Genomic DNA, 57,671 nt, shown 5'->3' with positions numbered 1-57,671 from the left:
ACTGGTGGCCCGGGCCGCGACGGACTGTCGCCTGACCCGAGCGCAGGACCTGGCGCAGTTGGCCGGCGTGAGCCCGCGTCAGTTGCAGCGGCTGTTTGCCCATTACGTCGGGGTGAGCCCAAAGTGGATCATCGCCCGTTACCGCTTGCATGAGGCCCTGGCGCTGTTGCAACGCGGCGAGGCCCAGCCGGATGCCGAGCTGGCCCTGCGCCTGGGCTACTTCGACCAGGCGCATTTCGTCAGGGACTTCCAGCGCATGGTGGGCCAGCCACCGGCCGCCTACGTGCGCAGCCAGGTGGCGCCGGACTGAGCTGGCGCCAGCGTTGGCCAATGGTCGCTGCTTATTTGGCCGCTGCCGCGCGGGTGCGTTCGATGTCCTGCACCAGGCCATCGATGCGGCGCAATTGCTCGCGGTTGTCGTGATCCCAGGGATGAAAGCCCGGCTTGAAGAAATGGAGCCAGGGCAGGGCGATTCGCGGGAACACGCCCTTGGGGCCGTAGAGGTACTTGATCACTTGCCACAGGCCGCGCCAATGACCGCCGCGACGGCGGTCGGCAATCAGCATGCGCAGGTGAAAATCGAACACCACCAGCCAGAAGGTCAGGGTGGTGAACAGCATGCTCCCGGTGCGGATCAGGTAGCGCTTGGGCCCGGGCTTGAGCACGCTGTTGAAGACGTCGTAGGACACCGACTTGTGCTCGGTTTCCTCCAGGGCGTGCCACAGCCACATCTGTCGGTAACCCGCCACCGAGTCGCCGAAGCGGCTGGGGTCGCGCAGCAGCAGGTCGGCAAGAATCGCCGTGTAGTGTTCCAGGGCCACAGTGATCGCCAGGTTGAAGGCGGGTGGGAAGTGTTTTTTCTGGAAGTCGAGGAACATCCGCAACCGCCGGTCCAACAGCTGGGCCGGCAGCCCGGCCGCTTGCAACAGGTCGTTGTAGCGCAGGTGCTCACGGCTGTGCATGGCTTCCTGGCCGATGAAACCCTGGATCTCGCGCCTGAGCTGGGGGTCGTCAATCTGCTCGCGGTAGTGGCGCACGCTGTCCATGAAGAACAGTTCGCCGGCAGGGAACAGCAGGGACAGGGCGTTGAAAAAATGGCTCACGTGACTGCCTTGTTCGTGCCAGTCGCAGGCGCGTTCGGCAGGCAGTTCGACCTGGATGTCGCGGCGGATGGGCAGCATGGCTGTCGCTCCTCTAGACATGAAATGGGGAGCGCGGCCTTAGCGGCTGCGTTCGTCCTGGGGCTCGTAGACTGGCGCCGGGACCTTGCCCGGCCGCGGCGCCATGCGCCGGCTGAGCCACACCACCAGGGCCTGGTAGGCACTGGGCAGCAGGCGCACCAGTAGGTCGAGGACGTGCGCATCACGGCCGATCAGCACCCGCCGCTGGTTCTTGCGCACCCCCCGCAGAATCACCTTGGCGGCGGTTTCGGCGGAGGTGATGAAGAGCTTCTCGAAGTCGTCGCGGGCTTGCTGTTCGTTGTCGATCAAGAACCCCTTGACGCTGTCGCAGATGCGGCTGGAACGGGCGATCTCGGTGCGGATGCCTCCCGGGTGCACGCAGGTGGCGGAGACCCCGTGACCTTGCAGGTCCAGCTCCTGGCGCAGGGATTCGGTGAAGCCGCGCACGGCGAACTTGGTGGCGTTGTAGCCGCTCATGCCCGGTTGGGCGAACAGTCCGAAGACGCTGGACGTGTTGACGATATGCCCCTCGCCGGCCTGCTTGAGGTAGGGCAGGAAGGCCTGGGTACCGTGCACCACGCCCCAGAAATTGACGTCGACGATCCACTCCAGGTCGGCCAGGCTCGAGCCTTCGATGGTGCTCGACAAGGCCACCCCGGCGTTGTTGAACACCAGGTTGACCTGTCCGTGCTCGGCGGCAGTGGCGGCGGCCCAGGCGAACATCGCCGCACGGTCGCCGACGTCCAGTTCCTGGCTGCTGATGCGCAGTGGCAGCAGCGTCGCGGCCCGCGCCTGGGCCGCGGTCTGCGCCAACCCCTGGGGGTTCTTGTCGGCGAGTGCCAAGTGGCAGCCTTCGCGGGCCAGGGCCACGGCCAGAGCGCGGCCCATGCCGGAGGCGGCGCCGGTAATGGCGGCGACTTTACCGTTAAAGTTTTTCATCGATGGCGGCCTCTTGCAGATTCACTGGGCGCACTGTGGCCGGTGTGGCGACAGGCCCGGGATGGGGCAGGTGAGTGGTCAGGTAGTCCTCGAGCTGGAAGTGCTGCACAGCCTTCCTGAAGCTCAAGGTCGAGCCGGGCCAGAGCGTGGTGTTCTGCCCACTGCGAGGGTCCAGGTACCAGCTGCGGCAACCGCCGGTGGACCAGATGGTCGTCGCCAGGCGCTGTTGCAGGCGCTGGTTGTACTGGCTCTCGACCTGGGGCTTGACCTCCAGTGTGGCTATTGCGCTGTGGCGCATCCGTTCCAGGGCCTTGAGGATGTAGTCCACCTGGGCCTCGATCATCAGGATCATCGAGTTGTGCCCCAGGCCGGTGTTGGGGCCGACGATCATGAACAAATTCGGAAAGCCCGCCACGCAGGTGCCAAGGTAGGCATGGGCGCCCCTGGACCAGCTGTCGATCAGGTCCTGGCCCTGGCGGCCAAACAGCAGGCCGCGGGGAATCGGGTCGGCGGCCTGGAAGCCGGTGCCGAAGATGATGCAGTCCACGCTGTGCCGGTGGCCGTCGGCGGTGATCAGCGCGTCGCCGTCGATGCGCTGGATCGCCTCGCTGATCACCCCCACGTTGCCCCGGGACAGGGCCGGGTAATAGTCATTGGAAATCAGGATACGTTTGCAGCCAATGGTGTAGTCCGGGGTCAGGCGCTGGCGCAGGAGCGGATCGGGCACCTGTTTGCGCAAGTGCCGCAGGGCCACGCGCTGCACCACTTTCATCAGCTGTGGGCGGCGGGCGAAGGCGATCACCCGGCTCTCCAGGGTCCAGTACAACGCCGAACGCATCAGCCGCTGAGTGAATGGCAGATGCTTGAAGGCCCAGCGCTCCAGCACGCCGAGTTCACGGTCGGGCTTGGGCATGATCCACGGCGGGGTGCGCTGGAAGAGTTTGAGCTGGGCCACCTGGGGGGCGATTTTTGGCACGAACTGGATCGCGCTGGCGCCGGTGCCGATCACCGCCACTCGTTTGCCCTGCAGCGAATAGCGGTGGTCCCACTGCTGGGAGTGGAAGCGCTTGCCGGTGAAGGATTCGAGCCCGGGTATATCGGCAATCGCCGGGCGCGACAGGCCGCCCATGCCGGAGACCAAGACCCGCGCACTGACTTGGCGGCCATTGCCAAAGCGCAGTTGCCAGCGCTCGGTGACGGCATCGAAGACGGCCTGTTCCAGGCCCATGTTGAAGCGCAGAAACGGCCCCAGGGCAAAATCCCTGGCGCAGTTTTCCAGGTATTCGCGGATTTCCGCCTGGGGGGCGAACTGCCGGGTCCAGTTCGGATTGGGCGCGAAGGAGAAGGAATAAACGTGGGATTGCACGTCGCAGGCGCAGCCGGGGTAGTGATTGTCGCGCCAGGTACCCCCCAGGGACGCGGCGTGTTCGGCGACAAAGAAATCTTCTAGCCCGGCTTCTTTGAGTTTGATCGCCATGCACAGCCCGGCGAAGCCGGCGCCAATGATGGCGATGTCAACGACCTCGGGGTCATTGGGTGGCGAGTACGCATTCATGGTGAGTACCTCGATTGTGGTGACGCTTTTTGATGACTTTCGTCGGTGAGTGAAATCTCAGGATTGCACAATTTAAAATAATGTTTTAAAAATTAATTTAAATAAATCACCTGAAAATGTCATCTGCGCCAGTCGCCTGTGGTTTTTTGCGGGGCTCATCCGGACTCTGGATGAGACGTCACAGGCAGTAGCAGGCCCAGGCAACAGCCACAGAGCCGGATCATCCCGATCGCGGGCCACGGCGCAGGGAAGCTGAGGGGACGGGTTATGGATTGGCTGGTAGCGGCAGCGGTATTCCTGATAGTCAGCGCGGTGCTCTGGGGAGTGAGCGTGCGCATCAACCGCAGGATTGAACGCGAGGTTCCGATCAACGGCCGCTTCCTGGACGTTGCTGGCGAACGCATTCATTACACCGACGAAGGCCGCGGCCCGGCGCTGTTGATGATCCATGGGCTATCGGGTTGCGGGCGCAATCTCACGCACTCCCTGGCACCACAATTGCGCGAGCAGTTCCGGGTGATCACCCTCGACCGGCCCGGTTCCGGCTACTCCACTCGAGCGCGGGGCGCGGCCGCGGACTTGCCAGCCCAGGCCAGCCTGATCGCTAGCTTCATTCGCACCCTGGACCTGGGACAGCCACTGGTGCTTGGGCATTCCCTGGGGGGCGCGGTTGCCCTGTCCCTGGCGCTGGATTATCCGCATGCGGTGTCCGGGTTGATCCTGGTGGCACCGCTGACCCATCCCCAGCGCACGCTGCCACTGGTGTTTCTGTCCCTGGGGGTGCGTCCGGCCTTCCTGCGGCGCTGGCTGTCACTGACCCTGGCCGCGCCGATGGCCATGCTCGGGCGCCGGTCCCTGGTCAAGGCGGTGTTCGCTCCGGATTCGCCGCCCGAGGATTTCCCCGTGCGTGGGGGCGGGCTGCTGGGCATGCGCTCGGACAACTTCTATAACGCCTCCAGCGAGATTGCGCTGGTCAACCGCGCCTTGCCCGACATGGTCAAGCATTACCCCAGCCTGACGTTGCCGGTGGGCTTGATCTACGGTTCGGCCGACGCGGTACTCAACTACCGCAAGCATGGCGAGTCGATGCTCGGCAAGGTGACGGGGCTGTCACTGGAGATTGTTCCGGGGCACGGGCACATGCTGCCCATCAGTGCGGTCGAGCCGGTGGTGGCGATGGTCCAGCGAATCGCAGCCCAAGCCAGGCCGCAGCGCAGTGCCACCGTGCTGCACCCGCCGTTCGCGGCATCACGAGCAAGCTAGGGGCGTTGTCGGGGGCGCGTTGACGCGGCGCCCAACGACTCTGGCAGCAGCGGTAAATGCTTCACGGGCGACATTCAAAACAAGCCGAAAAAATAGTTGACGAGCTAACGAATCCGAGCTATTTATTTAAAAAAATGTTTTGAATGTTTTTTTTGAAAGTGCAATTGAGCGATTAAAATAATGAAAATAACGCCATTTCACGCTTTTGTTTTTTCATCCATTCACGCTCTGTACAGCGCAACCGCGTTGTCCTTTATAGCATCCCTGCCGACCGCCATCCTGCGGAGGCTGCCATGACTGTTTCCGTGGCGGCACCTGGCGTATGGACCGATGGCAAGCGTCACCTGTGGTGGCTGGGCATCTTGCCGATGATCACTCCGCTGCTGGCCGGGCTGTCCGCCCTGACCACCGGTGTCCAGGTGCTCTGGTGGAGCGGGGTGCTGGTGATCTTCGGCCTGATCCCGTTGATCGACGGCCTGATGGGAGAGGATGCCAGCAACCCGCCGGAATCCGCGGTTCCCGATTTGGAAAAACAACCCTACTACCGCTTCATCGTCTATAGCTGTGCGGTGTTTTCCGTGCTGTCGCTGGTGGTCACCGCGTGGATGGCCGTCAGCGGCGTCGACTGGATCATCGCCGGCGGCCTGTTGCACTTGAGTGAGCAACTGCACCTGCACGGCAGCCTGGCGAGTTTCGCCGCGTTTCTTACCGAACGCGCCCAGTTGCACGGCAGCGTCGGCTGGTTCACTTACCTGGGCATGGCGATGTCCACCGGCGCGGCCACGGGCATCGCCATCAACATCGCCCATGAACTGGGGCACAAGAACCGGGGGATGGCCAAGTTCCTGGCCAAACTGGCCCTGGCCTCGACCTTCTACGGGCACTTCTTCGTCGAGCACAACCGGGGCCACCACGTGCGCGTGGCGACTCCGGAAGACCCCGCCAGTTCGCGTCTTGGCGAGTCTTTCTGGAGCTTCCTGCCGCGTACCACCTGGTTCAGCCTGCGCTCGGCCTGGCACCTGGAAAGCCAGCGCCTGCACAAGCTCGGGCTGCCGACCCTGCACTGGAAGAACGGTGTGCTCAGCGCCTGGTTGTACAGCGTGGTGCTCTGGGGCGTGCTGATCGCCTGGCTCGGCGCGGCGGTGATTCCCTTCCTGCTGATCCAGGGCATCTACGGTTTCTCCTTGCTGGAGGTGGTGAACTACGTGGAGCACTACGGCCTGCTGCGGCAGAAACAGCCTAACGGCCGCTATGAACGCTGCTCGCCACGGCATTCCTGGAACAGCAACCGGATCGTCACCAACATCTTCCTGTTCCAGCTGCAACGGCACTCCGACCATCACGCCAACCCGACCCGTTCATACCAGGCCCTGCGCCACTTCGACGAATCGCCGCAACTGCCTTATGGCTACGCCACCATGATCGTCTGGGCCTACGTGCCGTTTCTCTGGCGGCGACTGATGGATCACCGAGTGCTGGCGCATTACTCGGGGGATGTCCGGCTGGCCAACCTGCATCCGGCCAAACGCAGCGAACTGCTCAAGCAACACGGCTTTACCGACACCGATTGAAACACCGCTGTTGCGTTGTGCTGCTCAGCCCTTCAAGTGCCGGTGAACCATTTGCGTTCACCGGTGACGGAGTCCCTTGACGGGTGAGCAGAGTCAGATGAAGTCCTTGAACACGTTGACCGACAACAACAATAAGCAACTGTAAGGAAGTCACGGATGTCTATCTCACCGCTGTTTGCTGCCCGTCTGTTCGTGGTCCTGGTGGGGGTGTCGATGATGGGTGCGGCCGACGCCGCGCGCATCGAACCGGCCAATACCGAGTTCACCGCCAAAGGCCCCATCAGTTTTGCCAAGAGCATCATCAATGCCGACTGCACCATCCAGGTCAGCGGCAAGGTCAGCCCCGATGGCAGCTTCGCCAGCGTCGACAAAGTCGACTTCAGCGGCGGCCTCAAGTGTGGCCAGGTCGAAGCCACGCACCTGCCCTGGAAGCTGATTGCCAAGGATCAAGCCAGCGGTGCCATGTCCGGCATCCGGGTCACCGTGCACGCGCCGCTGGTGGGTGGCGATTGCGGGCCGAGCACCGCCGAAGGCAGTTGGAACAACAGCACCGGAAAACTCGAGGCGACCCAGGTCAGCCTCGACGGTGGCTGCACCATCAAGACTGTGTCGATCCAGATGCCGCCGACCTTTCGGGTCGCGCCCTGATCGAAAACAGAATCCATGGAGGGACGCTGATGAACTTGCGATCGAGTCCGAAAGCACGGGTGGTTCAGGCCGTGTCGGTATCGCCCTAGCGTGCTCCAGCACCGAATTCGGTCGAACTGGAGAGCCGATGGCGTCATCGACACCCTGGCAAGGCTGATAACCCCCTGGCAACTGCCTGTTGCCTAAATCTTGAGGAAAACAACAATGCAAAGCATCAAGACTCTGGTATCCGTAGCTTCTTTCGCCATCTGCCTGGGCGCCGCGTCGATGGCCAGCGCTGCCACCATTGCTCCTGCTGGTGCGACTTTCTCGGCGCCAGGCACCATCTCGGTGGCCTCGCCTGCGTCGTTCGGCATACCGGTCAATTGCAACATCAATTTCACCGGTACCGTAGCGGCCAATGGCGCCAACGCCTCGATCACCGGTGCCACGGTCAGCGGCAGCAACTCCTTGTGCAGCGTACCGGCCCTACTGGGTCTGCCCTGGACGCTGAGTACCTCCAGCGCTACCACCGGCACTGTGGCTGGGGTCAACTTCAAGATCCTCTCCAACTGCAGCGCTTCTCCGGTGACGATCAACGTCTCCTGGAACAACGCGACCAACACCCTGAGCATTCCTTCGGCGCAAACCGTCGGCAGCTGCAAAATCACTGCTCTGAGCGTCAACCCGAACCCTGCTCTCACCGTAACGCCATGAAGTTGAGCTGACTTCAGCCTGTTGATCACTTGCTGAAAAAAACAGGCGCCTCTGCTGAGGCGCCTGTTGCAACACCCTGGATCGGTGATAGCCGATCGCGGTCGATAATAATAAGGAGTGGGGCATGAATAATAAGAAACACAAGATCCAGGCAGTCATCGGCCTGGCAGTGCTGGGCGGCTTGATGAGTTCCGGGTCGGTGCAAGCGGGTGGTTTTACTACTCCTACTTTTGGTACCCCCGGCTGGGGTCGGGCGTTCGGTGGGGGGTCATTGTTCAAGAATGATCCCAGTGCGGCCTACAACAACCCGGCAGCCATGGCGTTCATCGATCAGAACGTGGCACAGATGACCGTCGATTACGCGCGGATCAAGCTCAAGTACAAGGGCAATGCCTACGATTACCAAGGCAAGCCGGCCTCCACCTCTTCGATCGACGATCCTTTCAACCAGACCCCGCTTGAAGGCAATGGTGGTGAGGGTGGTTTTACCGCTTGGTTGCCGACCGGCTTCCTGGTCATGCCCATCAATGATCGCTTTGCCTTTGGCTTGAGCCAAGTGGTTCCCATGGGCATGCGCAGCACCTGGGACAACGGCTGGAAGGGACAGGATTTCGCGGTGGACACCAAGATCGAAACGGCGGGGGTCTCAGGCGCCTTCTCGTTCAAGGTCAACGATCAGTTCGCCCTCGGCCTGGGCGCGATCCTCCAGCACACCAACGGCTTTGTCAGCCAGAACCTCAACTTGAGCGGTGCCGCCGGGGTCTCCCTGTTGCCGGGCGCTCCTTCAGGCGTGGGTTCCAACCTGATGCGGGTCAAGGTGGATAACACCTCCGTCGGCTGGTTTACCGGGGTGACCTGGAAACCTACCGAACAGGACACTCTGGGGGTGAACTATCACGCCAAGATCAAGAACAAGCTGGAAGGTAAATACAATATCCGGGCCGACGCCTTGGGCCGGGCCTACACCGACTCTTCCTCAGGGCCATCCCTCGTGGAAATTGCCTATCCGGGGCTCAAGTTGAATCCCGATGGCGCCAATGCCTCGGCCCAGCTGGATATTCCGGCCAGTGCAGCTATCGACTGGGTGCACGTGTTCAATGATCGCTTCACCCTCGGCGTCAGCGCACTCTGGACACAGTGGTCGTCGTTCAAGGACCTGACGCTCAAGTCCGATGGCAACACCCTCATTTCGATCCCCTACCGATACAAGGACTCGATGATGTACTCGGTGGGTGGCGACTACCGTTTCACCGATCAGCTGACACTGCGTGCCGGTGTGGCCTTCGACCAGACGCCGACCCGTGGCTCAACCCGTGACCCACGGATTCCGGACAATGATCGCTGGTTCACCTCGCTGGGTTTTGGTTATGACATCAAGGCGGTTCCAGGGCTGACCATCGACGGCGCCTACTCGCGGCAATTCGTCAAGGAAGCCCGGATCCAGACCCAGAACCAGGATCGTCTTGGCGGGTCTCGCCTCGATGGCAAGGTTGAAGCCTCGGGTGAAGTGGTCAGCCTGTCTGCGACCTATCACTTCTGACACCCGTACTGCGCCGGGTTTCAGGCGCACGGCGGTACAGGCTGTGTCTGCTGTATTGCCGTAGCCTGGACCGGCGGGCGTCGTTCGCGTCCTGACCCATTCCCTGGGTCCTCGAGGCTGAGTTCGCTCAGCCGCATATTTTTGCCAAGTGTTTAAATTTTTATTTAAAAATAAAATTTGAAACGGCGTTATTTCCTTTGTAGGGTGATCTTCGAGGGGCCGGCACAACGCCCAGGTTCCACGTGGTTGTCTCGTTAGAACAAGAGAGGTATTCCATGATTGTCTGGTTATTGTTGGGACTCGCCGCGGCACTTGCATTGGCCTATCGACAAGCGACTGCAGTCTTGTGGCTGGGCATTGGCCTGGTCTGGCTGGCGGCAGGGCATCTGTTCAATTTGCTGGGCACCCTGGGGCTGACCCTGGGCACGGCGCTGGTCCTGCTGCCGGCTGCGGTGCTGGCAATCAAGCCGCTGCGTCGCGCCTTGCTGACCCGCAAGGCCCTGGCGATGTTCCGCAAGATCATGCCGGCGATGTCCGACACCGAGCGCGCGGCCATCGAGTCCGGCACGGTCTGGTGGGACGCCGAGCTGTTCAGTGGCAAGCCCGATTGGCCGCGCTTGCTGCAGGCCGCACCGGCCAGCCTGAGCGCTGAAGAACAAGCGTTCATGGACAATGAAGTGGAAACCCTGTGTGACATGGCCAACGACTGGGAAACCACCCAGGTCTGGCAGGATCTGTCGCCCAAGGCCTGGCAATACACCAAGGACGCCGGTTTCCTGGGGATGATCATTCCCCGGCAGTACGGCGGCAAGGGCTTCTCCCATTACGCTCACTCGCAAGTGGTGATGAAGCTCTCCACCCGTTGCTCGGCGGCGGCGATCTCGGTGATGGTGCCCAACTCCCTGGGCCCGGCGGAGTTGCTGTTGCACTACGGCACCGAAGCCCAGCGCCAGCATTACCTGCCGCGCCTGGCTCGCGGCGAAGACATCCCGTGCTTCGCCCTGACCAGCCCCTACGCCGGCTCCGACGCCGGGGCAATTCCCGATGTCGGGGTGGTTTGCAAAGGCCAGTTCGAAGGCCAGGAAGTGCTGGGTTTCAGCGTTACCTGGGACAAGCGCTACATCACCCTGGGGCCGATTGCCACGGTGCTGGGCCTGGCCTTTCGCGCCGAAGACCCAGAGGGCTTGCTGGGCAAGAAAGGCAGCCTGGGCATTACCTGCGCGCTGATCCCCACCCGCCATCCGGGGGTCAATACCGGGCGCCGTCACTGGCCGCTGAACGCGGTGTTCCAGAACGGCCCAACCACTGGCAAGAATGTGTTCATTCCCCTGGAATGGGTGATCGGCGGCGGCGACCAGGTGGGCAACGGCTGGCGCATGCTGATGGAGTGCCTGGCCGCTGGCCGGGCGATCTCCCTGCCGTCGGCCAACGTCGGCATGGGCAAGGTTGCAGTACGCGGCACCACTGCTTACGCGGCGATGCGCAAGCAGTTCGGCCTGCCGATCGGCAAGTTCGAAGGGGTGCAGGCTCCTCTGGCACGCATGGCCGGGCACCTGTACACCTGCGACGCGGTGCGCAAGGTGTCGGTGGCGTCCCTGGACGCCGGCGAAAAGCCCTCGGTGATCTCGGCCATCGCCAAGTACCACGTCACCGAGCGCGCCCGGGCCATCGTCAATGACGGCATGGACATCGTCGCCGGCAAGGGCATCTGCATGGGGCCCAACAACTTCCTCGCCCGGGCCTATCAGCAAAGCCCGATCGCCATCACTGTTGAAGGCGCGAACATCATGACCCGCTGCCTGATCATCTACGGTCAGGGCCTGATCCGCTGCCATCCTTATGTGTTGCGCGAAATGGAAGCGGCCCGCGACACCGGGCGCAAGAGCCTGGAAGATTTCGACAGCGCAATGTTCGGCCATATCAGCTTTGTGTTGGCCAACACGGTGCGGGCAGCGGTGCATGCACTTACCGGCGGGCGCCTGATCAAGGCCCCGGCTAAGACCGACAAGGCCCTGGCTCCTTACTACCGGCAGATCCAGCGTCTGTCGGTGGTCCTGGCCCTGACCTCGGACATTTCCATGGGCGTGCTGGGCGGTGCCCTCAAGCGCAAGGAAAGTATCACCGGGCGCCTGGGGGACATTCTCTCGCAGCTGTACATCCTGTCCTGCGTGTTGAAGCGTTTCGAGGATGACGGTCGTCCACAGTCCGATCTGCCGCTGGTGCACTGGTCAGCCCAGGATGCGCTGCTGCGGGCCCATGAAGCCCTGGCCGAGGTGCTGGACAACTACCCGTCCAAGGCGGCTGCCCGGATCATCCGTGGCTTGAGCTTCCCGATGGGTGTCCCTCAGCACAAACCCTGCGACCAACTATTGGCGCAAGTCGCCGAGCTGGTGCAGACCCCGGGCCCGACCCGCGAACGCCTGCTGGCCGATTCCTACATGCCTCAGCCGGAAATCGACAAGCTGGCCTATGGCGAACTGGCGTTCCGCCTGCAGCCGCAAGTGGACCTGATCGAGGCGCGGCTCAAGCCGGCGATCAAGCAGGGCACCCTGGCGCCGCTGCCGATTTCCCGCGAGGCGTTTGTCATCTGGCGAGTCAAGGCCCTGGAGCAGCAACTGATCAGTGCCGACGAGGACGAGTTGCTGGGGCGCTATGTGGAGTACGGCGACCACGCGATCCAGGTCGACGACTTCCCCCAGGACTTCGGTCTGCTGGAAGCCCTGCAACAGCGTCAGGCGCACGTCGAGCAAAGCGCCAAGCCGGCGCCGCGCAAACGTGCCGCCAGCAGCGAAGACGCGGTGACGGCCAGCGATTCGGCCTATTGACCCTCTACGGCTTTTGATCGGGATCTCTTTATGTCTGATGGTTATCTTTCGTTCGTCAATTCCGGGTGGGGGCGCTGGCTGGCCCAGCGCACGGGCCTGCCACAACCGGTGCCGCTGCAACGCCACCGCGAGGGCCAGGGCAGCAACCTGATCAACCCGGTGATCCTTGCCGCGGCGCCCGAGGGGCGTCTGTTGGGCGAACTGCAACGGATCTTCGCCGCCACCGACACGGTGGCCGCGCAGGCCGCCAGCATCACTGCACCTTCCACGGTGAAGGTCCAGGGCGTGGTGTTCGATGCCAGCGGGCTGAGCGATATCGCCCAGCTCGATGAGCTGTACCGTTTCTTTCACGCCAACGTCCGGCGCCTGACCGCCCACGGTCGGGTACTGGTGTTGGGCACGCCGCCGGAGCATTGCACGGCGCTCGCCCAGGCGGTGGCGCAGCGCGCCCTGGAAGGCTTTGTGCGCTCATTGGGCAAGGAATTGCGCCGGGCCATCACCGTACAGTTGCTGTACGTCGAACCCGGCGCCGAAGCGGAACTGGACAGCAGCCTGCGGTTCTTCCTGTCTCGCCGCTCGGCCTATGTCTCGGGCCAGGTGGTGCGTATCGGCGAACCGGTGGACGTGCCCAAGCACATCAATTGGGCGCAGCCGCTCCACGGCCGTCGGGCCCTGGTCACCGGTGCCTGTCGCGGTATCGGCCTGGCCATCGCCAAGGTCCTGGCCCGGGAGGGCGCCCAGGTGGTGTGCCTGGACATTCCCCAGGTCGAGGCCGAGCTGCAGCAAGCGGCGGGGGGCCTGGGCGGCAGCGCCCTGGCCCTGGACATTAGCGCTTCCGGCGCCGGCCAGCGGTTGCTGGAGTTCGTCGGTGAGCACGGCGCCTTCGATATCGTCGTGCACAACGCCGGGATCACCCAGGACAAGACCCTGGCGAAGATGACCGAGGCTGCTTGGCGCAAGGTCATGGCGGTCAACCTCGAGGCGCCGCTGCTGCTCAGCCAGGCGTTGCTGGAAGGGCAGGGGCTGAACCCGGGAGGACGGATTGTCTGCGTGTCGTCGATTTCCGGGATTGCCGGCAACCTCGGGCAAAGCAACTACGCCACCTCCAAGGCCGGGGTCATCGGCCTGGTGCAGAGCCTGGCGCCCTTGGCGGCGCGCCAGCAGATCACGGTCAACGGTGTGGCTCCGGGGTTCATCGAAACCCAGATGACCGCGAAGATCCCGCTGATGATTCGCGAGGCCGGACGGCGGATGAATTCCATGTCCCAGGGCGGGCAGGCCGTGGACGTGGCGGAAACCATCGCCTGGCTGGCCCATCCGGCTTCCGGCGGGATCAATGGACAGCTGGTCCGCGTCTGCGGGCAAAGCCTGCTGGGGGCCTGAGCCATGAATGCCGATAGCGCGATACGCATCATCGAACCGCCACCGTCCCGTGGCCAGTTGCTGTACGACGGTATCCGCAGCTTGCGCAAGCCCAAGCTGCAGGCGCCGCCGACCTTGCCGCTGGAGCGCCTGGTGCGTCCGGCGGTGGAGCTGCAGGAGGCGGCGATTGCCGGTTATGCCCAGGCCTGCGGCTTTCGCCGGGAGCACGGGGTGCCGCTGTCGTTTCCCCACACCCTGGCGTTTCCCTTGCACCTGATGCTGCTCACCAGTCGCACCTTTGCCTACCCGGCCAGCGGCATGGTGCACCTGGCCAACCGCATCCGTCAGTACCAGCCATTGGCCCAGGGCCAGGCCCTGCGCCTGGAGGTGTTCGCCGAGCATTGGCTGGCGCATCCCAAGGGCCAGGCCCTGTCCATTGCCACTCGGGCCCACAGTGGCGGCAGCCTGGTCTGGGAAAGTGACAGCCTGTACCTGCGGCGCGGAGTAGCGGCGCCGATTGGCGAGCCCTGGCAGGGCACGCTGAGCGTGGATGAGCAGGCCTTGATCCGCACCCAACGCTGGACCTTGGGGGGCGATCTGGGACGGCGTTTTGCCCAGGTCAGTGGTGACTTCAATCCGATCCATACCTCGTGGCTCGGTGCCCGGCTGTTCGGCTTTCGCCGGCCAATTGCCCACGGCCTGTGGACCCTGGGCCGGGCGCTGGCGGCGCAGCAACCGCCGCACCCGCTGGCCGCAGCGCAGCTGGATTGCGAGTTCAAGCTGCCAATCTTCCTGCCGGCGGCCGTGACCTTGTGGAGCCAGCCGCCTGTCGACCAGCAGCAGGCATTCGAAGTGCGCAACAACGCGGGGGACAAGCCGCACATGCGCGGCCTATTTATCGGGGGAGCTCGGTGATGACTGAGTACAGTTTCAATCCGGCGCCGGTGCGTCGGGTGGCAATCATCGGCGGCAATCGGATTCCGTTTGCCCGCTCCAATACGGTGTATGCCAATGACAGCAACCAGGATCTGCTGGTGGCCGCATTGCAGGGCCTGGTGGACCGCTTCGGCCTCTCGGGCCAGCGCTTGGGCGAGTTCGCCGCGGGGGCGGTGATCAAGCATTCCCGTGATTTCAACCTGGCTCGGGAAAGCCTGCTGTCCACCACGTTGTCGCCGCAAACCCCGGCCTACGATGTGCAGCAAGCCTGCGGCACCGGACTTGAGGCGGCGCTGCTGGTGGCCAACAAGATCGCCCTGGGGCAGATCGAAGTCGGCATCGCCGGCGGTGCCGACACCACTTCCGACGCGCCCATCGGGATCAACGAGGGCCTGCGTCGCACCTTGCTCCAGGCCAATCGGGCCAAGGGCACCGGCAACAAACTGCGCAGCCTGCTGAAGGTTCGGCCGGGCATGTTGTTCAAGCCGCTGTTGCCGCGCAATGGCGAGCCGCGCACCGGCCTGTCCATGGGTGAGCACTGTGAAGAAATGGCCAAGCGTTGGCAGATCAAGCGCCTGGCCCAGGACGAACTGACCCTGACCAGCCACCAGCAACTGCACGCCGCTTACCAACGGGGGTTCTTCGATGACCTGATCACCCCGTACCGCGGCCTCAAGCGTGACAACAACCTGCGGGCCGATGCCAGCCTTGAGAAACTCGCCGGCCTGGGCCCGGCCTACGACCGCAACAGCGGCACCCTGACTGCCGGCAACTCGACGCCGCTCACCGATGGCGCCTCGGTGGTGCTGTTGGCCAGCGAAGACTGGGCGGCGGCCAACAACCTGCCGGTACTGGCGTACCTGCGTACCGGGGAAACGGCGGCAGTGAATTTTGTCGACGCCAGCGAAGGCTTGTTGATGGCGCCGGCCTATGCGGTGCCGCGAATGCTCGCCCGGGAAGGCCTGAGCCTGCAGGATTTCGACTTCTACGAGATTCACGAAGCCTTCGCCGCCCAGGTGTTGTGCACCCTCAAGGCCTGGGAAGACCCCGACTATTGCCGCGAGAAACTCGGGCTGGAGACGCCGCTGGGGAGCATTGAGCGCAGCAAACTCAATATCAACGGCGGCTCCCTGGGTTGTGGTCATCCTTTCGCCGCGACCGGTGGCCGTCAACTGGCGACCCTGGCCAAGGCGATCCATGAACGAGGCGGCGGCCGTGGCCTGATTTCCATCTGTGCAGCAGGCGGGCTGGGCATCACCGCCATCGTCGAAAAATAAAATAACCAGGAGACTGCCAATGAGTGTCGTGAGCCTGCAACCTGCCGAGCGTATCTGGTTGAACGCTTACCTGCCGGGGGTGCCCAGCGATATCGAAGCCGACATCGACCGCTATCCGTCGCTGCGCGAGGTGTTCCTTGAACACGTGGACAAGTACCGCCAGCGGGTGGCCTATGTGAGCATCGGCACCGAGATGGGCTACGACCAGTGGGAGAAACGCGTGTTCGCCTTCGCCGCCTGGCTGCAAGCGAAAGGGGTAAAGAAGGGCGACCGGGTGGCGCTGATGATGCCCAACAGCCTGCAGTACCCGATCTGTCTGTTCGGTACCCTGCTGGTGGGGGCGGTGGTGGTCAACGTCAACCCGCTGTACACGGCCCACGAACTTCGGCACCTGCTCAAGGACAGCGGCGCCGAGACAGTGGTGATCTTCGAGAATTTTGCCCACACCCTGGAACAGGCGATGCCGGGCAGCAAACTGAAGCACATCGTGGTGGCCTCGATCGGCGACCTGGTGGGCACCTTCAAGGGCGCGGCGCTGAACTTCGTCCTGCGTCATGTGCAAAAGCAGATACCCGCGTTCAACCTGCCCGGGTCCATCCGCTATCCGGCGATGATGAAGCAGGCCGCGCGCCTGGAACATCGGCCGGTTGACCTGCAGCAGGACGACATCGCCTTCCTGCAATACACCGGCGGCACCACCGGCGATGCCAAGGGCGCGATGCTCACCCACCGTAATATTCTTGCCAACCTGATGCAGGCCAAGGCCTGGGTCGGCGATCAACTGGACGAGAACCAACAGGAAACCAACGTCACCCTGCTGCCGCTGTACCACGTGCTGTCGCTGACGGTGAACTGCCTGATGTTCATGTGCCTGGGCGGGCGCAACATCCTCATCGCCAACCCCCGGGACGTGAAGCGGGTGCAGATGATTCTGCGCAAGGAAAAGTTCAGCGGCATCGTCGGGGTCAACACCCTGTTCAACGGCTTGCTGGAGAACGAAGCGTTTCGCGGCCGGGATTTCTCCGACCTGAAACTGGCGATTGCCGGCGGCATGGCCACCCACACCGCGGTGGCCCGACGTTGGAAGGAAGTCACCGGGGTGCCGATCATCGAGGGCTACGGCCTGACTGAATGTTCGCCAGTGGTGAGCATCAGCCCGATCGACATTGCGCGCATGCGCGAGGGCGACTTTACCGGGACCATCGGCGTGCCGCTGCCGTCGACCTGGGTGCGTTTCATGCGTGAGGACGGCCAGTTGGCCGAGATCGGTGAGGAGGGCGAGTTGCAGGTCCGTGGGCCCCAGGTGATGAAGGGCTACTGGCAGCGTCCGGAAGAAACCGCCAAGGTCCTGGACCGCCATGGCTGGTTGTCCACCGGCGATATCGGGGTGATGAACGAGCAGGGCTTCATCCGCCTGGTGGACCGCAAGAAGGACATGATCCTGGTGTCTGGCTTCAACGTGTACCCCAACGAGATCGAGGACGTGGTGGCCTTGCACCCGGGGGTGGCGGAGGTCGCGGCGATTGGCGTCGAGGATCAAGTGACCGGCGAGAAAGTGAAGATCTTCGTGGTGCGCAAGGACCCGAACCTGACCCAGGATCAGTTGCTGGCTCACTGCCGGGAATACCTCACCGGCTACAAGGTGCCGCGCTATGTCGAGTTCCGCACCGAAGAGCTGCCCAAGACCACGGTTGGCAAGGTCCTGCGCCGCGCATTGCGCTGAGCCGCTGAACGGCCAACACCACCGTAGGAGCTGGCTTGCCAGCGAAGGCGTCAGCGAGGGCGCTGCAGATCTTGCGGGCCTCTTCGCCGGCAAGCCGGCTCCTACAAAAAGACCGCCGGCGTGTCGGCGCTGTTGTGAGGTTGGAGTTTCACGGGGCGCCAGGGAGGCGCACCTGGCCCGGCGGCAGGCCGAACACTTCGACACCTTGCGCCGTCGATTGACCGACGCTCACCGGCAGGCGTTTTGCCGGTTGATCGGCGGAGGCCCGGTATTCCACGCTCAGGCCGTCTGCCCCGTGCTGGATCGCCGTTGGCGGCAGCACGATCGCCTGATCGTTGCGGTAGGTGATGATGGTCAAGCGCGCACTCATCCCCAGGCGTACGCGCTGCAGTTGTTCACGGTTGAGCTTGGGGATCGACAGGGTGATCGGGAACTGCGCGCTGCCACCACTGGCATCGCCCGGCAGGGCCAGGCTGCTGACGATCTCTACCTGGCCACTGAGGCGTTCGCCATCAAAGCCGTCCCCGAGGATTTCCACACTCTGGCCCTGGTGCAACTGGTTGATATCCAGCTCCGAGACCTTGCTGACGATCTTCAATTGTTCGATGTTGGCCAGGCCGAACAACGCCTGGCCCTGACCAACCTTGCTGCCGGCCTGCACCGGGCCCGGAGTGGCGGCCGAAGCGAGTTGCGCCAGGTTGATGCCCGGCGCCGGGACCACGATCCCGGCAAACGGTGCCGTAAGGTCCTTGCCGGCCAGGAGATTGCGCAGTGCTTGGTACTTGACCGTGGCATTGGTCAGTTCCATGTCGGCGATCTGCCGGTATTCGCCCTTGCCCTGATCCAGCGCCTGTTGCAGTTCGCCCTGGGCCGCGGTCAGGTCCAGGCGCTGGGTCTGCAGCAGTTGGGTCAGGTCATCCAGTTCATTACGGGGAATGATGCCGCGGGCAAACAGGTTCTGGCTTTCGCTGAGCTTGCGCTCGGAGTTGCTCACCGTCATTTGTGAGGTGCGCAGGGTGCGGCGCGCCCGGGTGACTTGGGTGCTGTTGTTCCAGTCCTGCAGTTCCTGCACCGCACGACGGGCCTTGAGCTGGGTCGACAAGGCTTCGCGCAGCTGGATTTCGATCAGGCTGGGGTCCATCTTCAACAAGGTCTGGCCGGCCTCGACCCGTTGGCCCTGTTCCACCAGGGTGGTCAGGACATTGCCATCGAAGGGCGCCGTCAGGCTGATGGTGGCTTGCGGTTCAATCTTGCCCACCAGGCCGATCTGATGAATCAGCGGCGCGCTGCTGACTTCGATCCAACGGCCTTGCTCGGCTGCAGGACCGGCCGGGGCGCGGTAGCCGACCAGGCCGGCGCCGGCCAAGGCCAGCACCAACACCACCGCGCCACCTTGCAGGCCACGCTTGCGCCATGTTCGTTGATCAGTAGTCATTGAGCGCAATGTCCCAGGTCTCCAAGGTGGTGCCCAAAGTCAGATCCAGTTGGCTCTGGGCGTTGAGGTAGGCAATCAGGGCATTGAGGCGAGCATTTTCGCTACCGCGCAAATCGCTTTCGTAGCTCAGCACCTGAAAGTTGCTGGAGCGTCCGGCGCTGAGTTTCTCCCGCTCGATGGCCAGTTTGCGCTTGGACAGCTCCACCGCGCGCTGGGATATTTCGTATTGCCGCCAGCGGGTGCCGAGGTCTCGCACCACATCGTTGACGCTGCGTTCCAGGGCCTGGCGGGCGTCGGCCAGGACCAGTTCCTGGTTCTCCACATCGACCCGGGCATGGACTTCTGCCTGGCGTGTGCTGAGGTCACCAATGGGGATCTGTACCTGGACTCCGGCGTAGCTGTCCCAGGTCCGTCCCGTGCCATTGCCGCCGTCGTTGTCGTAGCGGTTGCGCACCTGATTGGCCCCGGCCACCAGCGACACATCCCAACGGCTCTGGTCCTTGGCGATCACCAGGTTCAGGTCGGCCTGCTGGCTGCCCAGCAGCGTCGCCAGGTAGTTCGGTTGCTGAGCCTTGGCCAGGTGCAGCGCCTGCTGCTGGTCAATGCTGATCCGAGTCGCCTCAAGGCCATCGCTGGCGCGAATTCGCGTGGACAGGTCCAGCGCCAGCAGGCGCAGCAGGGTCAGGCGATTGATGTCCACTTGATTACGCGCTTCCTCGACCCCCAGCTCCTGGCTGGCGATGTCGGCCTCGGTCTGCACAATCTCGAATTCCGCCATGCGCCCGGCACCGATCAGGGCCTTGTTCACCTCAAGCAGGGCATTGGCGCGCTTGAGCGCATCCTCGACGATCGTCAGTTGCTCCTGGCCCCGCAGCAGCTCGCGGTAGGCGCCAATGATGTCGGTGATGGTTTGCGCCACGTTGGCCTTGAGGTTGAGGCGATAGGCTTGCTCGTTGATCCGCGCCAGGCGCAGCGGGGCGGTGGTGACGTCCCAGCCGGCGCCCTTGAGCAGCGGCTGGATAATAGCCAGGTCCAGGCCGTCGCGGCGGTAGTAGCCGGCACGATTGGCATTGTTCAGCTCCTGCCGCCAGGCCAGGTTCAGGCGGGTACCGTACTCGCCGAGCAGGCTTGAGGTGGGACTCAAGGTCGCCTTGCGCGCACCGTCATCGCTGCCCTTGTTGGCTTGATAGGCACCGTTGAGCACCAGCTTGGGATTGAACGCGTCCTCGGAGACCCGCAGGTCGAACTTCTGTGCGACCCGCTGCAGGTAGGCGCTGCGAATCCCGCGGTTGTTGCGCAACCCCAGGTAGACCGCGTCGCCCAGGGTCAGGCTGGCCTGCTGTTGGCTGAGCAGGGCGCTGCGCTCATAGGTGCTGCGCATGCTCGGGGCCGAGGCTTGGCGGGCCACGTTCATGTCCTGCGCTTGGGCCTGGCCCACGGCGCTGAGCAGGCACAACAGCAAGAACGCGGCGCGTGGCTGGTTAATCATCGCGCAGCGCCTCCACCGGTTGCAGGCGCGAGGCCGAGATCGCCGGATACAGGCCGAAGAACAGCCCGATCAACAAGGTGCTGCCGATCCCCAGGGGCAAGGACGCGGAGGCCAGGGAAAATACCCAGCCTGAAACGCGGGCATAGAGGTAGGCGGCGCTCAGGCCAAGCACGGCCCCGGAGAGGGCGCCGACCGCGGTCAGGGTCACCGCTTCAAGCAGGAACAGATTGCGGATATCCCGGCGTCGAGCCCCCAGGGCCATGCGGATGCCGATCTCCCGGCGGCGCTCCGAGACGTTCATCAGCATCACGTTCATCACCCCGACACCGCCGCCGACCAGCGAGATGCCGCCCAGGGCCATCAACAAGTAACCAAAGGTGCGGCTTTGCCGGGTCATGCCATCGATGATCTTTTGCGGGATCTGCACCTCGACCTCGCGCCCCGGCAGCTGTTTCTTCAACGTTTCAGACAGTGCCGTGGCCAGCTGATTCATGTCCTGGGCCTGCGTGGTGCGGGCGATCAGGTTGCTGATCTGCGGGCTGCTGGAAATGCGCCGCATGCCTTCCAGCGGGATGAACAGGGATTCGTTGGTCTGCACCGGGATCAGTACCGCAGCGGGCTGGCTGCGCAGGATGCCAATGACCTGGAACAGGTAGTCGTTGATGCGGATTCGGTCCCCCAGGCGCAGTGGCGCATGGGGTTTGCTCAGGGCTTGGGCGACCTGTGCACCGACCACCGCGTAGGTTTCACCGGCGTCGAATTGCGAAAGAAAACGCCCCTCCTGCAATTGCAGGCGCATGGCCTCCGCCAGGGACGCGGTGCTGCCCACCAGATTGGCATTGGTGGTTAGGCCCTGGTAAACCACCGGCCCGCTGAACAGGGCCACGGGCGCGATGTGCAGGAGCGAGGGCAAGGCGCTGTGCAGTTGCTGGATATCCAGGGTCGCCGGCATGGGTGTGCGGTTCCCTGATGAGTCGGGGAACTGCACCGCCAGGGTATCGGTGCCCATGTCCTGGAAAATCGCCGCGGCATCTTCGGCGGCGTTGTGGCCGATATTGATCAAGGCCACTACCGATGAACTGCCGATGACGATCCCCAACAGGGCCAGGATCGAGCGTTTGCCCAAGGTGCGCAGGCTGATAAAGGCTTCGTGCAGCAACTGGCTGGCGCTTTGCTCGAGCATCAGGCTCATGCCGGGCAGACCTCCTGCACCACACCGTTAGTGACCCGGATCTGCCGCTCCAGGCGCTGGGCAATGTTCGGGTCGTGGGTGACGATGATCAGGGTGACCTGGCGTTCACGGTTCAATGACAGCAGCAGGTCCATGATCTCCTGGGCGGTGTGGCTGTCGAGGTTGCCGGTGGGTTCGTCGGCCAGGATCACCGAGGGTTCGCCCACCAGCGCGCGGGCGATCGCCACCCGTTGGCGCTGGCCGCCGGACAGATCGGCCGGGCGATGCTCGGCGCGCTCTGCCAGGCCCACCTGATCGAGCCGGTGCATGGCCCGTTCCAGGGATTCGCGTCGGGACACGCCGCGGTAGCTCAGGGGCAGGGCGACGTTGTCCAGGGCACTGAGGCGGGCCAGCAGGTTGAAGCTCTGGAACACGAAGCCGATCTGCTGGTTGCGGATCGCTGCCAACTGGTCGGGGCTGGCGGCAAAGATGTCGTGGCCGGCAAAGCGATAGTCGCCGCTGTCGGGCAAGTCCAGCAGGCCGAGGATGTTCAGCAGGGTGCTTTTGCCGGAACCCGAAGCGCCGAGAATGGCGCAGCTTTCACCGGCTTCGATGGACAGGGAAACGTTCTTCAGAATGTGCAGCGGTTGCTCCGCCAGCCGATAGCTCTTGCCTATGCCCTGCAGGGAGATAAAACCTTGCTCGATTATCGTCGCTGTCATCGCTTACCGCGCCGGCTGGCTCGACGGGTTGCTTGAAAAAACCGCACCTCGGGAATCATCGGCAGGCTTTTCGGGGGGCAACGCCAAGCTCTGGTTTTATTTATTATTTTAAAAACTTTGTTTGAATAGTAACTGTGTTCATCCTGCTGCGCCAGCCGTCTGAACCGGGTAATTGAGGGCTTTTTCGACGGCTTTTTTTCGAGGAACCGACGGGTCACAAAAAGGCCTTCGGTCACTCTGCAAGTCCTTCAGGAGCTTGCTTTTAGGGCCTCTCACGGGTATAAAAAATCAAATTTTTTTTTAAAACACTGTTCGAACGGTCAGTTTTTCATCCCAGCAAAGGTTAGTCCTCCATGGTCGCCAAGAAACTCAGTGCCCCCAATGTCACCAAGACCCGACTGCTGGAAGCGACCGAGGCACTGTTCATCAAGTACGGTTACGACGCGGTGCTGCTGCGCCAGATCACCGAGCGGGCCAAGGTCAACCTGGCCGCAGTGAACTATCACTTCGGCGACAAGGATTCGCTGATGAAGGCCTTGCTCATGCAACGCCTGGGGCCGCTGAATGATCAACGCCTGGAACTGCTGGCCAAATGTGAAGAACAGTCGGCGGGGCCGCTGGATTGCGAGACCCTGCTGGGCGTGTTGTTCGCCCCGGCCATGGGCCTGGAGCGCAGCGATGAAAGTGGCGGCCTGGAAGGGCGCTCGTTCATCCGTTTCCTGGGCCGGGTGTACAGCGACACCTCGCCGTTCATTCAGGAATACCTCAAGGAACATTACCAGCCGGTGTTCGAGCGCTTCTTCAAGTCCTTCGCCCTGGCCTTGCCGGACCTGCCGCGCAACGAGCTCGGGGTGCGCCTGCAGTTCGCCCTCAAGGCGATTTCCGGGGTCATGGCGGGCACCGAGCTGCGCCTGCTGATGCAGGCCATGAGCCTGGGCCGCCCAGCCACCGACGCCGAAGTCATGGCCAAGCTGATCAGCCTGGTGTCTGCGGCGATTCGTGCGCCGATGCAGGACCCGGATTCGCAACAGGCCCTGGAAAAGGTCCTGAATACCCAGCGCCTGATTCGCCAGCAAAGCCAATCCCTGGTCGGGCTCATTCCCGGCTGACGCCCCCTCGACTCCTACAGTTGCTGCCGCCTGCAATCAATCGGGCGGCAGTGTGCTGCCAAGCAGATGTGTGCCTGGGGGCGTCGCATGGCGGCTCGCAATCTGCGCCAGCGGCTCCAGGAGCAGCGCAATCATTCGACAGATCAATGATGCTCAGGGCAGCCAGTGAGCTCTGCTAGGTTTTGCTCCTGCACCTGCCTTGGAGCGCTCGGGATGATTGCCTATCAACAGCACCTTTTGTCCGTCAACGGTATCGAACTCAATGTCCGGGCCGCGGGCCCTGAGTCGGCGCCGCCGGTGTGGCTGCTGCATGGTTTCCCCGAGTGCTGGCACTCCTGGCGGCATCAGGTGCCGGCCCTGGTGGCCGCAGGTTTCAGGGTGCTGGTGCCGGAGCTGCGTGGCTACGGTCGCAGCTCGGCTCCAGAGGCGGTCGAGGCCTACGATCTGCTGACCCTGTGCGGGGACATTCAACAGGCCATGGACTCCTTCGGCCATCAACGCGTGTGCATCGTCGGCCACGATTGGGGCGCGCCGCTGGCCTGGCACCTGGCGCTGCTGGAACCACAGCGGGTGGCGGCGCTGGTGACCCTGTCGGTGCCCTTTGCCGGACGGCCGAAACGCCCGGCCAGCGAGATCATGCGCGAGGTGCATGGTGAACACTTCAACTACATCCTGTATTTCCAGGAGCCCGGGCTGGCTGAGGCGGAACTGGATGCGGACATCGACGCCAGTCTGCGGCTGTTCATGGGCAATGTTGCCGCGCTGTTGGAGGCCAAGCCGGCCGATGCCCGCCTGTTCGATGGGGTCTCGGTGCCCGTCGGGCTGCCCGACTGGTGTTCCGAAGACGATTTCCAGGCCTACCGAGAGACGTTTGCCGGGCGCGGATTTCGCGGAGCCCTGAACTGGTATCGCAACTTCGAACGCACCTGGCAGTGCACCGAGTTCCTGCAGGGCGCCCAGGTGCTGCAACCCACTTTGTTCCTGCTGGGGGACCGCGATCCGGTGGGCGTGCTTGAAGCGCATACCCTCAAGCGCATGCCGACGGTGGTACCTGATCTTGAGCAACATACCCTGCACGACTGCGGGCATTGGATTCAGAGCGAGCAGGCGCCACAGGTCAACCGCCTGTTGCTGGACTTCCTGAGCCGGCACTTTGCCGTTCTGGATGCGGACTGAGGCAGACCATCGGCTGGCAGGGGCTTACAGCCGGCTATCGCCAATGAAGCGCTTGCGCTTGCCCCATTCCCGCACGGACTCGACCAGGGCGCTTACCGCCGGGCTGCCCCCTTCGGCAAAGGCATAGAAACGCGCCACGGCCAATTTCGGCAACGCCTGCTCCGGACCCAGTTCGCAGAGCCCCTCACGCAGTTGGCTGCGGGCGATCGGAGTGACGGCGAAGCCTGCCAGGGCCGCCGCAATGCAACCGGCCATGCTGCTGCTCTCGAACGCCAGGCGCCAGGCCCGCTGCGCCTGGGACAAGGCGTCAACCGCTGACTCCCGGTACACACAGGGCTCCGGGAACACCGCCAGGGGCAGGGGGGCCAGCGGGTCCAATGGCAACTGACTGCTGTAGGCCCAGACCAGCGGCTCTTCCCACAGCAGCTCACCTTCCTGTTCGACTCGCCGACATTGCTTGCCGAACACCAGATCCAGGTGGCCCAGGTCCTTGAACTGCAGCAATTGGCTGGTGACACCGACCTTGAGCTCGACGCTGGCCTGGGGATGAGAACGGCTGAAAGATTGCAACACATAGGGCAGCCAGGTGCTGGCGAAGTCCTCCGAGGCGCCGACCCGCAAGCGGCCTTGCAGGGGGCTGCCGGAGAGTTTGGCGCGAACTTCTCGCTCAAGGTTGAGGATATTTCGCCCATAGGCGTAAAGCGTCTCGCCTTGAGCGGTCAGCTCCAGGCGGCGGGTGGTACGGGCCAGGAGCTTGACCCCGACGTTGTCTTCCAGGCGCTTGATGTGCCCGCTCACCGCCGAAGGGGTCAACGCCAGCCAGTCGGCAGCCAGGGCGAAGCTGTGGGCGTCGACCACGGCGAGGAAGGTGCGCAGCAACTGCAGGTCCAGGGACGGGGGAAGGGCAGGGAGTGGGGTGTTCATGGCGGCTCGATTCATCAGCGAATATCAACAGTACGATCTGATTCATCAGCAATCAATCAGTAACGCCGGCCTAGGATGGGGCTCCTTATGAGCTGGAGCCGAGCATGCAGTCCTATTCATTCGTCACCACCGTTGATCTTGAGGTGGCCTACCTGCAATGGAACCCCGAAGGATCGAAGACGGCGGTACTGGTGCACGGCTGGCCTGACAGCGCGCACACCTGGGAAGGCGTGGCAACGCTTTTGGCGGCGGCCGGTTATCGGGTGCTGGCGCCGGTGCTGCGCGGCTTTGCGCCGACCCGCTTTCGCCAGCGCAACACCTTGCGCAGCGGTCAGTTGGCGGCGCTGGGGGTGGACTTGTTGCAGTTCATCGATGCCCTTGGCCTGCAACAGCCGCTGCTGGTCGGCCACGACTGGGGGGCCCGGGCGGTGGCCAATGCCTGCGGCTTGCGTGCGGATGTGGCTTCGGCCCTGGTGATGTTGTCGGTCGGTTACGGCACCAACAGTCCGCAACAACCGTTGGCCCTGGAGCAGGTACGCAACTACTGGTACCACTGGTTCATGGCTACGCCCAGGGGGCAGCGAACCGTGCGGGAAGAGCGTCAGGCATTTGCGCGAATGATGTGGGATACCTGGTCTCCGGCGGGCTGGTACACCGAGGCGGCATTTCGCCAGGCGGCGCAGGCGTTCGAGGGCGAGGACTGGGCCGAAGTCGTGCTGCACTCCTATCAGCACCGCTGGGGGATGGCCTTGGGGGATCCGGCTTATGAGGCGGCCGAAGCGCAACTCGATCCGGCGCCGTTGCTGGCGCTGCCCACCTTGGTGCTGCATGGCGCGGTGGACAGGTGCAATCACCCGGACAGCTCCACAGGCCGTGAAGCTTATTTTTCCGGACGTTATCAGCGAGAAATACTCGATGGCATCGGGCATTTCCCTCAGCGTGAAGCGGCCCCCGTGGTGGCCGAGGCCATTTTGCGCTTTATCCAGCACTGACCCCACGGCCCCCGGAATCTCCGGGCGACTCCGGGGCCTATCCCAAGGTTTCGCGCAGGCGGTGCCAGAGCATGCCCAGGGCCAGCAATGGGACGCGCAAGGCGGGGCCACCGGGAAAGGTCATGTGCGGTACGGCGCTGAAGATATCCATGCCCTGGCTGTGCCCGGCATGGATCGCCTCGGCCAGCAGGCGTGCGGTCCAATGGGTGACATTCAGCCCGTGACCGGAATAGCCCTGGGCGTAGTACACATTGGGGTACTGACGCAGGCGCCCGACCTGGGGGAAGCGATTGGCGGTGATGCCGATCTTGCCACCCCACTGGAAGTCGATGGCCGCCTCGCTCAAATGCGGGAACACCTTGAGCATCTTCGGCCGCATATAGGCGCCGATGTCCGCTGGGTCACGCCCTGAATAGTGACAGGCGCCACCGAACAGCAAGCGCCGATCCGCCGTCAGCCGGTAGTAGTCGAGGCCGACCTTCTGGTCGCACAGCGCCAGGTTGCCGGGGATCAACTGCACAGCGAGCGCTTCGGGCAACGGCTGGGTGGCGATGATGTAGCTGCCCGCAGGCAGTACCTTGCCACTCAGGCGCGGCTCCAGTTCATCCAGATGGGCATTGCAGGCCAGCACCAGGCGGCCGGCGCGTACAGTGCCGCTGGCGCAGCGCACCTTCACGCTGTCGCCATGGAGCAACTCCAGCACCGGACTGTGTTCGAAGATCCGCACCCCCAGGGACGCGGCGATTTGTGCCTCGCCCAGTACCAGCTTGAGGGGGTGCAGGTGCCCCGATCCCATATCCACCATGCCGCCGGCATACAGCGACGAGGCCACCACCTGGTGCATCTGCTTGGCCGTTACCAGGCGTGTGGCGTGGCGGTAGCCCAGGTCTGCCAGGCTGTGCTGTTCGGCCTGAAACGCCTTGAACTGAGCCGGGGTATTGGCCAGTTCGCAAAAGCCCCAGCGCAGGTCGCAGTCGATGCCGTGCTCGACGATGCGCTGGCCGACCACCTCCACCGATTCGATCCCGGCGCGTTCAAGGTAATTCACCCCCTCGCTGCCCACGTAGCGGGCAAAGCCGCTGACGTCATGGCCAATGCCACGAATCAGCTGCCCGCCATTGCGGCCGCTGGCGCCCCAGCCAATGCGCCGGCCTTCCAGGAGGATCACCGAGAGGCCGCGCTGGGCCAGCTCGATGGCGGTGTTGACCCCGGTAAAACCACCGCCGATCACACAGACATCGGCGTCCAGGTCGCCACTCAGGGACGGATAGTCGGGCAGCGCACCGACCGAGGCGGCGTAGTAGGAGCGGGCATGGCCCGAGACTATGGGTTGATTCATTTGTTGGACTTCACTTTGCTCCAGGAGCGGGTCATCAGACGCATGATGGCCGGCGTCGGGGTGGTAGAGATGTACAGCTTGTCCAGCACTTCCTGAGGTGGGTAGACCTCGGGGTTGTTGACCAGCTCGGCATCCATGTACTGCTTGGCCGCCGGGTTGGGGTTGGCGTAGCCGACGTAGGCGCTGACCTTGGCGATCACTTGCGGGTCCAGCAGGTAGTTGATGAAGGCATGGGCCTGCTTGAGGTTGCTGGCGTCGGAGGGAATCGCCAGCAGGTCGAACCACAGGTTGCTGCCTTCCTTGGGAATCGCGTAGGCGATGTTGACCCCGTTCTTGGCTTCCTTGGCGCGGTTGGCCGCCTGGAACACGTCGCCGGAGTAGCCAAAAGCGATGCAGATATCACCGTTGGCCAAGTCCGAGACGTACTTGGAAGAGTGGAAGTAGGTGATGTAGGGGCGCAGGGTCAGCAGCTTGGCCTCGGCTTTCTTGTAGTCCTCGGGGCTTTCGCTGCGTGGGTCCATGCCCAGGTAGTTGAGCATCGCCGGGAACACTTCATCTGCCGAATCCATCATCGACACGCCGCACTGCTGGAGCTTCTTCAGGTTCTCGGGCTCGAACAGCACCGCCCAGGAATCGATGTGGTCGATGCCCAGCACCTGCTTGACCTTGTCGACGTTGTAGCCAATGCCGTTGGTTCCCCACAGGTAGGGCACCGAGTGCTGGTTGCCAGGGTCGTTCTTTTCCAGCAGGGCCAGCAGCTTGGGATCGAGGTTCTGCCAGTTGGGCAACTGCGAGCGGTCGAGCTTGAGGAAGGCCCCGGCCTTCACCTGGCGGGTAAGAAAGTGGTTGGAGGGCACCACCACGTCGTAGCCGGTACGCCCGGCCAGCAACTTACCCTCCAGGGTTTCGTTGGAGTCGAAGACGTCGTAGATCACCTTGATCCCGGTTTGCGCCTGGAAGTCGGCGAGGGTGGTCTGACCGATATAGTCGGTCCAGTTGTACACGCTGACGCTGGGCTGGGCCTGGGCAGCAGTGCTGGCCAGGATCGCCAATGCTGCCGGGATCACTGCTTTCAAAAGACGCATATCGACACCTCTTCGAGTTATTTTTGGTGATTGCACAATCGCGGGTTTTAGACGCTGAGCAGCAGGAATTCACGCTCCCAGGAACTGATCACGCGCTTGAAGTTCTCGTGTTCGGCACGCTTGACCGCCACGTAGCCACGGACGAACTTGCGCCCCAGGTACTGCTCGATGGTCGGGCAATCTTCCATGTGTGCCAGGGCGTCTTCGATGGTGATCGGCAAGCGCAGGTTGCGGCGCTCATAGGCGCGACCTTCCACGGCGGCACTGGGTTCGATGCCCTCGACCATGCCCAGGTAGCCGCACAGCAGGCTGGCGGCGATGGCCAGGTAAGGATTGGCGTCGGCCCCGGGCAGGCGGTTTTCAACGCGCATCGCGTCCGGGCTGGAAGTCGGCACCCGTAGGCCAACGGTGCGGTTTTCCTCACCCCACTCGACGTTCACCGGGGCCGAGGTGTCCGGCAGGAAGCGGCGGAACGAGTTGACGTTGGGGGCGAACATCGGCAGCACCTTGGGGATGTACTTCTGCAGGCCGCCGATGTGGTGCAGGAACAGCTTGCTTTTCTCACCGTTGGCGTCGACGAAGATCGGCTTGCCGGTGGCGATGTCCACCACGCTCTGGTGCAGGTGCATGGCGCTGCCCGGCTCGTCGGCCACGGGCTTGGCCATGAAGGTGGCGGTGACGTTGTGCTTGAGTGCCGCCTCGCGCAGGGTGCGCTTGAACACGGTGATCTGGTCTGCCAGGTCCAGGGCGTCGCCGTGACGGAAGTTGATTTCCATCTGCGCCGGGCCGTCTTCGTGGATCAGCGTGTCGAGGTCCAGGCCTTGGGCTTCGCACCAGTCGTAGACATCTTCGAACAGCGGATCGAACTCGTTGGCGGCATCGATGGAGAACGACTGGCGGCCACTTTCCGCACGACCGGAACGGCCCAGTGGCGCCTTGAGCGGCAGGTCCGGGTCTTCGCAGCGCTGGGTCAGGTAGAACTCCATTTCCGGTGCGACGATCGGCTGCCAGCCCTTGTCGGTGTACAGCTGCAGGACTTTCTTCAGCACGTTGCGCGGCGACAGCTCGATGGGGTTGCCGTGCTTGTCGAAGGTGTCGTGGATGACGATTGCTGTCGGCTCGATGGCCCAGGGCACCAGGTACATGGCGGCGGAATCCGGGCGGCAGATCATGTCGATATCCGCCGGGTCCAGCAGCTCGTAGTACAGGTCGTCGTCGACAAAATCCCCGGTTACCGTTTGCAGCAAGACACTTTCCGGCAGGCGCATGCCTCGCTCATGCAGGAACTTGTTGGTGGGTGCGATCTTGCCGCGGGCAATGCCGGTCAAGTCGCTGACCACGCACTCTACTTCGGTAATCTTGTGATCTTTCAGCCAAGAGGAAAGCTGATCGAAAGGGGCGTTCATAAAGACCTCGATTATTGGTTTTATCTGCTCCGAGGTGAGCGGGAGTATCCCGGCAAGGCTTCCCCTGCGGCGCATTGACGACTATCTTGGGCGAGCCTTGATGTTCCATCTATCCACTTTAAGCAGCACCAAAGCGCACCAAAAGAGTGCGCAAGGTCCCCCGATGACAGCCTCCAATCCGCTTCAGGTCCAAGCATTCAACACCTTCGATGTGGCCGATCAGATCCGTGCCACCCCGGGCTGGGTGCAGCATTACCAGCAAATGTCCCCCGGGCATTTCAATGGTCTGGTGCGCTACCTCGACCTGCAGGGCGTCGAGATCTACGAGGAGTGCATGAACACCCGGGTCGAGCAGAATTTCAGCGCTCCCGCAGGCGCCCTGGCGTTCTGTTTCGACCGCAGCGACAACGCCCTGTACGTGCTCAACGGCGAAAGTCGCAACATCTGGATCACCCCGGAGAACTACCAGGAAGTGGCGGTGGTATTCGGCCCCGAATTCGTCCAGCGTCATGGCCTGGGAGTGGAGCGCCTGGACGGCTTGTTCATGGCGCCGCTCAACAGCCAGCAGAACGCCTTGTTCTGCCGCTGGCTCAGCGGCACCTTGACCCGCTTGTCCCAGACCTTCGATCCACCGAGCCGCGAAGCCCTGACCCAGCAGTTGCTGGACGATTGCCTGTACATCCTCGACAACGCCTGTGTGCGCCTGGACCCTGGCGGCCTGCAACGGCGCAGCGAGGAGCGGGTGATCATGCAGCGGGTGGCGCAATGGGCTGCCGATGTGCCCGAGGAAACCCTCAACCTGCTGGAATTGTCCCAGGTGGCCGGGGTTTCCCTGCGTCAGTTGCAAAGCGCGTTCAAGGCCTTTACCGGCATGGCCCCCAGCCAGTGGCTGCGCCTGCGCCGGCTCAACAGTGCGCACCGCGAACTGCTCAGCCGCGGGCCCAGCGAGACCACCGTGGCCGAGGTGGCGATGCACTGGTCGTTCTGGCACCTGGGACGGTTTTCCAGCAGCTATCGGGCGCTGTTCAGGGAGTTGCCCAGTGAGACGTTGAAACGTCGGCCGGGGTGATGTAACAAGTCTTTTCAAGTTTAACTAATGAAGTTCATTCGCTTTGCGGCGGCATGAACTTTACGAGCATTAACTATCCTTAGAGTCTAGGCTTATTTAGACTTGATCGATTATCGCCTTGCGCTCTGAAGGAAGACTGAAAAGTCTGCCGTTGAGCACCTCCAAGAAGATTCTCGGATACCCGGAAGATGACTCTTGTGGTCTGGGAATCTGCAAGATTTTATCCTTGTTTGGCACCAGTGATGGTGTCACTTATTAGTTTGAATTAACCTAATATCCAAGGAGTAAATCGTGTCTATCAAAATGATCAAGCAACTGTTGGCCACATCAGTAATCTGCGCATTCGCCACTAGTGCGATGGCTGCTGATGGCACCATTAGTTTCACCGGTGAAATTACTTCTGCCTCTTGTGTGATCTCCGCCGGTGGCGGTACCACTGTTGGTGGAAGCGCAGGTAAGCAGGAGATCGAAGTCAAACTCGGCAAGGTCAGTATGGACTCCCTGGGTAGTGGCAGTTCCGCCGGTATCGTGGGTGGCACCGCGATCAACCTGAACCTGGATTGCGGCAACACCGGTACAGGCCTGAACACCGTCAGCGTCAACTTCGACCCGATGTCCGGTTCCGGTGTCGACTTGGCCAACAACAGTCTGTTGAAGACGGTGGGCAGCGCCAAGGGTGTGGGCATCGGTCTCTACGACGTCGACAGCAACTTGCTGAACTTGTCCGCGAACCAGAGCTTCGATGGCAATCTGGTCAAGGGCGCAGACGACAAGTACAGCGCCATCCTCAATCTGCGCGCGGCCTATGTCGCCAACGGTGAAGCCTTGGAAGCAGGCCCCGCCGACGGCACCCTGCCGTTTACCCTGACCTACAAGTAAATCTCCGTCCAGCGGGGGCGCAATGCTCCCGCTCTCAGCGAGTGACTTATGAAAAGTTTTTTTACAGTGCGTTATCGCCCGGCGCTGATCCTGGCGCTGTGGGTGTTTTCCGGTGTCTGTTCGGCGGGAATCCAGTTGGGCGGCACCCGTATTGTCTACCCGGCGGCCGATCGTGAAGCCTCGATCCTGGTGAGAAACCTAGGCTCGGCGGACATCATGATCCAGTCGTGGATCGAGGCGGATGCTCGGGATCAGGACGCCGATGTACCGTTCGCCATTACTCCGGCGCTGGCGCGGATGGGCGGCAACAAGCAACAGATGCTGCGCATCTTCTACCACGGCAAGGGCCTGGCCGAGGACCGTGAATCGGTGTTCTGGCTCAACGTCCAGGAAATCCCCCAGCAGGCCAAGGAGGAGAACTCCCTGCAGGTGGCAATCCGCCAGCGAATCAAAGTGTTCTATCGCCCGGCGGCGGTGACCGTAACCCTGGAAGAATCCGCCAGCCAATTGCACTGGCGCCTGGTAACCCGTGATGGCGCGGTTCAACTGGAAGTGCAAAACCCTTCAGCCTTGAACATCTCCCTGGGAACTTTGACATTGAGTAGCGGGCAACAAAGCTACAACGTGCAAGAGCAAATGATTGCCCCGAAAAGCACCGTCTACATGAAAGTCAGAAGCCTCGGTGCAATGCCCAAAGGCCAAGCCCAGCTTCACTGGGAATCGATCAATGATTATGGCGCCCTGATCAAGCACGAAACCAAACTCGGTCAATAAACCTGGTTGAGCGTTTTATATTCTTGATGGGTTCCATTGTTTGAATGAAACGCAGCCTCTCATATGGGAAGCCGGATAAACTCATGTCGAATTTAAGAAAAAAATGGAGTTTGAAGTTCAGTTCGCAAGCAGGTTTTTCCTGGCTGGCGGCGATGGGCTTGCTAAGTTCGCCTAGTGTTCTGGCTGCGCAGTTCAACCCGTACTTTCTCAAAGACAAAGGGGTCGCAACAGATCTGCATTTTTTTGAAAAGAATAACGGCGTCGTGCCCGGCACCTACAGTGTCGATCTGTTTTTGAACCAAACCCTCAGCCGACGTCAGGACGTGACCTTCGAAGCCGATAGCGAAAGCGGTGAAGTACGCCCCGTGCTTTCCATCGCACTGTTGCGCGAATTGGGCGTGGATATCCAGCGCCTGGAAAAGGAAGGCTTGTTGCTGCCCGGCAGCGATGAGGCAGACATCTACGATATCAACCGCATCGAAGACGCTTCGGCTGAACTCGACGTGGCCAGCCTGACCCTGTCGGTGAGTATTCCCCACGCTTATATCCTGCGCAGCTCTCACGGTTACGTTGACCCCTCGCTGTGGGACGAAGGCATCACTGCGGGTTTCAGTGACTATCAGGCCAACTTCAACCGCAACAGCAACAAAAGTTTCACGAGCGACTACGCCTACCTGGGCCTGCGCAATGGTTTCAACATCGGCCCATGGCGCCTGCGCAACGAGTCGTCGCTGACCCAGGGCACGGGCATGCAGCGCAAGTTTTCCAGCAACCGCAGTTATGTGGAGCGCGACGTTTCCAGCCTCAGCAGCCGGGTGTCCTTTGGCGAGCTGTACACCAACGGTGAGATCTTCGACAGCACGCGGATTCGCGGTGTGTTGCTGGGCTCCGATATCGGCATGTTGCCGGACAACGAAGTCGGCTATGCGCCGGTGGTGCGCGGCATCGCTGAAACCAATGCGACGGTGGAAGTTCGGCAGAACGGCTACGTGATCTACTCCACGGCCGTGTCTCCAGGGGCCTTCGAAATCCGCGACATCTACCCCGGTGGTTCCAACGGCGACCTGGAAATCAAGATTATCGAGGCCGACGGCCGCGAGCGCAGCTATTCACAGTCTTACTCCTACCTGCCGGTGATGACCCGGCGCGGCAACCTGCAATACAGCGTGGCGGCCGGGCAGTACGACAACCAGGACAGTGCTTCGCCGAGCCTGGTCCAGGCCACCGGGGTCTATGGTGCTGGCGACAACCTCACGACCTACGGCGGCTTTCTACGCTCCGAGGGTTATGACGCCTTCAACCTGGGCCTGGGGCTCAACACCCCGGTGGGCGGCATGTCGGTGGACGTGACCAACAGCCGTTCGCAGCCGGATCACGGCGAGAAGAAACAGGGGCAGAGTGTGCGCTTTCTGTACTCCAAGACCCTGAACCAGACCGACACCACCTTCACCATGGTCGGTTACCGCTACTCCACCGATGGCTACCGCACCCTGAGCCAGCACGTGGATGAGCAGGAGTACGTCTCCGGGCGCAGCGAGGGCTACAACTTCGGCCGGCAAAAAAGCCGCATCGACCTCAACGTCAACCAGTCGTTGCGCGGCCGCGGCTCGCTGTTCGTCAGCGCCGGTGAAACCAGCTACTGGAACCGCGCCGGGAGTACCCGGCGCCTGCAGATGGGCTACAGCGGCAACCTGAAGAACGTCAGCTACAGCCTGTCGCTGTCGCGCACCCAGAACTCCGGCAGCTCCCAAGGCTCGGACAACCAGGTGTCGCTGTCTTTCAGCGTTCCCTTTGGCAGCCCGGGGCGCTCCCATCGTCTCTACAGCAACATGACCTCTTCGGGCAATGGCCAGCGCAGCCTGCAGTCGGGCATCAACGGTTACATCGACGATGCCGCGACCCTGTCCTATTCGGCCCAGGCCGGGGTGGATCAGATCGACAGTTCCGCCGGTGTCGGGCTGGGTTGGGACGCGCCCTCGGCGCGGCTGGCGGGCAATTATTCGCGCAGTGGCGACAGCCGCCACATGGACCTCACGGCCTCCGGGTCGGTGGTGGCTCACGCCGGCGGCGTGACCTTTGGTCAACCGGTAGGGGAGACCTTCGCCCTGATCGAAGTGCCGGGGGTGAAGAACGTCGGCCTGCAAGGCTCCAATGCCCGCAGCGACGGTTCCGGCTACATCGTCAGCAGCTATGCACAGCCCTACCGCTACAACTGGGTGAACCTGGATACCCAGACCCTGGGCAGCGATGTGGAGCTCAGCGAAAGCTCAAAAATGCTGGTGCCGCGCCGTGGCGCCATCGTCAAGGCGCGCTTCGAGGCCGAGTCCGGACGCCGGGTGCAGTTCGAGCTGAGCCACGCCGCCGGTGCGCGGATTCCCTTTGGCGCCCAGCTGCTCGATGAGCAGGGCAAGCAACTGGCCGTGGTGGACAACATGGCCCGCGCCCTGGCGTTCGGGATCAAGGAGCAGGGGCGGTTACGGGTGACCTGGGGCGATGGCAGTTGCACCTTCCCCTACCAACTACCGCAAGCGGATAAATCCACGGTGTATGACCGGGTAGCGGTGGTCTGCGCTGATCAAGATACAGAGAGGTAACCCAGTGCGAATCATTATTTTATTATTGGCGACCGTATTTTTGAGCATGGCTTTCGATACAGCGAGGGCAGATAACCCCAATAACTGCTATTGGCGCATTTGGAATGGCGAGATAAACGGCGGGAGCGAGCGAAAGGAATTTAATGTGAACACACCGAGCACCATGAAGTTGCAGATGGTGGCAGTGGGCAAAGTAATGGCGACTTCGGCCGATTACCAAGTGTCAGACGACACTTTTCAATGTCCTATGCCTCTCGTGACTACCGTTAAAGTAGCTTATGAAATCGCCCCTGATAGTGGCGCAGAGCTCGAGAGTGGTTATAGAGATGTCTACAAGACCGGAGTGGCGGGTATAGGCATCAGGTTCAGGGTGTCTGAGGGCGCTGGTGTCTCGATACCTACCTCATTTAGTTATGGAAACAATATGACCGTGGTGGCTTCTGTTATAAGGAACCTTAAATACGAGTTCGTTCGGACAGCCCAAGGCGTGGGTTCCGGCGACCTCAAGCTGAATGTCAAGATCAGGCTCATGGTGGACCAGTGGTACGCCGCGAATATCAATATCAATGGCATCACCCGTGTGGAAACCGGCGGTTACTTCGCCGGCTGCGCAGGGGTGAAAAAAAATATCAACGTGCCCATGGGCAAGGTCTGGGCGGGGGATATGAAGGTCGAGGCTACACCTACCAAGTCATTCGACCTCGATGTGCTTTGTACCGGCTTGCCTGCCGGAACCAAGTTGCCGGTCAAGGCCTACTTCGAGGGCAACTTCCGCACTGCGGGTCGTTTGAAACTGTCCAATGGTGGGGCGGGTGGCGTGGAAATCTCCGTGCTCAATGAACAAGGGATAACACTGCCTATTTCCAAGGCCAACGCCATGGCCATGAAGTGGATGCGCAGTGATGCAAGTGGCGAGTTGTACAACCTGCCGATCAAGGCCCGCTACGTCAAGATTCCGGGCTACTCGATTACTGCGGGCAAAGCCGATGCAACGCTCAACTATATCCTCGAGTACAACTAAGCCTTGGCTCAGTGTGCTTGCAGTGAATGGTTGAGGGCCAGCAGTGCCTGTTCAAGGCGGGCTACGACCGCGCGTAGTTGCTGCTCATCGGCATCGTCGGCAATCCGCTGCTCCAGGGCCAGGCACAGGGCCAGCAACTCTTCGATGTCGAGTAGATAGGCCGTGCTCTTGAGCTTGTGGGCAATGGCGTTCAGGTCGCTGCGGTTGCCAGCGGCCATGGCGCTGCGCAATGCCTGCAGTTCCTGAAGGTTGCTGTTGATCACCTGTTCTGCCAGCGCCGGCGGCACCTTGTCACTCGGCGCAGGCTCTGCACTGGTCTCGGGGCGCCGCTCGCGGCTGAGCATGGGCACCACCCGATTCAAACCGGTGAGGTTGACCGGCTTGGCCAGGGCGCTGGTCATCCCCGAGCTCAGGCAACGCTCCAGTTCTTCAGGCTGGGCACTGGCGGTCAGGCCGACAATGACGCATGGCCGAATACCCAGTTGGCCTTCCATGCGCCGGATCGCCTGGGTCATCTCGTGGCCGCTCATCTGCGGCATGTTGCAGTCGGTGATGATGATGTCGATGTCATGCTCCTGCCACATGGCCAGGCCTTCCAGGCCATTGTCGGCGATCAGCGCGTGATGCCCCAGGTAGTTGATCTGCTGGTCCAGCAGGTACTGGCTGGGCAGGTGATCCTCGACGATCAGCACCGTCAGCGGGCGCTCAATGGCACTGGCCGTGGCTTGTTCCGGCTCATCGACCAAGCACCCGACTTCGTCGCTGACCCGTTCGAATCGCGCCTTGAAGGTCATGGTGGTGCCAACCCCGGGCTCGCTGTCCACGCTCAGGTGGCCGTCCATCAACAGGCTCAGCGAATGGCTGATGGACAAGCCCAGCCCGGAGCCGGCGTTGGGGTTGTTGACCGCGCCCTCGATTTCAAAGAAAGGGGTGAATACCTGCTGCAACTGCGAGGGCGCAATGCCGATGCCTTCATCAGCCACGCTGACACTGAAGGCCAGGGAATTGTCGTGGCTGTCCTGGCCCTGGCAGCGGATCCGAATGCAGCCCTGGTCGGTGAACTTGATGGCATTGCTCAACAGGTTGGAGAGGATCTGCTTGAACTTCTGGCTGTCGATCCACACCTGCTCGGCGGCCAGGGCATCCAGCTCCAGGTAGATGTCCAGATGCTTTTGCCGGGCCAGGCCTTCGAACACCTTGCTCACGGACAGGATCAGTTCCTTGAGGCTGGCCGTTTCGGGGCGCAAGGTCAGCTTGCCGGATTCGATCCGCGAGATATCGAGGATGTCACCGATCAGCCCCAGCAGGTTCTGCGCCGATTCGTGGGCGATCTGCACTGAACGGGTATTGAGCGCCGCGGCGTTCTTGCGCGCCAGGACCAGTTCCAGCATGCCGATGATCGCGTTCAGCGGGGTTCTGATTTCATGGCTCATGGTGGCCAGGAACACCGTCTTGCTGCGGCTGGCTTTCTCTGCCGAGTCCTTGGTGACCCGCAGTTCATCGAGAATCAATTGGCGTTGCATCAGGTCGAATCGTTTACGAATGATCTTCTGCCGCTGGCTGAGAATCCACCAGGCGGCCAGGGCCAGCATCACGCCGAGCCCGCCGAAGGTGTTCCAGATGGACGACGCCACGCCTTCCCAGTATTTGTCGTCGGTGGCCGAGTTGGCTCGCCAGCGGTCGACAATCTGCAGGTATTCCTGCGGGCTGATCTGCGCCATGGCCTTGTCCAGGACCGAGGTCAACAGTGCCTGTGTCCTGGGCGCGGCGAAGGCAATCTGTGCCTCCTGGCCGGTGATGACACCGTTGATCTTCAAGCTGCTCTCGTATTTGTAGGACAGGTAGTAACGCGCCAGATTGGCGGGCGCCAGTGCGAAATCCACGCTGCCTGCACGTACACGATTGAACGCATCGGCGATGGTCAGGGTTTCCCTGATCTGCAACTTCGGGTACTGCCGGCTCAGTTCATCGCGTTGCAGGTAACCCATGGCGGTCGCTGCTTTACCGCTTGCGTCCTGGTCCAAGGGTTTCAACGGCGGGGCATTTTTCTGCCGCACGATAACGTAAGGGGCGGTGACAAAAGGGCGGGTGAACAGCAGGGATGCATGGTGCGGGGTGATATGGGTCAGCACACTGAGGTCCGCCCCGGCATCATGTAGCCGAGCATAGGCTTCGCTCAGGGAGCTGACCCGGATGATGTCGAAGCGCAGTCCGGTCTTGTGGCGAATGATGTCCAGGACATTCGAGGTGACACCGCTGAAGCGGCCTCGCGTATTGAAAAATGCATAGGGCGCCAAGTCTTCGCTGACCACCAGCCGCACCGCTGGCGCATGGTCCAGCCAGTCGCGCTCGGCAGCCTCCAGGCTTGCGCGAAAGCCGTTCAACTCGCAGGTTTCCTCGCTACCCCACAAGGCCAGCGCCGAGGCCAACTGACAGCGGTCGAGGCCACCCAGCGCGCGCTCAAGCAAGCCATACAAGCGCCGGTCCTGTGGCGCGACGGCGAAGGCTACCTGGATTTCCGGGCGTTGGGCGCTGACGTTGACCACCAGTTGCCGGCTGAACAGCTGGCTGGACAGATAACTGGTGGACAGGGTGTCTCCCAGGTAGACATCAGACTCGCCATCGAGCACCGAAGCCATGGCCGAGAGGGGTGATCCGTACACGGTGATCAGGCCTTGCCCGCCGTTGCTCTGGTAATGCTTCAGGCCTATGCCGTGGGTGGCGGCGATCCGGGTATGGGCCAGGCTCAGGTCACTGTTGTAGTCGCGCAGGTCGCCGCTTTCGGCAAACAGTGCCAGCTCGGTGAAGGCGTAAGGCGGGCTCAGAAGTACATGGTGGTCTTCGGCCTGAGCCCGGCTTGCGGTATCGACCATATCCACCTGGCCTGCGCTGAGGGCCTGGTAGGCGGCCTTGATCGAAGGGTAGGTGCGAACCTTGATCGGGATACCCAGTTCCCGTTGCAAGGCGGCCAGGAAGTCGGCGCTGATGCCTTCCATTTCCTGGCGCTCATCGTTGATTTCACGGTAGGGCGGGAAGTCCTGGTTGACGGTTGCAACTAACAACGACTGCTTCTGGCGTAGCCAGGCCTGCTCGTCGGCGCTCAATTGCAGGCGCACAAACTCAAGGGGCTGGCGAGCACGTATGTTGAGTTCAGAGTCTTGGGCGAATAGAGGGGGGGCGAACAACAGTAACATCAGCACAAACAGCCATGGGCGCTTCAGTGACTTCACATTGTGGCTCTCAGACGAGATTGTTTTGCCTGGCAATGTTTACCAGATCTACCACCGAGGTTACGCCTAGTTTGCTGAGAATGTTGATTTTGTGGCCGCTGACGGTCTTGTTGCTCAGGTGCAGTTTCTCTGCGATCTCAAGGTTGGTCAGGCCCTCGGTCAGCAGCTTGAGCATCTCCAGCTCGCGGTTGGTCAGCACCGCCAGCATGTCGCTGCCGTTCCTGTGCCGGTCGGCATCATGCAGCGGCATGGACTTCTTGGGAAAGAACACGTAGCCCTCGACGATGGTGTCAACCGCCTTGAGCAGCTTGCTCAGCGGCTCGTTCTTGCTGACAAAACCACTGGCGCCGGCCTGCAGGCAACGCATTGCGTAGGTATCGACCGACTGGGCGGAGAACACCAGGACCTTCACGTCCAGGTTCGACAGGGCAATGCGCTTGAGTACCGTGAGGCCGTCCATTTTCTCCAGGCTGACATCGAGGATCACGATCTCCGGCTTGAGCGACTCGATCATGTTTAGCGCGCTGAGGCCATCGGCAGTCTCGCCAACGATGGTGTAACCCTCGGCTTCCAGGGTTTGTCGAACCGCCTGGCAGACCACCGGATGATCATCAACAATCAGTACGTTCTTGCCCATGGCAGATTATCCAAAGTCGAAATATTAGTGAGCTTGATAACCCGCAGCCTCCAGTGACCAGGTATTAACTGGTTATGACTGGGAATTTTCCTAAGTATTTAGCGAGTTTTCTGGCAGGTTTTGTTGGAAAAGAATGCCGGATAAGAGTCTTTTGGTCACCAGAATCTTGCTGGATGAATTGCAAGAATTCGCCCCAGAGCTAGCAAGAAAAATCTTACAAATGGGGGTTTATGACAAATCATCTCGTCTGAAAATTCTCAGAGAGCAGGGATGGCAATACGCCATAAAGCATTTAAAGTAAGTGCCCCTCACCCCCACGCTCAAGGATTGACGATGCGCCACACTGGATTCTGGACCCGTTGCCAAACGACCTTGCTGACCAGCTGCCTGCTAGGCCTGCCATTGGCCGCTCTAAGCCTTGAGGTCCAGGCCGCGGAGCCTGATTTCATCACTCTGGTGATCGAGAACGAAGGCGACTATCCCATCACCTTCGAGCCACCGTTCAACGTCAATTCCTCGGACTTCGAGCGCAAATACCCGGTTGATGTGCCCAGGTACGCCACCGTCAAGGGCATGGAGTCGGGGCCGGTGGTGATCGGTGCGCGCCAGCAGGGGATGCTGGTGATGGCCTTGAGCAAGCCGATGTTCAATATCCTCGATATCTTCAGCAAGGACTGGGGCTTCAACCTCAAGTTCTGCCAGGAACGGGGGGCCTGTGACGAAGCCCGGCTCAGTGGGACCATCCGCTCCACCACCAGCTTCAACTGGAATCAGTCGAAAAACTTCAGCGATGCGCAAGTGCGCAACATGACCAACGATGAGCTGGACGCCTACGCCAAGACCAAGGTCATGATCTCGGGAATTCTGACCACCCTGAGCAGCGTTCTCGGCCTGCCGTTCGGTGCTGCCGGCATGATCGGCGGCCTGCCGGATGTGCAGAACTTCAAGGTGACCTTGAAGCAGCAATGCAACGCACGCTTCTCGATGAACCTGGAACCCTCGCTGGCGCCGAACGGCGATTTTCTCGTCGACTTGCGGGTCAACCGCGTGCTGCCCAGCGACATGACCAACTTCAACGGTTTTGTCATCGACGACAGCGCTGTGGTCGGCAGTGGTCTGCGCCTTGTGGAAAACGGCTGCCGCGACGGCCGGCAAGCCCAGTGCCTGATCAGGTTCAACGGCGGCACCGATGTGAGGAACCTCAACACCACCGAGTTCGCCGTCACCGATCGCGCCGGTTGCAAGGCCGGCGACAAGCTGGCCTATTCCCAGGGCGCCTTCATGCTCAGCAACAAAGTCGGTTTTCCGGTGCGCTACACGCTGTTCATCAAGGACCGGATGGTCGACAACGGTGAAGTCTGGCCCGACCAGAACAAGGACCTGCGCCAACTGGTAGGCCAGGTCATGGCCACCGTCGGTGACCAGGAATGCCCGCAGACCCAGGACCCCTGGATGGGGGGGCGGCGCATGGGGGTCTGTCCGCTGCGCCTGGAAGTCCAGGGTGATGGCGGCCCGGGGCTCAAGGGCAGCCTGCGTTGCAGCCTGTCCATGCGTCAGGGCACCGTGGGCGACCCGAATGCCGACTACATGAACCTCTACAGCCTGACCGGCTGCACCCCCGGCATGCCGGCGTCCATCAGCCCGGTGACCGATTTCTACCAGATGGATATCAAGCGCATGGTGCCGCTCAGTGGCATGTACAAGATGCTTTCCATCGATCTGATCAAGCCGAAACAGCAATAGGGACTCCGGTCATCAGCCGCACTCGGGAAGCGCAAACGAGCAGAAGGACTCAAGCAGATGTCGGCAACACAGGCTTTCACTGCCCCGGGCGGGCACGATGCGGCGCTCACCCAGGAAGCGGACGATCTTCTCGATCGCTGGCCGGTGGCCAAGTTGATCTACCGCATGATCACCGCGACGCCCTCGGGCTGGTCGACCCGGATTGGCCTCTACGGCCAGTGGGGCAGTGGCAAGACCAGTGTGTTGAATTTTCTGCAGCAGATTGCTGAGGACGCAGATGACATCGTTGTGCGCTTTCCCGCGTGGCAGATCAGCGGGGAGGCGGGGTTCGTGGCTCAGTTCTATCTGGAATTGACCGCGGTGTTGCAGCGCAAGGGGCAGGCCGAAGCGTTGCGGCCCTGGTTGCAGCGCTTGAGCAAAAAGGTCACGGACACTCTGAGCAAGGTGTCGAATTCCGCTGCTCAGGTGACCCTTCCCGAGTCGGTCGAATACGCGCCGGTGATCAGCGCGGCGGCCCATGTCTCGGGAGTGGTCTTTGACAAGCTCAGTGGCATGCTGCAATTGCAAGCCGAGGACCTCAACGCACTGCGCGCACAACTGGGAAGGCGGCGGGTGATCGTCTTTATCGACGACCTTGACCGGGCCGATCCGAAGGTCATTCCGCAGACACTTCTGGCCCTGCGGGAGTTGCTCGACTGGCCGGATTTCGTGTTTGTCCTGGCGTTTGACAAGGAGCTGGTCAGCCGGGCGTTGAGCGGTTACTCCGCAGCCTTCGGTGAGTCCGCCCAGCACTTCCTGGACAAGATCATCGACATCCCGTTTGCCTTACCGGAGCCCACGCCGAAGCAAGTGCAGAAAATGGCCGCGAGGCACCTGAAGGACTGCTGCCCGTTCCTGCTCGATGAAACCATCGAACAGACGGCCGAGTGGTTCCCGGCCAACCCGCGCCAGGCCAAGCGCATCTGCCGCAGCTTGTCGGTATTTGGCGCTGCGGCTGACCGGCATGCCGACGACGAGCTGGATTGGCGCGGGATCATCCTGCAGACCCTCTTGCGAGAGACTGAACCCAAAGTGGCGCTGCGTGTTGAAGAGAACATGCTGGGGTTCCACTCGGCATGGCGACCGGCGATGTTCAACCAGAGCAATGCCAAAGAACAGGAGCAGCATAAACACGCCGCGCTCGCGGCCGCTCAACATCCCCAGGACGAACTGAAGAACAAGCGCCTGTTGCGGCTGCTGGACGAGTTGGGGAAGGCCAGGAGCAAATTGTCCCTGGAACGAATCAACTATGAAATGAGCCTGGCAACACGTGAGGTCGAGTTCACCATTCCCGAGTTTTCCCAGCTTCTGGATATCTGGCGGGAGCAAAGGAGCCCAGGGTGCATTCACCACTTCATCCTGACCGCGGCCAGTAGAAGTGGCGCTGCAGAGACCGTGGTAGCCAGTGCGATGTTGAACATTGCCAATATTCAATATGGCCAGCTACTCGGCAGAACGGCATCGATCTACTCACGGCAAGAGTTTGAACAGGCATTGCACCAAGCCAGTGAGTTGTTGGCATTGATCGAGTTCTTCTACAGCGATGAACTCGATGGCGCCATGTCCGTTGTCCGTACCGGCCACGCTATCTGCCTGGAGTACATCCGGCGCTTCTTCTACTTGGCTGGTCAAACAGGCAGCGCCGGTGAACGGCGCTTGCGTGAACGCGAATTGCCGCTGCTGCGGGTCATTGCCGGGCAATGTGATGATGCCAAACGCCTGTATCTGGATGTCGAGCCCAATCATCGCAAGGTGTTCGTGCCTTGCTGGCAAGAGCAGCCTGCTGTTTACCAACACTACATGGGCGCCATACAGGAGGTTACTGCGCCGCGCCTGGTGGATGAGGCGATCAACCAGTTCGGGTTGCCCTACGGTGTAAACAACGTGTTCCTGGAGGATGACGCGCAGTTGCGCTGGGTACTGACAGCAGACGTATCACCACTGTACACAGGAAAAACCAGGGACTATGGCTGCGAACAGTTCAAGGCATTGATCCACGGCGCTCAAGAGCTGAGTGGCAAGGCAATCATCGCCAAGAATGCCTTGAGTTATCTGGGCCTATTTATCAGCAGCAGTGAGTCAAGCTACGTATTGCTCACTTACCAGGCGCATTTGCATCTGGACTATATCCGTCTGGCTTGGCAGGCCGTCAGCCAGTTGGAGCCGACCCTGCAAACCCTGACTTACCTGAAAGTGCTGAAAGGCAGCCTGGAGGCGCTTATGCAAGCGCCTGAGGGTTTGAGCACACCTGTCTGGTGGGACGGCAGGCCTGGTGATATCGAGTCCGAGTTGCCAGCGCTTTGATTGCCTTCAACGGCTTGAGGCGTCATCCGCCTCTTTGCGCCGGCTAACCCGGTGGCAACAAGCGCAACGGATCTACGGGTACGCCATTGGCGCGGATCTCGAAATACAACTGGGCGCGGTCGGTGTCCTGGGAACCGGCCTCGGCGATTTTCTGGCCCTTGATCACCATCTGGCCTTCCTTGACCAGCAGGCGGCTGTTGTAGGCGTAGGTGCTGGTGTAGGAGGGGCCGTGCTGGAGGATCATCAGGTTGCCGTAGCCGCGCATGTAGCCGGCGAACGCCACCTTGCCGCCCAGGGTGGCGTGGATCGGCTGGCCCTGGGTAGTGGCGATGCGGATGCCCTGGTTGAGCTTGCCGGTGGGCGAGAAGCGGCCGATCAGCACCCCGCGCAGTGGCCAGCTCCAGCCCTGCAAAGTGACCTTGGGCATCGGCGGGGCAGGCGGCGCGGCCTTGCCCTTGCTCTTGCTGGTGGTGCTGCGCGACTTGCTGCTGATTACCCGGGTGGTCCTGGCCGCGCCGCCAACCCGCAGCACCTGGCCGACTTCCACGGTATAGGGCGCCTTGAGGCCGTTGACCCGCGCCACCACCTTCCAGTTCGTGCCGTTGCGGCTGGCAATCGAATACAGCGTGTCACCACGCTTGACCCGATATTCACCGGCCTTGAGGGGCGCGTTGCCGCCAGGGCTGGAGGAGTTGGAGCTGCAGGCCGATACGGCTAGCAGCAAGGCAATCAATAGGAGTCTGACGAACACGTGGCTTCCACTATTTCCTGATAAAGCCATCCAGCCTGAACCCCGCTGCGTGCAGCCTGGGTAACCGGCGATGCGCACGGCGGGCAACTATACCGGTTTGCTGGCGATGAGGCGCGTAATAGACTGCCACAGCCCCTATAAATTCAATCACCTAGTGATCGAGCGCAAGCGCATGCGGTACTTGGCGTTGAGGCTGGATGGCGGGTCTTCCTGGTAATTTCTTGAAATATACAAGCCCTGGGGAGATCGCTGGGAATCATGCATACCCCTTGGGAAATCATTAAAGACGTCGGCGTCTGCCAGAGTAGACCCTCCTTGGCCCGACATTCCTCTGCGAGCGCCAGAGCGTGCCATTGCCCCCGACTTTCCCTCTGTGCCAAATGGCTGTCTGTGCCGTCGCTGAGCACCGCGGGCTTCTTCCTCTGGCAACACCACTATTCGTTTCAGGCCGCCGCTGGCTGGCAGCTGGAATAACTCCAGGCAGACATCCCCAAGGCGGCGAGCCATGTTGCGGCGGGCTCTGTCGATGTGACCGAAGAGTTGCCTGAAGGCAAGGGCGCCTGTTGAACAGCCTTGCCAATAGCAGCTGCAGCGTGATCCTCAACTCACTGTCGAAGCCCGATGGCCAGGCATCATTTGGCGGTGGGCTAATGAACCCTCGGGGGACGCGTGTATATCCGGATGACCAATCAAGGGGCGTAAACGGTTCAGAGGGCGCTGTAGTGATTATTTGTAAATGCATTTACTATATGCTTCTTTGGCAACCGATCCAGGGAGCGGAACATGCAGATCAAAGAGTCCATCGTAATTAGAGCGAATCCACAGCAGGTGTTCGGCTTGTATCAGGACGCCGCTGGCTGGGCTGGCTGGGACCCGGAAGTGACAGGGGCAAGCCTGCCGGATGGTCTCAATCAAGGGGCTACAGGCTGGCTGAAACCCAGGACGGGGCCGAAAGCCAGCATTCAGATTGTTGAAGTCAGCGAGGGTCGCTCGTTCTCGGTCCAGAGCCGTTTACCGTTGTGCCGCATGCTGTTCGGGCACAGCCTGGCGCCGAATGATCAAGGCACGGTAGCCACCCATTGGGTCGAATTTTCCGGGCCTTTGAGCTTTGTGTTCCGGCGGCTGATCGGCAAGTCGATTCAAGCCTCCTTGCCCAACACGATGCGCGGCCTCAAACAAGCCAGCGAAGCCCGGGCAGGCCTGGCATGAGTGCGGACAAGTGGCGCGCTTCCGGGTACGCAGGGCCCAGTGACAGCCCGGGTTTCCGGTTCTGGCGCGACTTCCTCGACTGGCAGCGCCAGCTCAATGCCCGGCTCAAGCCCTTGGGGCTCACACAGCCACAGTTCGCCATTCTGGCGGTCTGCGGTTGGCTGACACGGGAGGGCGAGCCGATCACTCAAAGCGGCATTGCCAACTTTACCGGCATGGACCGCATGCACATCTCGCAAATTGTCGCCCGCCTGGAGCGAGACGGATTGCTGGCAAAGCGTACTGACCCAAACGACCAGCGCGCGAATCTGCTGTCCCTCAGCGAAGGTGGCCAGCAGCAACTACGCCTCGCCATGCCCATCGTCGAAGCGTTTGACGCAGAGTTCTTTCTGGCACGCGATGCGGCATCACGGCCGGCCAGTGGGGCCTGCGAGCTGTAGTGGGGCGACTTTCAAACGCCGACATGCTGATAGACCGCGGTGCTCCAATACTGGCTGCCGTCAGTCTGCTGGCGGGTCCATCCTGCTGCCGCCAGCTGTTGACCGACTCGGCGATTCATTCAGTCATGCCCGAGCAGCAGCGATGGGCTTTGCGCCTATGGCGATCTATCCGGTGACCCGGCCTGAAGCCTTGACGCAGGCCCACATCAAACACGTCTTCACGGTTTTGGAGCCGCTATTGGGTGAGGAACGGTCGACCGCGCAAACCCGCGCGGCCCTTTAGGGTCGCGCGGGGCCGGCACTCAGTGTGGCGCGCGAGGGATGGTCTTGAGCAGGTCTGCGGGGCTGATATGGCCGACGACGGAATCGGCGGTGCTGCCCGGCAGCGGCAGGTCGAGGATGTGGCCCTTGATCTTGCCCACCACGTGCATTTCGCAAGGCTTGCAGTCGAACTTCAGGGTCAGCACTTCGTCACCGTGCACCAGTTGCATGGGAGCAACCTTGGTACGCACACCGGTGACGCCCTTGGCCTGCTTGGGGCACAGATTGAAGGAGAAGCGCAGGCAGTGCTTGGTGATCATCACCGGTACTTCGCCGTGCTCTTCATGGGCTTCGTACGCCGCGTCGATCAGCTGCACGCCATGGCGGTGATAGAAGTCCCGGGCCTTCTGGTTGTAGACGTTGGCCAGGAACGACAGGTGCGAGTCCGGGTACACCGGCGGCGGGTTGCTCTCGGCCTTGCGCGCGCCCCGTGGATGAGCGGCGCAGCGCGCAGTGTCCAGGGCCTCGATGACTTCCCGGCGCAGGGCCTTGAGCTGGGAGTTGGGGATGAAGTACGCCTGGGGCGCGTCCAGCTTGATATCAGTGGCGTGGTAGAGGGTCGTGCCCAGTTGCCCCAACAGGTCGCGCAGTTGCTCCAGGGCCTGTTGCGGTTTATTGGCCACACCAAACGGCCCGTCGAGGGCGACGCGGGCGCTGATGCCTTCTTCACTGGTGGCGGTCAGTTCCAGGCGCTCTTCACGCAGTTGGGCAACCCAGGTCAGGCCGATCCGGCGTTCGGAAGAGGTGCGGGTCAGGGCCTGTTGCCAGTTGTGGTCGAGGTTGCGGCTCAGCGGATGGTTGGGGCGCAGGCGATCCAGGCCTTCGGGCATTTCGTTGGGCTCAACGCGATAGCGATAGCGTTTTTCACCGTCTTCCTCGAACTCGCCGCGGGCCTCGGCGATGTTCGCGCGAAAGCCCACCACTTCGCGTTTGACCAGCAAGTTGAGGCCGTCGCCATTGGACAACGGCTCGGAAGTCACCACTTGCAAGTCACGCTTGCCGACCTTTTCCACCACGCCTACCGGCAGGCCGGTGAAGGTGGGTGAGTCAAAGGCGCCAATGTCGATCTTGCGGTCGCTGACAAAGTAGTCGGTGCTGCCGCGGTGGAAGGTCTTGTCCGGGTCGGGCACGAAGAAGTGCGCGGTACGGCCGCTGGAGGCGCGTGCCAGGTCCGGGCGGTCTTCGAGCACATCATCCAGGCGCTGGCGGTAGTAGGCCGTGATGTTCTTCACATAGGCCATGTCCTTGTAGCGCCCCTCGATCTTGAACGAGCGCACGCCGGCTTCCACCAGGGCGCGGATGTTGGCGCTCTGATTGTTGTCTTTCATCGACAGCAGGTGCTTTTCGTAGGCGATCACCCCGCCATGCTCGTCCTTGAGGGTGTAGGGCAGGCGGCAGGCCTGGGAGCAATCGCCACGGTTGGCGCTGCGGCCGGTCTGCGCATGGGAGATGTTGCACTGGCCGGAAAAGGCCACGCACAGGGCGCCGTGGATGAAGAACTCGATGGCCGCATCGGTTTCAGCGGCAATCGCGCTGATTTCCTTGAGGTTCAGCTCGCGGGCCAGGACCAGTTGCGAAAAGCCCGCCTGGTCGAGGAACTTGGCCCGTTCCAGGGTGCGGATGTCGGTCTGGGTGCTGGCGTGCAGCTCGATCGGCGGAATATCCAGCTCCATGACCCCCAGGTCCTGGACGATCAGTGCATCGACACCCGCGTCGTACAACTGGTGGATCAGCTTGCGCGCCGGCTCCAGTTCGTTGTCATGCAAGATGGTGTTGATGGTGGTGAACACGCGGGCGTGATAGCGCCGGGCGAACTCCACCAACTGGGCGATATCGCTCACCTCGTTGCTGGCGTTATGGCGCGCGCCGAAGCTTGGGCCGCCGATATACACCGCATCGGCGCCATGCAGGATGGCTTCGCGGGCGATGGCTACGTCGCGGGCGGGACTGAGCAGTTCCAGGTGATGTTTGGGCAAGGACATATTTTTTTAATCAGGCTTGTCACGGTCGAGGCGCGCATTGTAGCGGTGAAACGCTTGACCGGCACCTGTGTGCTGCCAGGTGGGCCGCCGCGCGCTGGGCACGGCCGCCGGATAATGCGAGTGACTCAGGCCTTGGCGGCCATCGCGGTGACTTCCACGCGCATGCCTTCGACCGCCAGGGAGGCGACGCCGACCGCAGCGCGCACCGGCCAGGGCTTGGTGAAGAAGCGCTGGTAGACCTGGTTGAACGCGGCGCGATCGGCCATGTCGGTGAGGTAGATGGTCAAGTGCAGCACTCGGTCCATGGCACTGCCGGCACCTTCGAGTGCCACCTTGAGCGCTTGCAGGGTGCATTCGCTTTGTTCGGTGATGCCGCCCAGTTCCAGGCTGCCGTCGGCGCGAGTGGGAATCTGGGTGGAGACCAGCAGGCCGCCGAAGCCGGCGACGTCGGAGGAGATGGAGTCAGCGTCGGCGTCGGGAATGAAGGTCAGGTCCGGGTTGGTCATGGGAATCTCTTGTGGAAAAGCGAGTGAAGGGCGGGAAGGATGATCGGCTGTCCGATGAAGTTCAAGTGTTCAGCGGCCGCGGATTCTGCAGATCCTCAAGGTCCTTGATCCGTCACTGCAGAGCCTCGAGGGGCGGTGCCTGCGGCACACGGGTATTGTCGATGAACTGTTCGAGCAGCTTCGGGCATGAGCCTCGGGCCGCTGGCCAAGGTTCTCTCGAGTGCCGCAGAAACGCTGCAGGCTGAAGAAAACACCAATCGCGCATTACTTGCTCAGCAAGGTTGCAGCGGGCTCACTCGGCAGCCGCGTCTTCCTGCGATGGGCTCAGCCACGAGGCTACCACCCGCCGGTCCAGCTCTTCCCAGTCCGCCATCCCCAGCACTCGCGTGGTGTTCAACCCACGCAAGTAACCGCGCAGTTGATAGGCTGTGGCCCGCTGGGACTCGCGGTCGACGTTGTTGTCGCGCAATACGTTTTCGTACTCGATCAGGTAGTCGGCTACCCGCTCACGAAACTCCGGCAGGACGGCGTCACGAATGAGGTCAAAAGTTCGCACAGAAGGATCCTTTTCTAGTTGTAGTTGGGCTGTCGCGCAGTCTGCATGCGCGGTAACTATCGGTTCAAGTAATAGTCACAATCAAGCAACACTAGTTCTGCTTTGTCCGGCAACCATGGAAAATCGCCTGCGACGAAAACCATGACCGCAACGGCAGCGCCGTGACGCTGACCCGATGCGCACCGAACCAGGCTGTTACTTCAGGACTTCACCGATGCGCTTTCCCTTAGTTCCCTCCATGACACTGGCCTCCTTGTTGCTGGCCGGCTGCGCCACTGCGCCAAACGACCCGACCCTGGTCATGCACACCCAGAAAACCCCGGCCGAGTACGCCGAGTGCGTGGTCCCCAAGTTGCAGGGCATTGCGCAGGCCACGACGGTCTCGCAAACACAGCGCGGCTACCGGATCGTGGTCACCAGCAAAGTGGCGGCGGATAACGTGCTGGAAGCCTACAAGGCACCGAACGGCGGCAAGGTCTTCTTGTATGAACGGCACTTGTTGGCGTCGAGCTTTGCGCCTTCGCACTTTGAACGTGTCGCGCAGGAATGCCTGTAATTCGTGATAGCGCGCAAAACCGCGGGTAGCGGATCTGGTTTGTCTTGATATGGGCAGATCAGGTCTGGTGGCGGGAGTGTGTATCAGGTAACGATCAGTATTCGATTTGATATTTTTTACGCGCAACTATCCCGCCACTAATATCTGGATTTTAAATTGGCGTGCTTTGTGGCTTGCTGGGCGCTGCCCAAACAATAAAAGTTGCTCAAGTGGTCGGGAAGTACTTGTCTACCAAGGCATACAGCGTTGCGGCTGTCTCGACATCAACGACCCCATCATATTTTTTCTGGCGGAAATGCAGTTGAAATGCGCGGATCAAATCTTTGTACGCACTGTCAGTACTTGCGCTTGAAGTGTCGTACCCGTACTTGCCGAGCTTCGAAATGAGGTCCGCCCTAGAAGGCAGCGAGTTGCAGAACTTAGTTAGATAGTGCTGCTTGGTTGCATCGTCATACCAGGCACCAATACCTGCAGCGTGAAGTTCTTGCCATGGAAAGGCTGCGCCAGGGTCAGTTTTTCTTCCGGGGGCAATATCACTGTGACCAATGATGTGGGGGGGAGTGATGTCCGGGTAGCGTTGAATAATGTTCAAAGCCAATTGTTTAATGGCATCGACTTGCAACGCATGGTAGGGAGGGAAGGTAAATATGCCATTGTTATCTGTGGCCAAATTGACGATCTCTATTCCGATCGCGGTGTCGTTCAGGTTGCGACGACCAGCCCATGCGCTGGCGCCAGCATGCCACGCACGCTCGGTTTCATCGACTAGATTGAAGATCCGCATATCCTTGAACCCGGCCTCGAGATAGGTGTTATCTGTAGGGTCAGGTATGAGGTAGTGGGCACTTACCGAAGGCCCGGTGAGCGATGCTATGGAAGCTTTAAAGTCGACGGCAGTGTAGTGCATGACTAAGAATCGAACCCGACGATTGAAGCTTTTTACTGAGCGATAGCGGTTGTAGTCAATCTGGTACATTGTGAATTCCTTGTGCTGCAGTGATTGCAATGTGCCCATCGTTGGTATCTTCGCTAAATATCCAGCCAGGGCCGCCCGAATTGTAGACTTTCCTTCAGTCTGCGTTTTTGCATCGTATGTGAGATAAGGGACGATTACCTTCCTGCCTAATTTAATTGTAGGGAGCATGAACGCGAGTTCGCCATGCCAGGGTATCCACAAAGCCTTTTCAAGCGTCCAGAGGTTGGCTCTAGGGACAGCTGAGGACCTGCTTGATTATCTACTGCACACTGGGCTGATCAGCCAGCTGGGATTAATGGTTTTATGCAGATCCATTGTCCGGTGCAATGTCGAAATTGAGTCGGACGGACCTAGCATATTACATATTTGAAGGGTATGAAATCTGACGGACTGTGTTCGAGATACAGCATGTTATGCTCCGCCAGTTACATCCCTGTCGCAAGTTAAACCAGCCAGGAGTGCTGCCTGTGGATCCGTTGTCCGACGTCATTTCAAAGCTCAAACCGCGCAGTAGCCGCACGGTGCACTTTGAAATGCGCGAAGACATTGCGGTCGGTTTTCCCGGCTATGAAGGCCTGAAAATCTATCTGGTCACCAGAGGCCAGTGTTACCTGAGCATCGACGGTATCGAGGGCACTCACCTCATACAGCAAGGTGACTGTTTTCTCCTCGCCAACGGCCAGCCGTTCATCATTGCCGACAACCTGCAGAGCCCGGTCATCGAGTGCAACCGGCTCTACACCCAGGCCACTGAAAAAGCCTCGGTGTTCAGCAATGGTGGCGATGACCTGGCCTTTACCGGATGCCGCTTCGACTTTCACAACAATGAAGCGAAGGGCTTCCTCAAGGCGCTGCCGGAATTCATCATCATTCGCCGTGAGGATGAAAACCTCCCGGTGTTGAAGTGGTCGCTGGAAATGTTCAAGAACGAGATCGGCAAAGACTCGCCTGGCGGCGGCCTGATCATTGAGCATGTCACCCATATCATCCTTATCGAGATCCTCCGCGCGCACCTGGCGGCCCAGCAAACGGTACGTGGGATGGGCTGGTTGTATGCGATTACCGACAAGCACCTGAGTCTTGCGCTGAACGCCATTCATTGCGCGCCGGAAAAGAAGTGGAACCTGCAGGCGTTGGCGAAGTTGGCCGGCATGTCGCGCTCGGCGTTTGCGCAAAAGTTCAAGCAGGTCACCGACTACACACCGATCGAATACATTCGGGTGTGGAAGATCCAGTTGGCCATGGAACGCCTGTCCAATACCCGGGACAGTATTTCGACGATTGCCTTTGCGCTGGGCTACGCATCGGAAAGTGCCTTCAGCACCGCCTTCAAGGGGGTGACCGGCTACGCGCCGAGCAAGCACGCCGAGAAGACTGCAGCCCTGGGTTGTAGCCTGGGGAGACGCTGATCAGGGCTGGCGTTGGCAAGAAGTTGCAGGAGCGCCAATGTTCAACGGCCCTGCTGAACATCAAGGTCATCGCAGCGTCGAGAAACTCAGGGGCATGACCGATAACCGAATACCCCCCGATCAAGTAGATCGGGGGGCATCGGTGCAACTGCTCGGGATGAGCGATCAGCTAAGCGGGGAGAACCAGGGGGAGGGGACTTCGGTCTGCAAGGTGATGGTCTTGATCTGGGTGTAGGCATTCAAGGTCTCACGGCAGAATTCACGACCGATACCGCTGCTCTTGTAGCCACCGAAGGCGGTGCCATCCGTGATGTTGGAGTAGCGGTTGATCCACACCGAGCCAGCTTCCAGGCGGTCGGCAGTGTCCAGCGCATTTTTCAGGTTGGCGGTGTAGATGCCGGCTGCCAGCCCGTACTCGGTGGCGTTGGCTTGCTCGATCATCTGCTCAGGGTCATCCCACTTGATCAGGCACAGTACCGGGCCGAAGATTTCCTCCTGGGCAATGCGCATGGCGTTAGTGGCCAGAAAAAGGGTCGGCTCGATGAAGTAGCCGTGTTCGCAACCGGGGATGACTGTGCGCTCGCCGCCAGCCAGCAGTTGCGCGCCTTCTTCGAGACCGATACGGATGTACTCCAGCACCCGCTCACCCTGTCTGGCCGAGACCAGGCAACTGACCCGGGTCTGTTCGTCGAGCGGTGAGCCGACAGTGATGCGCTTGAACGACTGCACCAGCTTCTGCGAAAACGCCTCGAAAATGTCCGCATGCACAAAGAGTCGGGTACCGGCGAGGCAGGATTGGCCGTTGTTGTGAATCGCCGCGAAGGTCGCGTTATCCACCACGGCATCCAGGTCTTCCACGTCCGGGAACACGATGTTTGCACTCTTGCCGCCCAGTTCCAGGGTCACCGGTACCAAGCGATCGGCAGCGACGCCGGCGACGGTTTTACCGACTTCAGTGCTGCCGGTGAACGACAGTTTCCTGACCTTTTTATTCCGCGTCAGCGCCGCGCCCACTTCGCTGCCAAACCCCGGAACGATGTTGACCACGCCAGGTGGCAAGAGACGGGCAATATGCTTGCCCAGCTCAAGGGTCGACAGTGAAGCGTTTTCGTCCGGCTTGAGTACCACGGTATTGCCGGCGACCAGAGCCGGTGCCAGCTTGAAGGCAGCCATGATGGCCGGCGCATTCCATGGAATGATCTGGCCGCAGACGCCCAGGGGCTCTCTTTTGGCCATGCTGTAGCCGCCATCGATGGGTCGTCCGCTGTCTTCATGGGCGAGGATGATCGAGGCAAAATAACGGTAATGACGCACTGCGATGGCGTAGTCCTTGCGCACTTCGCTGATGCAGCGTCCGACGTCACGCGCGTCGATCTGTGCCAGGCGCTCGGCATCCACTTCAATGGCATCGGCCAGTTGGTTGATCAACACGGCACGGCGTTGCTGGCCGAGATCGCGCCAGCCCGGAAAGGCCGCATGTGCAGCATTCACTGCACGCTCGACAGCGTTCTCGTTGCAACGCGATACCTGTGCGAGCAGGGCGCCAGTGGCCGCATCCCGCGCCTCGAAGTGTTGTTGGGTGCAGACTTCATGGACGCCGTTGATCAACGCACCATAAGCGCTTTGCAATCCAGTATTCATGTGTTTCTCCAGGCAATGGGCGGCCTTGCCGGAGTCATTGAATGACCCCGTTTCAGCCGTTGGAAAGAGCAGAGGGTGCTGCTGTCGGAGTGAGGCCGACTCAGTGCAGGCCACCGCCGATAATCAGGGTTTCACCGGTGATCCAGCTGGCTTCATCACTGGCGAGGAAGGCCACGGCGGGCGCGATGTCCTGAGGTGTGCCGATACGGCCCAAGGGCGTGATCGATTCGATCTTCTGGCGGAAGTCGTCATGGAAGAAGCCGCTGGCGTGGACGCCCTCGGTTTCAATCAGGCCCGGGTTGACCGAGTTGACGCGGATCTTTCGCGGCCCCAGCTCATTGGCCAGGGTGCGGGTCACCGCGTCCACCGCACCCTTGGAAGCGGTGTAGACCGTGGAATTGACCGGGGTGAACGAGGTCACGCTCGAACTGATGTTGATGATGCTGCCACCCTTGGGATTGAAGTGCTTGAGCGCTTCCTGGGTGCAGAGAATCAGCCCCAGAACGTTCAGGTCGAAGTGCCGGTGAAACTGCTGCTCGGTGACTTCTTCAATCGCACCGGTCGAGTAGACACCGGCATTGTTGACCAGGATATCGATCGGGCCGTGATCGCGTTTTATCAGGCTGAACATTCGCTCGATATCCGTGTGCTGAGACACATCACCCTGAATGGCAAAGGCCTTGCCGCCATAGGCGGTGATCTGTGATACCACCAGGTCAGCCTCCCGTTCACTGCGGGTGTAGTTCACTCCGACGGTAGCGCCTTCCATGGCCAGGCGCTTGGCAATGGCCGCGCCGATTCCCTTGGATGATCCGGTCACCAGGGCGATGCGGTTCTGTAGTTTCTGCATGAATCCTCCAGGCATTTCCACGGCGTGAATGCAGGCGTGGTGTTGATGGAGGAATGCTAACGGCCCGGGGGGTTATCGATAATGCCCCTGAGTCCATAAAAGCTTGGTGATCGTCCAGCGATGCTGCGCCCTGCCAAAGCAAGTCCATTGTTGAGAGCACATGGCGTCCTGGTTTTTTCATCGGGTTTCCCGGGAGCAGCAGCCACTCGATTGCCAGCAGCAACATCAGGCTCGGCAGCAATGCGGCGAGCAGGGCCAGGCGGTGCAATGGGCGGGAGGTTGACGGTCGGTTCAAGGTGCTGATCAGTTGCGACGCTGGTTTGGCAATGTAGCCCCCATTTCACTGAGGGCCCTGCCAGGCAGGTTATTGCTGGGGGTATTTGAAGGTGAAGGTCTGGGTGAAGGGACTCCACCACTCTGGAACCCCAGTCTCCTTGTCGACGTGATGGAAGAAGCCATTGACCTGCGGACTTTCGTAACGTAGCACCACGGTGTAGGTACCAGGACCGTGCATCTTGACGTTATTGGCGTAATGCGCGCCGTCCTTGGCCACCATGGGCTGCAATTTGCCGATTTCCTTGTAGTCTGGCGCTCCCTGCTTGACCAGCAGGTAAGTAATGTTCAGGTAAGGGATCCACTCGCCATTGGCGAAGCCGTATTGATTGTCGGCGGTGGCGTGCACATCGGTTTCCAGGTGCACGGAGTTCGCGCCCATCTCCATGCCCGGTGGCATCGGCGCCATTTCAATGCCCACCAGATACGAGGCGGCGATTTCCATGTCGTGAGCCTGTACCGGTCCGCCGATCGGGTACTCGCGGGCTTGGGCATTCAGGGTGAAGGTCAGGACGCTGGCAGCGGCCAGGACCAGGGCAGAGAACGGTAACTTCATGGGTTTCTCCTGAGGAGTCAAAGGACTCGGGCGGGCGTGTGGGTGGAGCGCTTGTGGATCAGTCTGTTGCCAACCAACAGGATGACCAGGGTCACGACCCAGGCCGCCAGTTGGATGCCCATGGGCCGGTCGCTATAGCCCAGCAGCGCTTGCAGCGCCCGTCCGCTCATACTGCCGTCGGCCACCAGCCAGGAACTGTCCCAGAGCTCGTAGCCCCAGGCGGGAATCAGGTTGGCGCCAGCCAGGATTGCCGCAGCGCGCCCGGCCATGCCGGCGGCCAGCAGCGCGATCAACCATGATGTGATCCTGAACAGTTGCTTGAGCGGTATCGCCACCAACCCGCGATAGAGCAACCAGGACAGCAGGCTGCCGGCGGCAATGCCTAACAGGCCGCCGAGGAACATCGACAGCGGCTCGGCCTGGCTCGAGGCAGCGATGCCATAGAGAAACAGCACGATTTCCGAGCCCTCGCGCAGGACAGCCACCGCGACTACTGTGGCCATGGCCAGCAAGGACGTTTCGCCGAAGGCCACAGCACGGCCGACCGCCTGCATCTGTGCGGCCATTTCACGGCCGTGGCTGGCCATCCACAAGTTGTGCCAGCCGAGCATCAGCACCGCAATGATCAGGATGCTGGCGTTGAACACCTCCTGGCCAAACCCTGACAAGGCCTGGGTGATGGCTCCGGCAAACAATGCCAGTAGCCCGGCGCCGGCAACCCCGGCAAGAATACCGCCAGCAATGAACCGGCCTCTGCGGCGGATGCCTTGGGTAGCGGCCAGGACAATGCCAACGATGATGCCGGCCTCCAGCACCTCACGAAATACGATCAACAGACTCGCCAGCACGGCCTCACTCCTGATTTTTTTCGACGATGACCGTGCCTTTGGCCTGGTCCGGGTGGTAGTCGTCGAAGAAGGTGTAAGTGCCT

General features: G+C 61.4%; 49 protein-coding genes (2 of these 49 cut by a window edge). 25 read left to right on the top strand and 24 right to left on the bottom strand.

What is annotated here, in order from left to right; all coding sequences use genetic code 11:
- Positions 1-310, top strand: partial view of an AraC family transcriptional regulator gene (locus GV819_RS25890; RefSeq protein WP_161758888.1) — the end only. 524 nt of this gene lie to the left of the window's left edge; only the last 310 of its 834 coding nucleotides appear in the window; its start codon lies beyond the left edge, outside the window; it ends in the stop codon at positions 308-310.
- Between the two features lie 31 nt (positions 311-341).
- Here the strand turns inward: GV819_RS25890 and GV819_RS25885 are convergent, their stop codons facing one another.
- Genes GV819_RS25885 through GV819_RS25875 form a run of 3 tightly spaced genes read right to left on the bottom strand, consistent with a single transcriptional unit; the run spans position 342 to position 3,675 of the window.
- Positions 342-1,181 (bottom strand): metal-dependent hydrolase, encoded by an 840-nt coding sequence (locus tag GV819_RS25885; RefSeq protein ID WP_161758887.1) that lies wholly within the window; start codon positions 1,179-1,181, stop codon positions 342-344.
- A 39-nt stretch (positions 1,182-1,220) separates the two neighbouring features.
- The gene (locus GV819_RS25880; protein WP_161758886.1) at positions 1,221-2,120 is read right to left on the bottom strand and encodes an SDR family NAD(P)-dependent oxidoreductase; all 900 of its coding nucleotides are present in this window, start codon (positions 2,118-2,120) and stop codon (positions 1,221-1,223) included.
- Positions 2,107-3,675, bottom strand: a complete 1,569-nt coding sequence (locus GV819_RS25875; protein ID WP_161758885.1) for a flavin-containing monooxygenase — start codon at positions 3,673-3,675, stop codon at positions 2,107-2,109. Before GV819_RS25875 ends, GV819_RS25880 begins: the two co-directional genes overlap by 14 nt.
- A gap of 267 nt (positions 3,676-3,942) precedes the next feature.
- On the opposite strand from GV819_RS25875, the gene GV819_RS25870 reads away from it, so the two are divergent.
- The 10 genes from GV819_RS25870 (at position 3,943) to GV819_RS25825 (ending at position 17,516) form a co-directional block, all read left to right on the top strand.
- Positions 3,943-4,938, top strand: coding sequence for an alpha/beta fold hydrolase (locus tag GV819_RS25870; protein ID WP_161758884.1), 996 nt, complete (start codon positions 3,943-3,945; stop codon positions 4,936-4,938).
- 293 nt (positions 4,939-5,231) lie between these two features.
- A complete protein-coding gene (locus GV819_RS25865) occupies positions 5,232-6,509 on the top strand; it encodes an alkane 1-monooxygenase (protein WP_161758883.1) in 1,278 nt (425 codons plus the stop codon).
- Positions 6,510-6,665: 156 nt separating this feature from the next.
- Positions 6,666-7,157, top strand: coding sequence for an alkane oxidation protein activator PraA (praA, locus tag GV819_RS25860; protein ID WP_161758882.1), 492 nt, complete (start codon positions 6,666-6,668; stop codon positions 7,155-7,157).
- Positions 7,158-7,361: 204 nt separating this feature from the next.
- A complete protein-coding gene (gene praB, locus GV819_RS25855) occupies positions 7,362-7,853 on the top strand; it encodes an alkane oxidation protein activator PraB (protein WP_161758881.1) in 492 nt (163 codons plus the stop codon).
- A gap of 124 nt (positions 7,854-7,977) precedes the next feature.
- Positions 7,978-9,393, top strand: coding sequence for an outer membrane protein transport protein (locus GV819_RS25850; RefSeq protein WP_161758880.1), 1,416 nt, complete (start codon positions 7,978-7,980; stop codon positions 9,391-9,393).
- 275 nt (positions 9,394-9,668) lie between these two features.
- Entirely contained in the window at positions 9,669-12,218 is a 2,550-nt protein-coding gene (locus GV819_RS25845; protein WP_161758879.1) for an acyl-CoA dehydrogenase, read from the top strand.
- Between the two features lie 30 nt (positions 12,219-12,248).
- The gene (locus GV819_RS25840; RefSeq protein WP_161758878.1) at positions 12,249-13,601 is read left to right on the top strand and encodes a 3-oxoacyl-ACP reductase; all 1,353 of its coding nucleotides are present in this window, start codon (positions 12,249-12,251) and stop codon (positions 13,599-13,601) included.
- A 3-nt stretch (positions 13,602-13,604) separates the two neighbouring features.
- Positions 13,605-14,495 carry a MaoC family dehydratase gene (locus GV819_RS25835; protein WP_161758877.1) on the top strand — a complete coding sequence of 297 codons (891 nt, stop codon included), beginning with the start codon at positions 13,605-13,607 and terminating at the stop codon, positions 14,493-14,495.
- The gene (locus GV819_RS25830; protein WP_161758876.1) at positions 14,495-15,793 is read left to right on the top strand and encodes an acetyl-CoA C-acetyltransferase; all 1,299 of its coding nucleotides are present in this window, start codon (positions 14,495-14,497) and stop codon (positions 15,791-15,793) included. The genes GV819_RS25835 and GV819_RS25830 overlap by 1 nt, the downstream gene beginning before the upstream one ends.
- A gap of 19 nt (positions 15,794-15,812) precedes the next feature.
- A complete protein-coding gene (locus tag GV819_RS25825; protein ID WP_161758875.1) occupies positions 15,813-17,516 on the top strand; it encodes an AMP-binding protein in 1,704 nt (567 codons plus the stop codon).
- Positions 17,517-17,664: 148 nt separating this feature from the next.
- Here the strand turns inward: GV819_RS25825 and GV819_RS25820 are convergent, their stop codons facing one another.
- From GV819_RS25820 to GV819_RS25805, 4 genes are read right to left on the bottom strand one after another with little or no spacing between them, the layout of a single operon-like run.
- On the bottom strand, positions 17,665-18,951 hold the full coding sequence (locus tag GV819_RS25820; protein WP_161758874.1) for an efflux RND transporter periplasmic adaptor subunit: 1,287 nt from the start codon (positions 18,949-18,951) through the stop codon (positions 17,665-17,667).
- A complete protein-coding gene (locus GV819_RS25815; protein ID WP_372242119.1) occupies positions 18,941-20,440 on the bottom strand; it encodes a TolC family protein in 1,500 nt (499 codons plus the stop codon). The genes GV819_RS25820 and GV819_RS25815 overlap by 11 nt, the downstream gene beginning before the upstream one ends.
- Positions 20,433-21,632, bottom strand: coding sequence for an ABC transporter permease (locus GV819_RS25810; RefSeq protein WP_161758873.1), 1,200 nt, complete (start codon positions 21,630-21,632; stop codon positions 20,433-20,435). The genes GV819_RS25815 and GV819_RS25810 overlap by 8 nt, the downstream gene beginning before the upstream one ends.
- Positions 21,629-22,333 carry an ABC transporter ATP-binding protein gene (locus GV819_RS25805; RefSeq protein WP_161758872.1) on the bottom strand — a complete coding sequence of 235 codons (705 nt, stop codon included), beginning with the start codon at positions 22,331-22,333 and terminating at the stop codon, positions 21,629-21,631. Before GV819_RS25805 ends, GV819_RS25810 begins: the two co-directional genes overlap by 4 nt.
- Positions 22,334-22,686: 353 nt before the next feature.
- Between GV819_RS25805 and GV819_RS25800 the strand changes: the two genes are divergently transcribed.
- Both GV819_RS25800 and GV819_RS25795 read left to right on the top strand, forming a co-directional pair.
- On the top strand, positions 22,687-23,442 hold the full coding sequence (locus tag GV819_RS25800) for a TetR/AcrR family transcriptional regulator (RefSeq protein WP_161758871.1): 756 nt from the start codon (positions 22,687-22,689) through the stop codon (positions 23,440-23,442).
- A gap of 213 nt (positions 23,443-23,655) precedes the next feature.
- Positions 23,656-24,618, top strand: a complete 963-nt coding sequence (locus GV819_RS25795) for an alpha/beta fold hydrolase (RefSeq protein WP_161758870.1) — start codon at positions 23,656-23,658, stop codon at positions 24,616-24,618.
- Positions 24,619-24,642: 24 nt separating this feature from the next.
- Here the strand turns inward: GV819_RS25795 and GV819_RS25790 are convergent, their stop codons facing one another.
- Complete coding sequence (locus GV819_RS25790) at positions 24,643-25,542, bottom strand: LysR family transcriptional regulator (protein ID WP_161758869.1); 900 nt, start codon at positions 25,540-25,542, stop codon at positions 24,643-24,645.
- A 104-nt stretch (positions 25,543-25,646) separates the two neighbouring features.
- Between GV819_RS25790 and GV819_RS25785 the strand changes: the two genes are divergently transcribed.
- Complete coding sequence (locus GV819_RS25785) at positions 25,647-26,534, top strand: alpha/beta fold hydrolase (RefSeq protein ID WP_161758868.1); 888 nt, start codon at positions 25,647-25,649, stop codon at positions 26,532-26,534.
- A 37-nt stretch (positions 26,535-26,571) separates the two neighbouring features.
- On the opposite strand, the gene GV819_RS25780 is transcribed toward GV819_RS25785, so the two are convergent.
- The 3 genes from GV819_RS25780 to GV819_RS25770 are packed head-to-tail and all read right to left on the bottom strand — an operon-like array spanning position 26,572 to position 30,364.
- Entirely contained in the window at positions 26,572-27,873 is a 1,302-nt protein-coding gene (locus GV819_RS25780; RefSeq protein ID WP_161758867.1) for an NAD(P)/FAD-dependent oxidoreductase, read from the bottom strand.
- Positions 27,870-28,958, bottom strand: coding sequence for a polyamine ABC transporter substrate-binding protein (locus tag GV819_RS25775; protein ID WP_161758866.1), 1,089 nt, complete (start codon positions 28,956-28,958; stop codon positions 27,870-27,872). The genes GV819_RS25780 and GV819_RS25775 overlap by 4 nt, the downstream gene beginning before the upstream one ends.
- Before the next feature lie 47 nt (positions 28,959-29,005).
- Positions 29,006-30,364, bottom strand: a complete 1,359-nt coding sequence (locus tag GV819_RS25770; protein WP_161758865.1) for a glutamine synthetase family protein — start codon at positions 30,362-30,364, stop codon at positions 29,006-29,008.
- Positions 30,365-30,527: 163 nt separating this feature from the next.
- Here GV819_RS25770 and GV819_RS25765 point away from each other — a divergent pair, with 163 nt between their 5' ends.
- The 5 genes from GV819_RS25765 (at position 30,528) to GV819_RS33495 (ending at position 36,701) form a co-directional block, all read left to right on the top strand.
- Entirely contained in the window at positions 30,528-31,433 is a 906-nt protein-coding gene (locus GV819_RS25765; RefSeq protein ID WP_161758864.1) for a helix-turn-helix domain-containing protein, read from the top strand.
- Between the two features lie 291 nt (positions 31,434-31,724).
- A complete protein-coding gene (locus GV819_RS25760) occupies positions 31,725-32,312 on the top strand; it encodes a fimbrial protein (RefSeq protein WP_368668942.1) in 588 nt (195 codons plus the stop codon).
- Between the two features lie 48 nt (positions 32,313-32,360).
- Positions 32,361-33,086, top strand: a complete 726-nt coding sequence (locus GV819_RS25755; protein ID WP_161758863.1) for a fimbrial biogenesis chaperone — start codon at positions 32,361-32,363, stop codon at positions 33,084-33,086.
- A gap of 83 nt (positions 33,087-33,169) precedes the next feature.
- Positions 33,170-35,680 (top strand): fimbria/pilus outer membrane usher protein, encoded by a 2,511-nt coding sequence (locus tag GV819_RS25750; protein WP_161758862.1) that lies wholly within the window; start codon positions 33,170-33,172, stop codon positions 35,678-35,680.
- A gap of 4 nt (positions 35,681-35,684) precedes the next feature.
- Entirely contained in the window at positions 35,685-36,701 is a 1,017-nt protein-coding gene (locus GV819_RS33495; RefSeq protein ID WP_161758861.1) for a fimbrial protein, read from the top strand.
- An 8-nt stretch (positions 36,702-36,709) separates the two neighbouring features.
- Here GV819_RS33495 and GV819_RS25740 read toward each other — a convergent pair whose 3' ends face one another.
- Positions 36,710-39,931: an ATP-binding protein gene (locus GV819_RS25740; RefSeq protein WP_161758860.1), complete on the bottom strand. Its 3,222-nt coding sequence runs from the start codon at positions 39,929-39,931 to the stop codon at positions 36,710-36,712.
- A gap of 10 nt (positions 39,932-39,941) precedes the next feature.
- Positions 39,942-40,568 carry a response regulator transcription factor gene (locus GV819_RS25735; protein WP_161758859.1) on the bottom strand — a complete coding sequence of 209 codons (627 nt, stop codon included), beginning with the start codon at positions 40,566-40,568 and terminating at the stop codon, positions 39,942-39,944.
- 333 nt (positions 40,569-40,901) lie between these two features.
- Between GV819_RS25735 and GV819_RS25730 the strand changes: the two genes are divergently transcribed.
- Both GV819_RS25730 and GV819_RS25725 read left to right on the top strand, forming a co-directional pair.
- Positions 40,902-42,311 (top strand): hypothetical protein, encoded by a 1,410-nt coding sequence (locus GV819_RS25730; protein ID WP_161758858.1) that lies wholly within the window; start codon positions 40,902-40,904, stop codon positions 42,309-42,311.
- A 57-nt stretch (positions 42,312-42,368) separates the two neighbouring features.
- A complete protein-coding gene (locus tag GV819_RS25725; protein ID WP_161758857.1) occupies positions 42,369-44,654 on the top strand; it encodes a KAP family P-loop NTPase fold protein in 2,286 nt (761 codons plus the stop codon).
- Positions 44,655-44,697: 43 nt separating this feature from the next.
- On the opposite strand, the gene GV819_RS25720 is transcribed toward GV819_RS25725, so the two are convergent.
- The gene (locus GV819_RS25720; RefSeq protein ID WP_368668941.1) at positions 44,698-45,405 is read right to left on the bottom strand and encodes a peptidoglycan DD-metalloendopeptidase family protein; all 708 of its coding nucleotides are present in this window, start codon (positions 45,403-45,405) and stop codon (positions 44,698-44,700) included.
- A gap of 783 nt (positions 45,406-46,188) precedes the next feature.
- On the opposite strand from GV819_RS25720, the gene GV819_RS25715 reads away from it, so the two are divergent.
- Positions 46,189-46,614: an SRPBCC family protein gene (locus GV819_RS25715; RefSeq protein ID WP_161758856.1), complete on the top strand. Its 426-nt coding sequence runs from the start codon at positions 46,189-46,191 to the stop codon at positions 46,612-46,614.
- Entirely contained in the window at positions 46,611-47,054 is a 444-nt protein-coding gene (locus tag GV819_RS25710) for a MarR family winged helix-turn-helix transcriptional regulator (protein WP_161758855.1), read from the top strand. The genes GV819_RS25715 and GV819_RS25710 overlap by 4 nt, the downstream gene beginning before the upstream one ends.
- A gap of 11 nt (positions 47,055-47,065) precedes the next feature.
- Here the strand turns inward: GV819_RS25710 and GV819_RS33040 are convergent, their stop codons facing one another.
- The 4 genes from GV819_RS33040 to GV819_RS25695 all read right to left on the bottom strand — a co-directional run bounded on the left by GV819_RS33040 (position 47,066) and on the right by GV819_RS25695 (position 50,419).
- Entirely contained in the window at positions 47,066-47,173 is a 108-nt protein-coding gene (locus GV819_RS33040; RefSeq protein WP_256667593.1) for a phosphoglycerate mutase, read from the bottom strand.
- A 183-nt stretch (positions 47,174-47,356) separates the two neighbouring features.
- Positions 47,357-49,357 carry a peptidase U32 family protein gene (locus GV819_RS25705; RefSeq protein WP_161758854.1) on the bottom strand — a complete coding sequence of 667 codons (2,001 nt, stop codon included), beginning with the start codon at positions 49,355-49,357 and terminating at the stop codon, positions 47,357-47,359.
- 125 nt (positions 49,358-49,482) lie between these two features.
- Positions 49,483-49,863: a RidA family protein gene (locus GV819_RS25700; protein WP_161758853.1), complete on the bottom strand. Its 381-nt coding sequence runs from the start codon at positions 49,861-49,863 to the stop codon at positions 49,483-49,485.
- 292 nt (positions 49,864-50,155) lie between these two features.
- Positions 50,156-50,419: a hypothetical protein gene (locus GV819_RS25695; RefSeq protein WP_161758852.1), complete on the bottom strand. Its 264-nt coding sequence runs from the start codon at positions 50,417-50,419 to the stop codon at positions 50,156-50,158.
- Positions 50,420-50,633: 214 nt separating this feature from the next.
- Between GV819_RS25695 and GV819_RS25690 the strand changes: the two genes are divergently transcribed.
- On the top strand, positions 50,634-50,975 hold the full coding sequence (locus GV819_RS25690) for a hypothetical protein (RefSeq protein ID WP_161758851.1): 342 nt from the start codon (positions 50,634-50,636) through the stop codon (positions 50,973-50,975).
- 205 nt (positions 50,976-51,180) lie between these two features.
- Here the strand turns inward: GV819_RS25690 and GV819_RS25685 are convergent, their stop codons facing one another.
- Positions 51,181-51,951 (bottom strand): N-acetylmuramoyl-L-alanine amidase, encoded by a 771-nt coding sequence (locus GV819_RS25685; protein ID WP_161758850.1) that lies wholly within the window; start codon positions 51,949-51,951, stop codon positions 51,181-51,183.
- Positions 51,952-52,418: 467 nt separating this feature from the next.
- Here GV819_RS25685 and GV819_RS25680 point away from each other — a divergent pair, with 467 nt between their 5' ends.
- The gene (locus GV819_RS25680; protein WP_161758849.1) at positions 52,419-53,360 is read left to right on the top strand and encodes an AraC family transcriptional regulator; all 942 of its coding nucleotides are present in this window, start codon (positions 52,419-52,421) and stop codon (positions 53,358-53,360) included.
- Between the two features lie 165 nt (positions 53,361-53,525).
- Here the strand turns inward: GV819_RS25680 and GV819_RS25675 are convergent, their stop codons facing one another.
- The 5 genes from GV819_RS25675 to GV819_RS25655 all read right to left on the bottom strand — a co-directional run.
- The gene (locus tag GV819_RS25675) at positions 53,526-55,001 is read right to left on the bottom strand and encodes an aldehyde dehydrogenase family protein (RefSeq protein WP_161758848.1); all 1,476 of its coding nucleotides are present in this window, start codon (positions 54,999-55,001) and stop codon (positions 53,526-53,528) included.
- Between the two features lie 100 nt (positions 55,002-55,101).
- Positions 55,102-55,851 carry an SDR family NAD(P)-dependent oxidoreductase gene (locus GV819_RS25670; protein ID WP_161758847.1) on the bottom strand — a complete coding sequence of 250 codons (750 nt, stop codon included), beginning with the start codon at positions 55,849-55,851 and terminating at the stop codon, positions 55,102-55,104.
- A 364-nt stretch (positions 55,852-56,215) separates the two neighbouring features.
- Positions 56,216-56,740, bottom strand: coding sequence for an iron transporter (locus GV819_RS25665; protein WP_161758846.1), 525 nt, complete (start codon positions 56,738-56,740; stop codon positions 56,216-56,218).
- Between the two features lie 17 nt (positions 56,741-56,757).
- Positions 56,758-57,588 carry an FTR1 family iron permease gene (locus GV819_RS25660; protein ID WP_161758845.1) on the bottom strand — a complete coding sequence of 277 codons (831 nt, stop codon included), beginning with the start codon at positions 57,586-57,588 and terminating at the stop codon, positions 56,758-56,760.
- Positions 57,589-57,592: 4 nt separating this feature from the next.
- Positions 57,593-57,671 carry the final stretch of a cupredoxin domain-containing protein gene (locus GV819_RS25655; protein ID WP_161758844.1) on the bottom strand. It continues 281 nt past the right edge of the window, so only the last 79 of its 360 coding nucleotides appear in the window; its start codon lies beyond the right edge, outside the window; its stop codon occupies positions 57,593-57,595.

The sequence above is a fragment of the Pseudomonas sp. Fl5BN2 genome, from assembly GCF_009908205.1.
GTDB lineage: Bacteria > Pseudomonadota > Gammaproteobacteria > Pseudomonadales > Pseudomonadaceae > Aquipseudomonas.
The sequence above is the reverse complement of the archived record's forward strand: the minus strand, read 5'-3'. Positions and strand labels throughout refer to the sequence as shown.

Coding starts and splice junctions, on each gene's coding strand:
- GV819_RS25880 (WP_161758886.1), bottom strand. CDS start 2,120: ATGAAAAACTTTAACGGTAAAGTCGCCGCCATTACCGGCGCCGCCTCC.
- GV819_RS25765 (WP_161758864.1), top strand. CDS start 30,528: ATGACAGCCTCCAATCCGCTTCAGGTCCAAGCATTCAACACCTTCGAT.
- GV819_RS25815 (WP_372242119.1), bottom strand. CDS start 20,440: ATGATTAACCAGCCACGCGCCGCGTTCTTGCTGTTGTGCCTGCTCAGC.
- GV819_RS25850 (WP_161758880.1), top strand. CDS start 7,978: ATGAATAATAAGAAACACAAGATCCAGGCAGTCATCGGCCTGGCAGTG.
- GV819_RS25835 (WP_161758877.1), top strand. CDS start 13,605: ATGAATGCCGATAGCGCGATACGCATCATCGAACCGCCACCGTCCCGT.
- GV819_RS25780 (WP_161758867.1), bottom strand. CDS start 27,873: ATGAATCAACCCATAGTCTCGGGCCATGCCCGCTCCTACTACGCCGCC.
- GV819_RS25675 (WP_161758848.1), bottom strand. CDS start 55,001: ATGAATACTGGATTGCAAAGCGCTTATGGTGCGTTGATCAACGGCGTC.
- GV819_RS25875 (WP_161758885.1), bottom strand. CDS start 3,675: ATGAATGCGTACTCGCCACCCAATGACCCCGAGGTCGTTGACATCGCC.
- GV819_RS25790 (WP_161758869.1), bottom strand. CDS start 25,542: ATGAACACCCCACTCCCTGCCCTTCCCCCGTCCCTGGACCTGCAGTTG.
- GV819_RS25705 (WP_161758854.1), bottom strand. CDS start 49,357: ATGTCCTTGCCCAAACATCACCTGGAACTGCTCAGTCCCGCCCGCGAC.
- GV819_RS25825 (WP_161758875.1), top strand. CDS start 15,813: ATGAGTGTCGTGAGCCTGCAACCTGCCGAGCGTATCTGGTTGAACGCT.
- GV819_RS25750 (WP_161758862.1), top strand. CDS start 33,170: ATGTCGAATTTAAGAAAAAAATGGAGTTTGAAGTTCAGTTCGCAAGCA.
- GV819_RS25820 (WP_161758874.1), bottom strand. CDS start 18,951: ATGACTACTGATCAACGAACATGGCGCAAGCGTGGCCTGCAAGGTGGC.
- GV819_RS25805 (WP_161758872.1), bottom strand. CDS start 22,333: ATGACAGCGACGATAATCGAGCAAGGTTTTATCTCCCTGCAGGGCATA.
- GV819_RS25840 (WP_161758878.1), top strand. CDS start 12,249: ATGTCTGATGGTTATCTTTCGTTCGTCAATTCCGGGTGGGGGCGCTGG.
- GV819_RS25775 (WP_161758866.1), bottom strand. CDS start 28,958: ATGCGTCTTTTGAAAGCAGTGATCCCGGCAGCATTGGCGATCCTGGCC.
- praB (WP_161758881.1), top strand. CDS start 7,362: ATGCAAAGCATCAAGACTCTGGTATCCGTAGCTTCTTTCGCCATCTGC.
- GV819_RS25885 (WP_161758887.1), bottom strand. CDS start 1,181: ATGCTGCCCATCCGCCGCGACATCCAGGTCGAACTGCCTGCCGAACGC.
- GV819_RS25865 (WP_161758883.1), top strand. CDS start 5,232: ATGACTGTTTCCGTGGCGGCACCTGGCGTATGGACCGATGGCAAGCGT.
- GV819_RS25730 (WP_161758858.1), top strand. CDS start 40,902: ATGCGCCACACTGGATTCTGGACCCGTTGCCAAACGACCTTGCTGACC.
- GV819_RS25700 (WP_161758853.1), bottom strand. CDS start 49,863: ATGACCAACCCGGACCTGACCTTCATTCCCGACGCCGACGCTGACTCC.
- GV819_RS25800 (WP_161758871.1), top strand. CDS start 22,687: ATGGTCGCCAAGAAACTCAGTGCCCCCAATGTCACCAAGACCCGACTG.
- GV819_RS25870 (WP_161758884.1), top strand. CDS start 3,943: ATGGATTGGCTGGTAGCGGCAGCGGTATTCCTGATAGTCAGCGCGGTG.
- praA (WP_161758882.1), top strand. CDS start 6,666: ATGTCTATCTCACCGCTGTTTGCTGCCCGTCTGTTCGTGGTCCTGGTG.
- GV819_RS33040 (WP_256667593.1), bottom strand. CDS start 47,173: ATGAATCGCCGAGTCGGTCAACAGCTGGCGGCAGCAGGATGGACCCGC.
- GV819_RS25735 (WP_161758859.1), bottom strand. CDS start 40,568: ATGGGCAAGAACGTACTGATTGTTGATGATCATCCGGTGGTCTGCCAG.
- GV819_RS25710 (WP_161758855.1), top strand. CDS start 46,611: ATGAGTGCGGACAAGTGGCGCGCTTCCGGGTACGCAGGGCCCAGTGAC.
- GV819_RS25685 (WP_161758850.1), bottom strand. CDS start 51,951: ATGTACCAGATTGACTACAACCGCTATCGCTCAGTAAAAAGCTTCAAT.
- GV819_RS25755 (WP_161758863.1), top strand. CDS start 32,361: ATGAAAAGTTTTTTTACAGTGCGTTATCGCCCGGCGCTGATCCTGGCG.
- GV819_RS25830 (WP_161758876.1), top strand. CDS start 14,495: ATGACTGAGTACAGTTTCAATCCGGCGCCGGTGCGTCGGGTGGCAATC.
- GV819_RS25795 (WP_161758870.1), top strand. CDS start 23,656: ATGATTGCCTATCAACAGCACCTTTTGTCCGTCAACGGTATCGAACTC.
- GV819_RS25690 (WP_161758851.1), top strand. CDS start 50,634: ATGCGCTTTCCCTTAGTTCCCTCCATGACACTGGCCTCCTTGTTGCTG.
- GV819_RS25670 (WP_161758847.1), bottom strand. CDS start 55,851: ATGCAGAAACTACAGAACCGCATCGCCCTGGTGACCGGATCATCCAAG.
- GV819_RS25665 (WP_161758846.1), bottom strand. CDS start 56,740: ATGAAGTTACCGTTCTCTGCCCTGGTCCTGGCCGCTGCCAGCGTCCTG.
- GV819_RS25770 (WP_161758865.1), bottom strand. CDS start 30,364: ATGAACGCCCCTTTCGATCAGCTTTCCTCTTGGCTGAAAGATCACAAG.
- GV819_RS25715 (WP_161758856.1), top strand. CDS start 46,189: ATGCAGATCAAAGAGTCCATCGTAATTAGAGCGAATCCACAGCAGGTG.
- GV819_RS25725 (WP_161758857.1), top strand. CDS start 42,369: ATGTCGGCAACACAGGCTTTCACTGCCCCGGGCGGGCACGATGCGGCG.
- GV819_RS25810 (WP_161758873.1), bottom strand. CDS start 21,632: ATGAGCCTGATGCTCGAGCAAAGCGCCAGCCAGTTGCTGCACGAAGCC.
- GV819_RS25845 (WP_161758879.1), top strand. CDS start 9,669: ATGATTGTCTGGTTATTGTTGGGACTCGCCGCGGCACTTGCATTGGCC.
- GV819_RS25785 (WP_161758868.1), top strand. CDS start 25,647: ATGCAGTCCTATTCATTCGTCACCACCGTTGATCTTGAGGTGGCCTAC.